52 protein-coding genes and 1 pseudogene (2 of these 53 cut by a window edge) are annotated in these 57,671 nt (G+C 72.1%); 48 read left to right on the top strand and 5 right to left on the bottom strand.

What is annotated here, in order from left to right; all coding sequences use genetic code 11:
- The 15 genes from pgsA to ABZ714_RS11085 form a co-directional block, all read left to right on the top strand.
- Positions 1–312: the end of a phosphatidylinositol phosphate synthase gene (gene pgsA, locus ABZ714_RS11155; protein ID WP_358824896.1), read on the top strand. 357 nt of this gene lie to the left of the window's left edge; 312 of the gene's 669 nt are visible here — the last part of the coding sequence; its start codon lies off the left edge, out of view; it ends in the stop codon at positions 310–312.
- Positions 309–1,310 carry a phosphatidylinositol mannoside acyltransferase gene (locus tag ABZ714_RS11150; protein WP_358824895.1) on the top strand — a complete coding sequence of 334 codons (1,002 nt, stop codon included), beginning with the start codon at positions 309–311 and terminating at the stop codon, positions 1,308–1,310. Before pgsA ends, ABZ714_RS11150 begins: the two co-directional genes overlap by 4 nt.
- A complete protein-coding gene (locus tag ABZ714_RS11145; protein ID WP_358824894.1) occupies positions 1,307–2,491 on the top strand; it encodes a glycosyltransferase family 4 protein in 1,185 nt (394 codons plus the stop codon). Before ABZ714_RS11150 ends, ABZ714_RS11145 begins: the two co-directional genes overlap by 4 nt.
- 387 nt (positions 2,492–2,878) lie before the next feature.
- Positions 2,879–3,424: a hypothetical protein gene (locus tag ABZ714_RS11140; protein ID WP_358824893.1), complete on the top strand. Its 546-nt coding sequence runs from the start codon at positions 2,879–2,881 to the stop codon at positions 3,422–3,424.
- 220 nt (positions 3,425–3,644) lie between these two features.
- Positions 3,645–4,565 carry a pyridoxal 5'-phosphate synthase lyase subunit PdxS gene (pdxS, locus tag ABZ714_RS11135; RefSeq protein ID WP_358824892.1) on the top strand — a complete coding sequence of 307 codons (921 nt, stop codon included), beginning with the start codon at positions 3,645–3,647 and terminating at the stop codon, positions 4,563–4,565.
- Entirely contained in the window at positions 4,565–5,152 is a 588-nt protein-coding gene (gene pdxT, locus ABZ714_RS11130; RefSeq protein ID WP_358824891.1) for a pyridoxal 5'-phosphate synthase glutaminase subunit PdxT, read from the top strand. The genes pdxS and pdxT overlap by 1 nt, the downstream gene beginning before the upstream one ends.
- A gap of 76 nt (positions 5,153–5,228) precedes the next feature.
- Positions 5,229–5,981, top strand: coding sequence for a YebC/PmpR family DNA-binding transcriptional regulator (locus tag ABZ714_RS11125; RefSeq protein ID WP_358824890.1), 753 nt, complete (start codon positions 5,229–5,231; stop codon positions 5,979–5,981).
- A 157-nt stretch (positions 5,982–6,138) separates the two neighbouring features.
- Entirely contained in the window at positions 6,139–6,693 is a 555-nt protein-coding gene (gene ruvC, locus ABZ714_RS11120) for a crossover junction endodeoxyribonuclease RuvC (RefSeq protein WP_358824889.1), read from the top strand.
- Entirely contained in the window at positions 6,690–7,301 is a 612-nt protein-coding gene (ruvA, locus tag ABZ714_RS11115) for a Holliday junction branch migration protein RuvA (RefSeq protein ID WP_358824888.1), read from the top strand. The genes ruvC and ruvA overlap by 4 nt, the downstream gene beginning before the upstream one ends.
- A 110-nt stretch (positions 7,302–7,411) precedes the next feature.
- Positions 7,412–8,521: a Holliday junction branch migration DNA helicase RuvB gene (gene ruvB / locus ABZ714_RS11110; protein WP_358824887.1), complete on the top strand. Its 1,110-nt coding sequence runs from the start codon at positions 7,412–7,414 to the stop codon at positions 8,519–8,521.
- Positions 8,522–8,688: 167 nt separating this feature from the next.
- Positions 8,689–9,222, top strand: a complete 534-nt coding sequence (gene yajC / locus ABZ714_RS11105) for a preprotein translocase subunit YajC (RefSeq protein WP_358824886.1) — start codon at positions 8,689–8,691, stop codon at positions 9,220–9,222.
- Between the two features lie 144 nt (positions 9,223–9,366).
- Complete coding sequence (secD, locus tag ABZ714_RS11100; protein WP_358824885.1) at positions 9,367–11,166, top strand: protein translocase subunit SecD; 1,800 nt, start codon at positions 9,367–9,369, stop codon at positions 11,164–11,166.
- A 2-nt stretch (positions 11,167–11,168) separates the two neighbouring features.
- Complete coding sequence (secF, locus tag ABZ714_RS11095; RefSeq protein ID WP_358824909.1) at positions 11,169–12,299, top strand: protein translocase subunit SecF; 1,131 nt, start codon at positions 11,169–11,171, stop codon at positions 12,297–12,299.
- The gene (locus tag ABZ714_RS11090; protein ID WP_358824884.1) at positions 12,296–12,847 is read left to right on the top strand and encodes an adenine phosphoribosyltransferase; all 552 of its coding nucleotides are present in this window, start codon (positions 12,296–12,298) and stop codon (positions 12,845–12,847) included. Before secF ends, ABZ714_RS11090 begins: the two co-directional genes overlap by 4 nt.
- A gap of 170 nt (positions 12,848–13,017) precedes the next feature.
- Positions 13,018–15,561, top strand: a complete 2,544-nt coding sequence (locus ABZ714_RS11085; RefSeq protein WP_358824883.1) for a RelA/SpoT family protein — start codon at positions 13,018–13,020, stop codon at positions 15,559–15,561.
- Between the two features lie 364 nt (positions 15,562–15,925).
- On the opposite strand, the gene ABZ714_RS11080 is transcribed toward ABZ714_RS11085, so the two are convergent.
- Positions 15,926–17,155 (bottom strand): DUF349 domain-containing protein, encoded by a 1,230-nt coding sequence (locus tag ABZ714_RS11080; RefSeq protein ID WP_358824882.1) that lies wholly within the window; start codon positions 17,153–17,155, stop codon positions 15,926–15,928.
- A 188-nt stretch (positions 17,156–17,343) separates the two neighbouring features.
- Positions 17,344–18,144: a peptidylprolyl isomerase gene (locus ABZ714_RS11075; protein ID WP_358824881.1), complete on the bottom strand. Its 801-nt coding sequence runs from the start codon at positions 18,142–18,144 to the stop codon at positions 17,344–17,346.
- Between the two features lie 251 nt (positions 18,145–18,395).
- Here ABZ714_RS11075 and ABZ714_RS11070 point away from each other — a divergent pair, with 251 nt between their 5' ends.
- Complete coding sequence (locus ABZ714_RS11070) at positions 18,396–19,103, top strand: MBL fold metallo-hydrolase (RefSeq protein WP_358824880.1); 708 nt, start codon at positions 18,396–18,398, stop codon at positions 19,101–19,103.
- A 14-nt stretch (positions 19,104–19,117) separates the two neighbouring features.
- Positions 19,118–20,389: a histidine--tRNA ligase gene (gene hisS / locus ABZ714_RS11065; protein ID WP_358824879.1), complete on the top strand. Its 1,272-nt coding sequence runs from the start codon at positions 19,118–19,120 to the stop codon at positions 20,387–20,389.
- Between the two features lie 113 nt (positions 20,390–20,502).
- On the opposite strand, the pseudogene ABZ714_RS11060 reads toward hisS, so the two are convergent.
- Positions 20,503–21,331 (bottom strand): annotated as a pseudogene (locus tag ABZ714_RS11060) (ABC transporter ATP-binding protein); the annotation flags it as partial.
- Positions 21,332–21,477: 146 nt separating this feature from the next.
- On the opposite strand from ABZ714_RS11060, the gene ABZ714_RS11055 reads away from it, so the two are divergent.
- Positions 21,478–22,116, top strand: coding sequence for a vitamin K epoxide reductase family protein (locus ABZ714_RS11055; RefSeq protein WP_358824878.1), 639 nt, complete (start codon positions 21,478–21,480; stop codon positions 22,114–22,116).
- A gap of 95 nt (positions 22,117–22,211) precedes the next feature.
- Positions 22,212–23,561: a replication-associated recombination protein A gene (locus ABZ714_RS11050; RefSeq protein ID WP_358824877.1), complete on the top strand. Its 1,350-nt coding sequence runs from the start codon at positions 22,212–22,214 to the stop codon at positions 23,559–23,561.
- A 31-nt stretch (positions 23,562–23,592) separates the two neighbouring features.
- Here ABZ714_RS11050 and ABZ714_RS11045 read toward each other — a convergent pair whose 3' ends face one another.
- A complete protein-coding gene (locus ABZ714_RS11045) occupies positions 23,593–24,300 on the bottom strand; it encodes a DUF2470 domain-containing protein (RefSeq protein ID WP_358824908.1) in 708 nt (235 codons plus the stop codon).
- Between the two features lie 191 nt (positions 24,301–24,491).
- Between ABZ714_RS11045 and rpsD the strand changes: the two genes are divergently transcribed.
- The 15 genes from rpsD (at position 24,492) to nusB (ending at position 39,383) form a co-directional block, all read left to right on the top strand.
- On the top strand, positions 24,492–25,106 hold the full coding sequence (gene rpsD, locus ABZ714_RS11040) for a 30S ribosomal protein S4 (RefSeq protein ID WP_358824876.1): 615 nt from the start codon (positions 24,492–24,494) through the stop codon (positions 25,104–25,106).
- A gap of 335 nt (positions 25,107–25,441) precedes the next feature.
- Positions 25,442–25,906: a DUF948 domain-containing protein gene (locus tag ABZ714_RS11035; protein WP_358824875.1), complete on the top strand. Its 465-nt coding sequence runs from the start codon at positions 25,442–25,444 to the stop codon at positions 25,904–25,906.
- A gap of 6 nt (positions 25,907–25,912) precedes the next feature.
- Positions 25,913–26,266, top strand: coding sequence for a DUF6167 family protein (locus ABZ714_RS11030; RefSeq protein ID WP_358824874.1), 354 nt, complete (start codon positions 25,913–25,915; stop codon positions 26,264–26,266).
- Entirely contained in the window at positions 26,266–28,935 is a 2,670-nt protein-coding gene (alaS, locus tag ABZ714_RS11025) for an alanine--tRNA ligase (RefSeq protein ID WP_358824873.1), read from the top strand. Before ABZ714_RS11030 ends, alaS begins: the two co-directional genes overlap by 1 nt.
- On the top strand, positions 28,932–29,396 hold the full coding sequence (gene ruvX, locus ABZ714_RS11020; protein ID WP_358824872.1) for a Holliday junction resolvase RuvX: 465 nt from the start codon (positions 28,932–28,934) through the stop codon (positions 29,394–29,396). The genes alaS and ruvX overlap by 4 nt, the downstream gene beginning before the upstream one ends.
- A gap of 108 nt (positions 29,397–29,504) precedes the next feature.
- The gene (gene mltG / locus ABZ714_RS11015; RefSeq protein ID WP_358824871.1) at positions 29,505–31,445 is read left to right on the top strand and encodes an endolytic transglycosylase MltG; all 1,941 of its coding nucleotides are present in this window, start codon (positions 29,505–29,507) and stop codon (positions 31,443–31,445) included.
- Positions 31,446–31,450: 5 nt separating this feature from the next.
- Positions 31,451–32,317 (top strand): shikimate dehydrogenase, encoded by an 867-nt coding sequence (locus ABZ714_RS11010; protein ID WP_358824870.1) that lies wholly within the window; start codon positions 31,451–31,453, stop codon positions 32,315–32,317.
- A 257-nt stretch (positions 32,318–32,574) separates the two neighbouring features.
- Positions 32,575–33,759 (top strand): chorismate synthase, encoded by a 1,185-nt coding sequence (aroC, locus tag ABZ714_RS11005; protein WP_358824869.1) that lies wholly within the window; start codon positions 32,575–32,577, stop codon positions 33,757–33,759.
- A 29-nt stretch (positions 33,760–33,788) separates the two neighbouring features.
- On the top strand, positions 33,789–34,277 hold the full coding sequence (locus ABZ714_RS11000; RefSeq protein ID WP_358824907.1) for a shikimate kinase: 489 nt from the start codon (positions 33,789–33,791) through the stop codon (positions 34,275–34,277).
- On the top strand, positions 34,274–35,368 hold the full coding sequence (gene aroB / locus ABZ714_RS10995; protein WP_358824868.1) for a 3-dehydroquinate synthase: 1,095 nt from the start codon (positions 34,274–34,276) through the stop codon (positions 35,366–35,368). Before ABZ714_RS11000 ends, aroB begins: the two co-directional genes overlap by 4 nt.
- Positions 35,365–35,805, top strand: a complete 441-nt coding sequence (gene aroQ, locus ABZ714_RS10990) for a type II 3-dehydroquinate dehydratase (protein WP_358824867.1) — start codon at positions 35,365–35,367, stop codon at positions 35,803–35,805. Before aroB ends, aroQ begins: the two co-directional genes overlap by 4 nt.
- Before the next feature lie 159 nt (positions 35,806–35,964).
- The gene (locus ABZ714_RS10985; protein WP_358824866.1) at positions 35,965–36,831 is read left to right on the top strand and encodes an AAA family ATPase; all 867 of its coding nucleotides are present in this window, start codon (positions 35,965–35,967) and stop codon (positions 36,829–36,831) included.
- 387 nt (positions 36,832–37,218) lie between these two features.
- Positions 37,219–38,322 carry an aminopeptidase P family protein gene (locus ABZ714_RS10980; RefSeq protein ID WP_358824865.1) on the top strand — a complete coding sequence of 368 codons (1,104 nt, stop codon included), beginning with the start codon at positions 37,219–37,221 and terminating at the stop codon, positions 38,320–38,322.
- A 58-nt stretch (positions 38,323–38,380) separates the two neighbouring features.
- The gene (gene efp / locus ABZ714_RS10975; protein ID WP_358824864.1) at positions 38,381–38,947 is read left to right on the top strand and encodes an elongation factor P; all 567 of its coding nucleotides are present in this window, start codon (positions 38,381–38,383) and stop codon (positions 38,945–38,947) included.
- 1 nt (position 38,948) lies between these two features.
- Complete coding sequence (gene nusB / locus ABZ714_RS10970; RefSeq protein WP_358824863.1) at positions 38,949–39,383, top strand: transcription antitermination factor NusB; 435 nt, start codon at positions 38,949–38,951, stop codon at positions 39,381–39,383.
- A gap of 446 nt (positions 39,384–39,829) precedes the next feature.
- Here the strand turns inward: nusB and bldD are convergent, their stop codons facing one another.
- The gene (gene bldD, locus ABZ714_RS10965) at positions 39,830–40,330 is read right to left on the bottom strand and encodes a transcriptional regulator BldD (protein WP_017945577.1); all 501 of its coding nucleotides are present in this window, start codon (positions 40,328–40,330) and stop codon (positions 39,830–39,832) included.
- Positions 40,331–40,597: 267 nt separating this feature from the next.
- On the opposite strand from bldD, the gene pyrR reads away from it, so the two are divergent.
- The 14 genes from pyrR to ABZ714_RS10895 all read left to right on the top strand — a co-directional run.
- Positions 40,598–41,173 carry a bifunctional pyr operon transcriptional regulator/uracil phosphoribosyltransferase PyrR gene (pyrR, locus tag ABZ714_RS10960; protein ID WP_358824906.1) on the top strand — a complete coding sequence of 192 codons (576 nt, stop codon included), beginning with the start codon at positions 40,598–40,600 and terminating at the stop codon, positions 41,171–41,173.
- A 129-nt stretch (positions 41,174–41,302) separates the two neighbouring features.
- Entirely contained in the window at positions 41,303–42,298 is a 996-nt protein-coding gene (locus tag ABZ714_RS10955; protein ID WP_358824862.1) for an aspartate carbamoyltransferase catalytic subunit, read from the top strand.
- A 2-nt stretch (positions 42,299–42,300) separates the two neighbouring features.
- Complete coding sequence (locus ABZ714_RS10950; protein WP_358824861.1) at positions 42,301–43,587, top strand: dihydroorotase; 1,287 nt, start codon at positions 42,301–42,303, stop codon at positions 43,585–43,587.
- Entirely contained in the window at positions 43,584–44,168 is a 585-nt protein-coding gene (locus ABZ714_RS10945; protein WP_358824860.1) for a hypothetical protein, read from the top strand. The genes ABZ714_RS10950 and ABZ714_RS10945 overlap by 4 nt, the downstream gene beginning before the upstream one ends.
- A complete protein-coding gene (gene carA, locus ABZ714_RS10940) occupies positions 44,165–45,313 on the top strand; it encodes a glutamine-hydrolyzing carbamoyl-phosphate synthase small subunit (protein WP_358824859.1) in 1,149 nt (382 codons plus the stop codon). Before ABZ714_RS10945 ends, carA begins: the two co-directional genes overlap by 4 nt.
- Positions 45,306–48,623, top strand: coding sequence for a carbamoyl-phosphate synthase large subunit (carB, locus tag ABZ714_RS10935; protein ID WP_358824858.1), 3,318 nt, complete (start codon positions 45,306–45,308; stop codon positions 48,621–48,623). The genes carA and carB overlap by 8 nt, the downstream gene beginning before the upstream one ends.
- Positions 48,624–48,734: 111 nt before the next feature.
- Positions 48,735–49,868, top strand: coding sequence for a quinone-dependent dihydroorotate dehydrogenase (locus ABZ714_RS10930; protein WP_358824857.1), 1,134 nt, complete (start codon positions 48,735–48,737; stop codon positions 49,866–49,868).
- Positions 49,865–50,710 (top strand): orotidine-5'-phosphate decarboxylase, encoded by an 846-nt coding sequence (gene pyrF / locus ABZ714_RS10925; RefSeq protein ID WP_358824856.1) that lies wholly within the window; start codon positions 49,865–49,867, stop codon positions 50,708–50,710. The genes ABZ714_RS10930 and pyrF overlap by 4 nt, the downstream gene beginning before the upstream one ends.
- A gap of 338 nt (positions 50,711–51,048) precedes the next feature.
- Positions 51,049–51,372 (top strand): integration host factor, encoded by a 324-nt coding sequence (locus ABZ714_RS10920; protein WP_003956414.1) that lies wholly within the window; start codon positions 51,049–51,051, stop codon positions 51,370–51,372.
- 61 nt (positions 51,373–51,433) lie between these two features.
- Positions 51,434–52,006, top strand: a complete 573-nt coding sequence (gene gmk, locus ABZ714_RS10915; protein ID WP_358824855.1) for a guanylate kinase — start codon at positions 51,434–51,436, stop codon at positions 52,004–52,006.
- A 115-nt stretch (positions 52,007–52,121) separates the two neighbouring features.
- Positions 52,122–52,394 (top strand): DNA-directed RNA polymerase subunit omega, encoded by a 273-nt coding sequence (rpoZ, locus tag ABZ714_RS10910; protein ID WP_358824854.1) that lies wholly within the window; start codon positions 52,122–52,124, stop codon positions 52,392–52,394.
- A 171-nt stretch (positions 52,395–52,565) separates the two neighbouring features.
- Positions 52,566–53,819 carry a bifunctional phosphopantothenoylcysteine decarboxylase/phosphopantothenate--cysteine ligase CoaBC gene (gene coaBC / locus ABZ714_RS10905; RefSeq protein ID WP_358824853.1) on the top strand — a complete coding sequence of 418 codons (1,254 nt, stop codon included), beginning with the start codon at positions 52,566–52,568 and terminating at the stop codon, positions 53,817–53,819.
- A gap of 258 nt (positions 53,820–54,077) precedes the next feature.
- Positions 54,078–55,295: a methionine adenosyltransferase gene (gene metK, locus ABZ714_RS10900; protein ID WP_358824852.1), complete on the top strand. Its 1,218-nt coding sequence runs from the start codon at positions 54,078–54,080 to the stop codon at positions 55,293–55,295.
- 560 nt (positions 55,296–55,855) lie between these two features.
- Positions 55,856–57,671, top strand: partial view of a primosomal protein N' gene (locus tag ABZ714_RS10895; RefSeq protein WP_358824851.1) — the 5' portion only. 335 nt of this gene lie beyond the right edge of the window; only the first 1,816 of its 2,151 coding nucleotides appear in the window; it begins with the start codon at positions 55,856–55,858; its stop codon lies off the right edge, out of view.

Here is a 57,671-nt window from a genome sequence, read left to right as displayed (position 1 = left end):
ATCTTCTGCCTGGCCAGCGGCCAGGTCGTGTCGTACACCAAGGCGCGCGGCGAGGCCATCGGACTGCCCGTGGCCGTCAACGGCCTGATCGAACGGGCCGAGCGGCTGGTGATCTCCCTGGTCGCCGCCGGACTCGCCGGACTCGGCGCCTTCGGCGTCCCCGGGATCGAGATCCTGCTGCCCATCGCCCTCTGGATCGTCGCCGTCGGCAGCGCCGTCACCCTCGGCCAGCGCGTGGTGACCGTCCGCCGGGAGTCCGCCGAGGCGGACGCGGCGGCCCGCGCGAGCGGCGACGGAGCCGAGGCCGCATGAGCGGCGCCGCACCCGTCACCGCGCGCGAACGGCTCGTGGACGGGATGTACGGACTCGGCTGGGGCGCCGTGAAGAAACTCCCCGAGCCCGTCGCCGCCCGGCTCGGCCGGACCATCGCCGACACCGCGTGGCGGCGGCGCGGCCCCGGTGTACTCCGGCTCGAATCCAACCTGGCCCGGGTCGTCCCGGACGCCGGGCCCGAGCGGCTGGCCGAACTGTCGAAGGCCGGGATGCGGTCGTACATGCGGTACTGGATGGAGTCCTTCCGGCTGCCCGCGTGGAGCACCGAGAAGGTCCGCCGCAGCGTCGTCATCCACGACGTGCACCGGCTGACCGACGGCATCGCCTCCGACCGGGGCGTCATCCTCGCCCTGCCGCACCTGGCCAACTGGGACCTCGCGGGCGTCTGGGTCACCCGCGTCCTGGAAACCCCCTTCACCACGGTCGCCGAACGGCTGAAGCCGGAATCCCTCTACGACCGCTTCGTCGCCTACCGGCAGAGCCTCGGCATGGAGGTCCTGCCGCACGCGGGCGGCTCCGCCTTCGGCACCCTCGCCCGGCGGCTGCGCGACGGCGGCCTCGTCTGTCTGGTCGCCGACCGCGATCTGTCCTCCTCCGGGATCGGCGTCGACTACTTCGGCGAGACCGCGCGGATGCCCGCGGGCCCGGCGCTGCTCGCCCAGCAGACCGGGGCGCTGCTGCTCCCGGTGACGCTCTGGTACGAGAACGACACCGCGATGCACGGCCGGGTCCACCCGCCGGTCGAGGTGCCCGGCTCAGGCACCCGGGCCGAGAAGACGTCCTCCATGACACAGGCCCTGGCGGACGTCTACGCCGCGGGGATCACCGAACACCCGGAGGACTGGCACATGCTGCAACGCCTGTGGGTCGCGGACCTGGAGCCGCGCCCGACGCCCGGGAGGCCCGGGGCGGCGGGCCCGTCCCGTCCCTCCGGCGCCGCCGACCCGGTGGCCCCCCGGGACGGCGGTGCGGCATGAGGATCGGCATCGTCTGCCCGTACTCCTGGGACGTCCCGGGCGGCGTCCAGTTCCACATCCGCGACCTGGCCGAACACCTCATCCGGCTCGGCCACGAGGTCTCCGTACTCGCCCCCGCCGACGACGACACCCCGCTCCCGCCGTACGTCGTCTCCGCCGGGCGGGCCGTACCCGTCCCGTACAACGGCTCCGTCGCCCGGCTCAACTTCGGTTTCCTGTCGGCCGCCCGGGTACGCCGCTGGCTCCACGACGGCACGTTCGACGTGATCCATATCCACGAACCCACCTCGCCGTCGCTGGGGCTGCTCGCCTGCTGGGCCGCGCAGGGCCCGATCGTGGCCACCTTCCACACCTCCAACCCCCGCTCCCGCGCCATGATCGCGGCGTATCCGATCCTCCAGCCCGCCCTGGAGAAGATCAGCGCGCGGATCGCGGTCAGCGAGTACGCCCGCCGCACCCTGGTCGAACACCTCGGCGGCGACGCCGTCACCATCCCCAACGGGGTCGACGTCTCCTTCTTCGAACGCGCCGAACCCCGGCCCGAATGGCAGGGCGGGCCCGACGGCGGGGTACTCGGCTTCATCGGCCGGATCGACGAACCCCGCAAGGGCCTCCCCGTCCTGATGAAGGCGCTCCCCGCGATCCTCGAAGCCCGCCCCGGCACCCGGCTGCTGGTCGCCGGACGCGGCGACGAGGAGGAGGCGGTGGCGTCCCTGCCGCGCGAGATCCGCTCCCGGGTGGAGTTCCTCGGCATGGTCAGCGACGAGGACAAGGCCCGGCTGCTGCGCAGCGTCGACGTCTACGTGGCACCCAACACCGGCGGCGAGAGCTTCGGGATCATCCTCGTCGAGGCGATGTCGGCGGGTGCGCCCGTCCTCGCCAGCGACCTCGACGCCTTCACCCAGGTACTCGACCAGGGCGCGGCGGGCGAACTCTTCGCCAACGAGGACCCCGACGCGCTGGCCACCGCGGCGATCCGGCTGCTCGGCGACGACAAACGCCGCGCGGAGCTGCGGGAACGCGGCCTCGCACACGTCCGGCGGTTCGACTGGTCGACGGTCGGGGCGGACATCCTGGGCGTCTACGAGACGGTGACGGCGGGCGCGGCGTCGGTCGCGACGGACGACCGCCCGGGGCTCCGCACCCGCCTGGGCCTCTCCCGCCGCGTCGCCTCCCGCTGAGGGGTTCACTCCGGGGGCGCCCGGGCCCGACGCGCCTCGGCCCTCCGGGGTACCGCCTCACATACCCGGGCCGCGCCCGGCAGCCCGATGTCGTCAGCGGTCTGCGGACCGCCCGTGGCCGTTCGCGCAGTTCCCCGCGCCCCTCAATGCTCCCCGGCACCGTTCCTGAAAGGGGCAGCGCCCTTGGGAAAGGGGGCCGGTCCGCTTTCGAGGGCGGCCGGAAGGGCAACCAGGGGCGCGGGGAACTGCGCGACAAGCCAGACGGTCCGCAGACCGACGACAACGCCCGGGCGCCGGGCGCGACCCGGGTCGTGGCGCTCACCCGGAGAGCCGAGGCGCTCGCAGGCGCGGGGCCCCCGGGGCCCCGTCCCCGTAAGCTAGCGCAGCGTGACCGTAACGCTCATTTGGATTCTCGTCGCGCTCGTCGCCGTCGGGCTCTATCTCAGTTGGACCGCCGGACGGCTCGACCGTCTGCATACCCGGATCGACGCCGCCCGCGCCGCCCTCGACGCGCAGTTGCTGCGCCGTGCGTCGGTGACGCAGGAGCTGGCGACGTCCGGGGTGCTCGATCCCGCCGCCTCGATCGTCCTCTACGAGGCCGCGCACGCCGCCCGCCAGGCGGAGGAGGACCATCGGGAGGTCGCGGAGAGCGAGTTGAGCGCCGCGCTGCGGGCGGTGTTCGAGGAGCCCGCCCAGGTGGAGGCGGTCCGTGAGGTGCCCGGCGGGGACGAGGCGGCGACGGAGCTGGCGCAGTCGGTGCGCCGGGTCCCGATGGCGCGGCGGTTCCACAACGACGCCGTTCGCGCGGCCCGCGCCCTCCGCCGCCATCGCAAGGTGCGCTGGTTCCGGCTGGCCGGCCACGCCCCGTTTCCGCTCGCGTTCGAGATGGACGACACTCCGCCGACGGCGCTCGCGGACCGTCCCGGCAGCTGACGGAGCGGGCGGCCGGTGGGACGGGCTGCCGAGGGGGCCGCGAGGGGGCCACTCGTACGAGATCGGCCATGCCTAGGCCCTCCGGTCACCGCCGTGAGCAGCGAAAACGATCCACCGGCTGTTCATTGGCCCTTGTCGCGGCCCGACGTGTGGCTGTTCCATCGGTTGCGCAGCCGTCCCCGGTCGCACTTCGCAGCAACCGTCTTCGAGTGAGGTCCCCGTGTCCAGCACGCTCCCCAGCACCCCGCAGTCCGACGCTCCCGCGACCGGTACCGCCCGCGTCAAGCGCGGCATGGCCGAGCAGCTCAAGGGCGGCGTCATCATGGACGTGGTCAACGCCGAGCAGGCGAAGATCGCCGAGGACGCGGGCGCCGTCGCCGTCATGGCCCTCGAAAGGGTGCCCGCCGATATCCGCAAGGACGGCGGTGTGGCCCGGATGTCCGACCCGAACATGATCGAGGAGATCATCGAGGCGGTCTCCATCCCGGTGATGGCCAAGTCCCGGATCGGGCACTTCGTCGAGGCCCAGGTGCTCCAGTCCCTCGGTGTCGACTACATCGACGAGTCGGAGGTGCTGACCCCGGCCGACGAGGTCAACCACTCCGACAAGTGGGCCTTCACCACCCCGTTCGTCTGCGGTGCCACCAACCTGGGCGAGGCCCTGCGCCGGATCGCCGAGGGCGCGGCGATGATCCGCTCCAAGGGCGAGGCCGGTACCGGCAATGTCGTCGAGGCCGTCCGCCATCTGCGCCAGATCAAGAACGAGATCGCCCGGCTGCGCGGCTACGACCACAATGAGCTGTTCGCCGCCGCCAAGGACCTGCGCGCCCCGTACGAGCTGGTCAAGGAGGTCGCCGAGCTGGGCAAGCTCCCCGTGGTGCTGTTCTCCGCCGGTGGTGTCGCCACCCCCGCCGACGCGGCGCTGATGCGTCAGCTCGGCGCCGAGGGCGTCTTCGTCGGCTCGGGCATCTTCAAGTCCGGCGACCCGGCGAAGCGTGCCGCCGCGATCGTCAAGGCGACCACCTTCTACGACGACCCGAAGATCGTCGCGGATGCCTCCCGGAATCTGGGCGAGGCCATGGTCGGCATCAACTGCGACACCCTGCCCGAGGCCGAGCGCTACGCGAACCGGGGCTGGTAGTGACCGCTCCGCTGATCGGAGTGCTCGCCCTCCAGGGCGACGTACGGGAGCATCTGATCGCCCTGGCCGCGGCGGACGCCACGGCCGGGCCCGTACGGCGGCCGGAGGAGCTGGCCGGGCTCGACGGCCTGGTGATCCCCGGCGGCGAGTCCACCACGATGTCCAAGCTGGCCACCCTCTTCGGGGTGATGGAGCCGCTGCGCGAGCGGGTGCGGGCCGGACTGCCCGTCTACGGCACCTGCGCCGGGCTGATCATGCTCGCCGACAAGATCCTCGACCCGAGGTCGGGCCAGGAGACCGTCGGCGGGATCGACATGATCGTCCGCCGGAACGCCTTCGGCCGCCAGAACGAGTCCTTCGAGGCGGCGGTCGACGTCGCCGGGATCGACGGACCGGTGGACGGCGTCTTCATCCGGGCGCCCTGGGTGGAGTCCGTCGGAGCGGATGTCGAGATCGTCGCCGAGTACGGCGGCCATATCGTCGCCGTACGCCAGGGCAACGCGCTCGCCACTTCCTTCCATCCGGAGCTGACCGGTGATCACCGGGTGCACGGCCTCTTCGTCGACATGGTGCGCGCGGCCGGGTGACTCCGTCCCGGTAGGATCGGCGGTCCGAGCACAGCGGTAACGCGGCAGCACTGGGTAACGCGAAGGAGACAGGCAGATGTCCGGCCACTCTAAATGGGCTACGACGAAGCACAAGAAGGCCGTGATCGACGCCAAGCGCGGCAAACTCTTCGCGAAGCTCATCAAGAACATCGAGGTCGCGGCCCGGATGGGCGGCGCCGACATCGAGGGCAACCCGACCCTCTTCGACGCCATCCAGAAGGCCAAGAAGCAGTCGGTGCCGAACAAGAACATCGACTCCGCGCTCAAGCGCGGCGCCGGCCTGGAGGCGGGCGGCGCGGACTACGAGACGATCATGTACGAGGGCTACGGCCCGAACGGTGTCGCGGTGCTCATCGAGTGCCTCACCGACAACCGCAACCGGGCCGCCTCCGACGTCCGGGTCGCCATGACCCGCAACGGCGGTTCGATGGCCGACCCGGGCTCCGTCTCGTACCTCTTCAACCGCAAGGGCGTCGTGATCGTCCCCAAGGGCGAGCTGTCCGAGGACGACGTGCTCGGCGCGGTGCTGGACGCGGGCGCCGAGGAGGTCAACGACCTCGGTGAGTCCTTCGAGGTGCTGAGCGAGGCCACCGACCTGGTCGCGGTCCGTACGGCGCTTCAGGAGCAGGGCATCGACTACGACTCCGCCGAGGCCAACTTCGTCCCGACCATGCAGGTCGAGCTGGACGAGGACGGCGCACGGAAGATCTTCAAGCTGATCGACGCGCTGGAGGACAGCGACGACGTCCAGAACGTCTTCGCCAACTTCGACGTCTCCGACGAGATCATGGAGAAGGTCGACGCCTGATCAGGTCGCCGACCCGGGTCGGTCCGGTCGTCGTACCGGTCGTCATGAAGAGGGCGGGCCGAAGGGAGAAACACCCTTCGGCCCGCCCTCGTTCGCGTCCGTTGTCGGTGGCGCCGGATAACCTGCACAAACAGATGACCGAAGGAGGGGCGGCGGCGTGCGTGTGCTGGGGGTCGACCCGGGGCTGACCCGGTGCGGTGTCGGGGTGGTGGACGGGGTGGCGGGCCGCCCGCTGACCATGGTCGGCGTGGGCGTCGTACGGACCTCGCCCGACGCCGACCTCGGCCGTCGGCTGGTCGCCGTCGAGGAGGGCATCGAGAGCTGGCTCGACGAGTACCGCCCGGAGCGGGTCGCCGTCGAGCGGGTCTTCAGCCAGCACAATGTGCGTACGGTGATGGGCACCGCCCAGGCCAGCGCCGTCGCCATGCTCTGCGCGGCCCGCCGCGGCATCCCCGTCGTCCTGCACACCCCGAGTGAGGTCAAGGCAGCCGTCACCGGCTCGGGGCGGGCCGACAAGGCGCAGGTCGGCGCGATGGTGACCCGGCTGCTGCGGCTCGCGGCCCCGCCCAGGCCCGCGGACGCCGCCGACGCCCTGGCGCTCGCCATCTGCCACATCTGGCGCAGCCCCGCGCAGAACCGCCTCCAGGAGGCCGTCGCCCGCCACCGCGGCGCCGCCCCGTCAGCCCGACCCCCGAAAGGCCGTACCGCATGATCGCCTTTGTCCGCGGCGAGGTCGCCGCGCTCGCCCCCACCACCGCGGTGGTCGAGGTCGGCGGGGTCGGCATGGCCCTCCAGTGCACCCCCGACACGCTCTCCCGGCTCCGGGTCGGCCAGCGGGCCGAGCTCGCCACGTCCCTCGTCGTCCGGGAGGACTCCCTCACCCTCTACGGCTTCGCCGACGAGGACGAGCGGCAGGTGTTCGAGCTGCTCCAGACCGCCAGCGGGGTCGGCCCCCGGCTGGCCCAGGCCATGCTCGCCGTGCACCGGCCCGACGCCCTGCGGCGCGCGGTGGCCACCGGCGACGAGCGGGCGCTGACGGCCGTCCCCGGGATCGGCAAGAAGGGCGCCCAGAAGCTGCTGCTGGAGCTGAAGGACCGGCTCGGCGCCCCGCTCGGCCCGGTCGGCGCGGCCCCCGTCGCCTCCGCCGAGCCCGCCTGGCGCGATCAGCTGCACGCGGCCCTGATCGGACTGGGGTACGCGACCCGGGAGGCCGACGACGCGGTCGCGGCCGTCACCCCCCAGGCCGAGGCCGCCGGGGACCGGCCCGCGGTGGGCGCGCTGCTGAAGGCCGCGCTCCAGACCCTCAACCGCACCCGGTGATCCACCCCGGCTGAACCCCGGCCGGTGGATCCGGGCAGGTCACCCGCCCGCCACGGGACCAGGACCCCACCGCGGCCCACGGCCGCCCGACGACACGAGGCACACACCCTGTGAACCGGTACGACAGCCCCGCCGACGACGACCGGGAGTACGCGCCTCCCGCCGATCCGGACCCGGCGGCCGACGGACGGCTCGTCGGCGGTGCCGCCGACGGGGAGGACCAGGCGGTCGAGGCCGCCCTGCGGCCCAAGTCGCTGGACGAGTTCGTCGGCCAGGAGCGGGTCCGCGAACAGCTCGACCTGGTGCTGACGGCCGCCAGGGCCCGGGGCGCCACCGCCGACCACGTCCTCCTGTCGGGCGCCCCCGGCCTGGGCAAGACCACCCTCTCCATGATCATCGCGGCCGAGATGCAGGCCCCCATCCGGATCACCTCGGGCCCGGCCATCCAGCACGCCGGGGATCTCGCGGCGATACTGTCGTCGCTCCAGGAGGGCGAGGTCCTCTTCCTGGACGAGATCCACCGGATGTCCCGGCCCGCCGAGGAGATGCTCTACATGGCGATGGAGGACTTCCGGGTCGACGTGATCGTCGGCAAGGGCCCGGGCGCCACCGCCATCCCCCTGGAACTGCCGCCCTTCACCCTGGTCGGCGCCACCACCCGGGCCGGACTGCTGCCGCCCCCGCTCCGCGACCGCTTCGGCTTCACCGCCCATATGGAGTTCTACGAGCCCGCCGAACTGGAACGCGTCATCCACCGTTCGGCCCAGTTGCTCGATGTGGAGATCGACACCGAGGGCGCGGCCGAGATCGCCGGGCGCTCCCGGGGCACGCCCCGGATCGCGAACCGGCTGCTGCGCCGGGTCCGGGACTACGCCCAGGTCAAGGCCGACGGTGTGATCAACCGTACGATCGCCGCCGCCGCCCTCGGGGTGTACGAGGTCGACGGCCGCGGCCTGGACCGGCTCGACCGGGCCGTGCTGGGCGCCCTGCTCAAGCTCTTCGGCGGCGGACCGGTGGGGCTCTCCACCCTGGCGGTGGCCGTGGGGGAGGAGCGGGAGACCGTGGAGGAGGTCGCCGAGCCCTTCCTGGTCCGGGAGGGCCTGCTGGCCCGTACGCCCCGTGGCCGGATCGCCACCCCCGCGGCCTGGGCGCATCTCGGGCTCACTCCGCCCGCTCAGGCGCCGGGCGCAAGCGGACAACAGGGCTTGTTCGGGGCGTGACGGCGCGGATACTCCCGCTGCCAGGAACTACGGTGGGATGCTGGGCGTTGTTCCATTGCCGCGGACTCGCCTAGACTCCGCCGATGCCGCCCTTCCCAGGTCGGCGCGCCCACCCCCGTAGATAGGCCGCCTCACGCTGTGCGGTCGTGTGAAGGAAGTTTCTTCCCGTGAGTCTCCTGACCTTCCTCCCCTTCATCGTGCTCATCGGGGCCATGTTCCTGATGACCCGCTCCGCCAAGAAGAAGCAGCAGCAGGCGGCGTCGATGCGCGACTCCATGCAGCCCGGCACCGGGGTGCGGACGATCGGCGGCATGTACGCCACCGTCAAGGAGCTCCACGACGACACCGTGCTGCTGGAGGTCGCTCCCGGGGTCTACGCGGTCTACGCCAAGAACGCCATCGGCGCGGTGCTCTCGGACGAGGAGTACAACCACATCGTCCACGGTGACGAGCCCGCCGAGGAGCTTCCGGCCGTCCCGGACGACGCCTCGTCGCTGACGGAGCCCGCAGACGAGCAGGCCGAGAAGCCGAAGCAGCCGGAGGCGGAGCAGGCGGCCGGGGAGAAGCCCGAGGGCAAGATCGACCTCGGTAAGAAGGCCGACGACGCCACCGGCAAGGACGCCGGTGCCGCCGAGGCCGCCTCGGACGAGCCCGAGGACGCCGCACCGTCCAAGGACGCCAAGGCCGACGGCGAGAAGTAGCCATCACCGGGACCGCCGGGCACAAGAGGGTGCCCGGCGGTCCCGTGATCGTGTTGACTTCTGCGGGGGCTGGGCCCCACAACACTTCGTGGCCGCCCCGGCGCATACCCGGCCCGGGACGGTTGGACAGGGAGAAACGAGAAGGTGGCAGCACCGAAGAGGGGCCGAAGGCCCGCGGGGGCTCAGGGGAGGCCGGGCCGCACCCTGGTCTTCATCATGATCGCCATGGCCGCGCTCGCCGGTGGCATGTTCTGGTCCGGGCACACCACGCCCCGGCTGGGCATCGACCTGGCCGGCGGTACGTCGATCACGCTGAAGGCCAAGGCGGAGCCCGGCAAGGAAAGCGCCGTCAACGAGACCAATATGAACACGGCGGTCGGGATCATCGAGCGCCGCGTCAACGGTCTCGGTGTCTCCGAGGCCGAGGTCCAGACGCAGGGCGAGTCCAATATCGTCGTCAACATCCCCAAGGGGACCGACGCGGAAGAGGCTCGTAAGCAGGTCGGTACGACCGCTCAGCTCTACTTCCGACCGGTGCTGAACGTCGCCGCCGGCGGCCCGGCCGTGCCGCAGACCCCGCAGCCGAAGCCGAGCGGCTCCGCCTCCGCCGGTACCGGCGACAAGGGCAAGCCCGCCGGTGAGAAGGCCGAAGGCGACAAGGCCGAGTCCTCCACCAAGCCCAGCGGCTCCGCCACCGCGCAGGGCCGGGCCGTCACCGACGGCCTCAAGGCGCCGTCCCCCGGCACCTCCGGCTCCCCCGACGCCTCCGGCAAGCCCGCTGACAAGCCGGCCGACAAGCACGCCGAGAAGCCCGCGGCCGGACAGACCCCGGACCCGGCCGCCGCCGATCTGGAGCAGCGCTTCGCCGCGCTGAACTGCGAGGACCCCAAGGCCCGCGCCGCCGTCAGCGAGAACGTGAAGCCCGAGAACACGATCGTCGCCTGTGGCAAGAACAGCGCCAAGCAGTGGGAGAAGTACATCCTCGGCCCGGCCGAGGTGGACGGCAAGGACGTCGACGAGGCCAAGGGCCAGCTGGACCCCCAGCGCGGCATGTGGATCGTCACCATGGACTTCACCAAGTCCGGCTCGAAGAAGTTCGAGAAGATCACCGGCAAGCTCTCCCAGCAGCAGCCGCCGCTGAACCAGTTCGCGATCGTGCTCGACGGTGAGGTGATGTCCGCCCCCAGCGTCGAGACCACCCTCAGCGCCAATGCCGAGATCTCCGGCAGCTTCAACCAGGAGTCCGCCCAGAACCTGGGCAACATCCTCTCCTACGGTGCCCTGCCGCTCAGCTTCGAGGAGCAGAGCGTCGACACCGTCAGCGCCGCCCTCGGCGGCGAGCAGCTGCGGGCCGGTCTGATCGCGGGCGCCATCGGCCTCGCCCTCGTCATCATCTACCTGGTGGTCTACTACCGCGGCCTGTCGCTGATCGCCATCCTCAGCCTGGGTGTCTCCGCGGTCCTCACCTACTCCCTGATGTCGCTGCTCGGCCCGGCCATCGGCTTCGCGCTGAACCTCCCGGCCGTCTGCGGTGCCATCGTGGCCATCGGTATCACCGCGGACTCGTTCATCGTCTACTTCGAACGGATAAGGGACGAGATCCGTGAGGGCCGCACCCTGCGCCCCGCCGTGGAACGGGGCTGGCCGCGGGCCCGCCGGACGATCCTCGTCTCCGACTTCGTCTCCTTCCTGGCCGCCGCGGTGCTCTTCTTCGTCACCGTCGGCAAGGTGCAGGGCTTCGCCTTCACCCTCGGTCTGACCACCCTGCTCGACGTCGTCGTGGTCTTCCTCTTCACCAAGCCGCTGATGACGCTGCTGGCGCGGACCAAGTTCTTCGGCGGCGGACACCCGTGGTCCGGGCTCGACCCGGAGCGTCTCGGCGCCCAGCCGCCGCTGCGCCGCTCCCGCCGCCTCACCGCCCCCACCGACCCGAAGGAGGCGTGAGCATGTCGCGTCTCGGCACTATCGGCGCCAGGCTCTACCGCGGCGAGATCGGCTACGACTTCGTCCGCCACCGCAAGTTCTGGTACGGCGTCTCGATCCTGATCACCATCGCGGCCATCGCCGGGCTGGCGATCCGCGGTCTCAACATGGGCATCGAGTTCAAGGGCGGTGCCGTCTTCACCACCCCGAGCACCAAGGTGTCCGTCTCCGACGCCCGCGAGTACGCGGAGGAGGCGTCCGGCCACCCCGCCATCGTCCAGAAGCTCGGCAACGACACCCTCCGGATCCAGGTCGCCCAGCTCAACACCGACCAGGCCGCCCAGGTCAAGAGCGACCTGGCCCGCGATCTGAAGATCGACGCCGACAAGATCGGCGCCGAACTGGTCGGCCCCAGCTGGGGCAAGCAGATCGCCAACAAGGCATGGACCGGTCTGGCCATCTTCATGGTCCTCGTGGTGATCTATCTGGCGATCGCCTTCGAATGGAGAATGGCGGTCGCCGCGCTGATCGCCCTGATCCACGACCTGACCATCACCGTCGGTGTCTACGCCCTCGTCGGCTTCGAGGTCACCCCCGGCACGGTGATCGGTCTGCTCACCATCCTCGGCTACTCCCTCTACGACACCGTCGTCGTCTTCGACGGTCTCAAGGAGGGTGCGAAGGGGATCACCAAGCAGAACCGCTACACCTACAGCGAGCTGGCCAACCGCAGCCTCAACGGCACCCTGGTCCGCTCGATCAACACCACCGTCGTGGCCCTGCTCCCGGTCGCCGGCCTCCTCTTCATCGGCGGCGGCGTCCTCGGCGCGGGCATGCTCAACGACATCTCGCTCTCGCTCTTCGTCGGCCTCGCGGCCGGCGCGTACTCCTCGATCTTCATCGCGACCCCGCTGGTCGCCGACCTCAAGGAGCGCGACCCGCAGATGAAGGCCCTGCGCAAGCGGGTCCTCGCCAAGCGGGCCAAGGGCGAGACGGAGCCCGACGAGAGCCCGGCCGACGGCGGCTCCGACGGGACCGGCGGCGACGACGAGCCGCGGGGTACGGCTCCCGGTGACACCGCCGCGGCCACCGCGGGACCGTCCGGAGTGGTCGGGCAGCGCGGCCGGGGCCGGCCGTCGGGCAGGCGGCGATGACCACCGCGCCCAGTGACGTCCGGGAGCTGCTGCTCAGCCGGATCCGCGATGTGAACGACTATCCGCAGCCCGGAGTGGTGTTCAAGGACATCACCCCGCTGCTCGCGGACCCGGCCGCCTTCACCGCCCTCACCGACGCCCTGACCGAGCTGTGCCTCCGGCACGGCGCGACCAAAGTCGTCGGCCTGGAGGCCCGGGGCTTCATCCTCGCGGCCCCGGTCGCGGTCCGGGCCGGACTGGGCTTCGTCCCGGTCCGCAAGGCGGGCAAGCTGCCGGGCGCCACGCTCTCCCAGGCGTACGACCTCGAATACGGCAGCGCCGAGATCGAGATCCACGCCGAGGACCTGCGCCCGGACGACCGGGTCATGGTCATCGACGACGTACTGGCCACCGGAGGCACGGCCGGTGCCGCGGCGGAGCTGATCCGCCGCGGCGGCGCCCGGGTCGCGGGGGTCGCCGTCCTGATGGAGCTGGGCTTCCTCGGCGGCCGTGACCGGCTGGAACCGGTACTCGGCGGCGCCCCGGTGGAGTCGCTGCTCGCCCTCTGACCGGATCCGGCGCCCACCGTGGCGCACTGTGTTCGCACCAGACCCCCGAGGCCCGGGAATGCCGGGCCTCGGGGGTCTGTTTTCAGCCTCGGGGGCATAGCATCGGCCGGGTGGATACGATGGGCTCTCCGGACCAGTCCCGGGGGACCCGGACCGCACGAGGAGCGCTCTTGCCAGACGAGGCCCGTCCCGCCACCGCACAGCCCGGCCCGAAGGCCGACCGGGCCCCGGCGGCGTCCGCCACGCCCGAGCCGACGCCCGAAGGGCGCCCCGGGCGGAACACGCCCGCCCGCGGCGGTCCCAATCCGGCCGCCCCGGGGTCGGCCGCGGTCCGCGCCGCCGCGCCGCAGACCGGGCGCCGCGGCCCCGCGCCCGCGAACCGGCCCGCGCCGCCACCCGCCTCGTCCCCCCGCTCCGGCGGCTCCTCCAACCGGGTCCGGGCCCGGCTCGCCCGGCTCGGCGTCCAGCGGTCCTCGCCGTACAACCCGGTCCTGGAGCCGCTGCTGCGGATCGTCCGGGGCAACGACCCCAAGATCGAGACCGCCACACTCCGCCAGATCGAGAAGGCGTACCAGGTCGCCGAGCGCTGGCACCGGGGCCAGAAGCGCAAGAGCGGCGATCCGTACATCACCCATCCCCTGGCCGTCACCACCATCCTGGCCGAGCTGGGGATGGACCCGGCGACCCTGATGGCCGGGCTGCTGCACGACACCGTCGAGGACACCGAGTACGGGCTCGACACCCTGCGCCGGGACTTCGGCGACCAGGTCGCCCTGCTCGTCGACGGCGTCACCAAGCTGGACAAGGTGAAGTTCGGCGAGGCCGCCCAGGCCGAGACCGTCCGCAAGATGGTCGTCGCCATGGCGAAGGACCCCCGGGTCCTGGTGATCAAGCTCGCCGACCGGCTGCACAACATGCGCACCATGCGCTACCTCAAGCGGGAGAAGCAGGAGAAGAAGGCCCGCGAGACGCTGGAGATCTATGCCCCGCTGGCCCACCGGCTGGGGATGAACACCATCAAGTGGGAGCTGGAGGACCTCGCCTTCGCGATCCTCTACCCCAAGATGTACGACGAGATCGTCCGGCTGGTCGCCGAGCGCGCCCCCAAGCGGGACGAGTACCTCGCCATAGTGACCGACGAGGTGCAGTCCGATCTGCGGGCCGCCCGGATCAAGGCGACCGTCACCGGCCGCCCCAAGCACTACTACAGCGTCTACCAGAAGATGATCGTCCGCGGCCGGGACTTCGCCGAGATCTACGACCTGGTCGGGATCCGGGTCCTGGTCGACACGGTCCGCGACTGCTACGCGGCGCTCGGTACGGTCCACGCGCGATGGAATCCGGTCCCCGGCCGGTTCAAGGACTACATCGCGATGCCGAAGTTCAACATGTACCAGTCGCTGCATACGACGGTGATCGGACCCAACGGCAAGCCCGTCGAACTCCAGATCCGCACCTTCGACATGCACCGGCGGGCGGAGTACGGCATCGCCGCCCACTGGAAGTACAAGCAGGAGGCCGTCGCCGGGGCGTCCAAGGTACGGACCGACGTACCGAAGAAGACCGGCAAGGACGACCACCTCAACGACATGGCGTGGCTGCGCCAGCTGCTGGACTGGCAGAAGGAGACCGAGGACCCCTCGGAGTTCCTGGAGTCCCTGCGGTTCGACCTCTCCCGCAACGAGGTCTTCGTCTTCACGCCCAAGGGCGACGTCATAGCGCTGCCCGCCAGCGCCACCCCCGTCGACTTCGCCTACGCGGTCCATACCGAGGTCGGCCACCGCACCATAGGGGCCCGGGTCAACGGCCGGCTCGTCCCGCTGGAGTCGACCCTCGACAACGGCGACCTCGTGGAGGTCTTCACCTCCAAGGCCGAGGGTGCCGGACCGTCCCGGGACTGGCTGGGCTTCGTCAAATCGCCCCGGGCCCGTAACAAGATCCGCGCCTGGTTCTCCAAGGAACGCCGCGACGAGGCGATCGAACAGGGCAAGGACGCGATCGTCCGGGCCATGCGGAAGCAGAACCTCCCCATCCAGCGGATCCTCACCGGGGACTCCCTGGTGACCCTCGCGCACGAGATGCGCTACCCCGACATCTCTTCGCTGTACGCGGCCATCGGCGAGGGCCATGTCGCCGCGCAGGGCGTCGTCCAGAAGCTGGTTGCCGCGCTCGGCGGCGAGGAGGCCGCCAACGAGGACATCGCCGAGTCCGCGCCGCCGTCGCGCTCCAAGCGGGGCAAGCGACGCTCCAACGCCGACCCCGGGGTCGTCGTCAAGGGCGTCGAAGACGTCTGGGTGAAGCTGGCACGCTGCTGTACGCCGGTACCGGGCGATCCCATCATCGGCTTCGTCACCCGGGGCAGCGGGGTCTCCGTCCACCGGGCCGACTGTGTGAACGTCGACTCCCTGTCGCAGCAGCCCGAACGGATCCTCGAAGTCGAGTGGGCGCCCACCCAGTCGTCGGTCTTCCTGGTCGCCATCCAGGTCGAGGCGCTGGACCGGTCGCGACTGCTCTCCGATGTCACCAGGGTCCTGTCCGACCAGCACGTCAACATCCTGTCGGCGGCGGTCCAGACCTCCCGCGACCGGGTCGCGACCTCCCGCTTCACCTTCGAGATGGGCGACCCGAAGCACCTGGGCCACGTCCTGAAGGCGGTCCGCGGCGTGGAGGGCGTCTACGACGTCTACCGCGTCACCTCAGCGCGCCGCCCCTAAGGGCTACGCAGGGCCGGTGCCTGGGGAGAGCAGTTAGGGGCGCGGGGAACTGCGCGACCAGCCACAGGCGGTCCGCGGACCGCCGACAACATCAGGTCGCCGGAGGCGAACCGGGTAGTTCGGGGCGGTGCCCGGGAGGGCCGAGGCGCTGGGGGTTCCCCCCCATGCCGGAGGCATAGGAGGCGGGACTGCGCGACCAGCCACGGGTGCGCGGCGGACGGCACCCGGCAGAAACATCTACGGCGCGTATCCGCCGGACAGCGGCCGAGGTTCGCGACGGGCGGGGGCGTGGCCCGGGACATGGTTCGGACACGGGCGAGGCCCCCGCCCCGGGAAGGGCGAGGGCCTCGGAGAAGAAGTGGCGTCAGCCGCCGAACTCCTGGAGGCCCTTGAGGGCCTGGTCCAGGAGCGCCTGGCGGCCCTCCAGCTCCTTGGTGAGCTTGTCGGCGCGCGCGTTGTTGCCCGCCGCCCTCGCCGTGTCGATCTGACCCCGGAGCTTGTCCACCGCGGCCTGGAGCTGGCCGGTCAGCCCCGCGGCACGGGCCCGCGCCTCAGGGTTGGTCCGGCGCCACTCGTTCTCCTCGGACTCCTGGATGGCCCGCTCCACGGCGTGCATCCGGCCCTCGATCCGGGACCGGGCGTCCCTCGGCACATGACCGACGGCCTCCCAGCGCTCGTTGATCCCGCGGAACGCGGCCCGCGCGGCCTTCAGGTCCGTGACCGGCAGCAGCTTCTCCGCCTCGGCCGCCAGTTCCTCCTTGAGCTGCAGATTCTCCGTCTGCTCGGCGTCCCGCTCCGCGAACGCCCCGCTACGGGCGGCGAAGAAGACGTCCTGCGCGCCGCGGAAGCGGTTCCACAGATCGTCCTCGGCCTCGCGCTGCGCCCGGCCGGCCGCCTTCCAGTCGGCCATCAGCTCCCGGTAGCGGGCCGCCGTGGCTCCCCAGTCGGTCGAGTGGGAGAGCGACTCCGCCTCGGTGACCAGCTTCTCCTTGGCCTTGCGGGCGTCCTCGCGCTGGGCGTCGAGGGACGCGAAGTGCGCCTTGCGGCGCTTGGAGAAGGCCGAGCGGGCGTGCGAGAAGCGGTGCCACAGCTCGTCGTCCGACTTGCGGTCGAGCCGGGGCAGGCCCTTCCAGGTGTCGACCAGGGCCCGCAGCCGCTCGCCCGCCGAGCGCCACTGCTCGCTGCGCGCCAGCTCCTCGGCCTCGGCGACCAGTTCCTCCTTGGCCTTGCGGGCCTCGTCGTGCTGCTTGGCGCGCTGGACCTTGCGCTCCTCGCGCCGCCGCTCCACGGATTCGACGAGGACGTCGAGCCGCTTGCCCAGCGCCGCCAGATCACCTACCGCGTGGTGCTCGGACACCTGCTCCCGCAGATGGTCGATGGCGATCTGAGCGTCCTTGGCCGACAGGTCGGTGGTCTTCACCCGCTTTTCGAGGAGGCCGATCTCGACCACCAGGCCCTCGTACTTGCGCTCGAAATAGGCGAGGGCCTCCTCGGGAGTCCCGGCCTGCCACGATCCGACGACCTGCTCGCCGTCGGCTGTACGCACGTACACGGTGCCCGTCTCGTCGACACGGCCCCACGGGTCGCTGCTCACAGCGCCTCCTCCACCTGATGCCCACCGAGGGTCACCCCGGGCATCGTCCACAGTTTCCAGGGGCGAGCCGCGCCCGCCCTGCACAACGCCAATCTAGGCGACCGGTCGCCCGGCTGTCCGCACTCGGCGGCCACGCATTTCCCCGGCGCCGACCGGAGGCGGCCCCGGCGCGGGCCGGGGCCGTGAGGTCACCCCTTGCTCACGGTCACCTTCTCCACGGTGACCGCCGACTTCGGGGCGCCGTCCTTGGCGTTGCCCTCGACTCCGGCGGCGGCGACCTTCTGGACCGCCTTGAGCCCGGCCGCGTCGATCTTCCCGAACGGGGTGTACGTCGGCGGGAGCTTGGTCTCCTTGTAGACCAGGAAGAACTGGCTGCCGCCGGAGTTGGGCTGGCCCGTGTTGGCCATGGCGACCGTACCGGCCGGGAAGACCACGGTGCCGTCCGAACCTGCCTTGCCGAGGGCCGTCAGATTCTCGTCCGGGATGTTGTAGCCGGGGCCGCCGGTGCCGTCGCCCTTGGGGTCGCCGCACTGGAGGACGTAGATGCCCTCCGTGGTCAGCCGGTGGCACTTGGTCCCGTCGAAGTACCCCTTGTCGGCGAGGGACTTGAAGGAGTTGACCGTCCGCGGGGTCTTCGCCGCGTCCATCGCGAAGGAGATCGCGCCCTGGCTGGTCTTCATCGCCATGGTGTACGTGGCCTTGGCGTCGATCGCCATCTTCGGCTCGGGAGTCCTGGGCTCCTCCGGCGGCGCCGACGTCTGCTGCTGCGACGGGGTGCTCTGGTCCCCGGCCACGGTCTGCTTGTCCTTCTCGTCCTTGCCGTCCACGATCGACGCCGCCGCGATCGCCCCGCCGACCAGGACCATCACCACCGCGACGGAGATCGCCGCAATCTTCTGCCGCCGTCTGCGGGTCGCCGCGCGGCGCTCCTGCTGACGCTCGAACTTCTCCCGGGCGAGCTGCCGCCGCCGCTGATCGCTGCTGACCACCGAGTCCGCTCCTTCTCCGTACGCGACCCCTGGTGTCGAGGGGTTCCGCGGGTGCTGGGTTGCCGTGTCGTGCCGGACGTGCCGTGGGGGCCGTTATGTCCCACCGTACGCACGCGCCGGTGCGTCGCGCGTGCCCGTACCGTATACGGGTTGGCTGTGGGAGCAGCAGGGCCGGTAGGCTCTGACCTGTCGCGATTCCGCGTCATCCGCACCACGCCGGACAGTCGGCCGATCACCCAACGAGGACGAACGTGCTTATTGCCGGGTTCCCCGCCGGGGCCTGGGGGACCAACTGTTATCTGGTCGCCCCCGCCGCCGGGGAGGAGTGCGTGATCGTCGACCCCGGTCACCAGGCCGCCGACGGTGTCGCCGAGGCGATCGCCAAACACCGGCTGAAGCCCGTCGCCGTCGTCCTCACCCACGGCCATATCGACCATGTCGCCTCCGTGGTCCCGGTCTGCGGCGCGCACGACGTGCCCGCCTGGATCCACCCCGCCGACCGGTACATGATGAGCGACCCGGAGAAGGCCCTCGGCCGCTCGTTCGGCGCGCGGCTGATGGGCGAGCTGACCGTGGGCGAGCCGTCCGACGTCCACGAGCTGACCGACGGCTCGGTACTGGACCTGGCCGGCCTGGAGCTGACCGTGTCGCACGCCCCCGGCCATACCAAGGGGTCGGTGACCTTCGGGCTGCCCGACGCCGGTGACGTACCGCCGGTGTTCTTCTCGGGCGACCTGCTCTTCGCCGGCTCCGTCGGACGTACCGATCTGCCCGGTGGCGATCACGCCGAGATGCTCGAATCGCTGGCACGCGTCTGCCTGCCGCTCGACGACTCGACCGTGGTGCTCTCCGGGCACGGCCCCCAGACGACCATCGGCCGCGAGCGCGCCACCAACCCGTATCTGCGCGAGGTGGCGGCCGGCCGGGGGAGCGCCGACGCTCCCCGACGAGGAATGTGACGAGAGAAACCGTTGTGAGTACTTTCCAGGCACCCAAGGGCACCTACGATCTGCTGCCGCCCGCCTCCGCGACCTTCCTCGCCGTCCGCGAGGCGATCGCCGCGCCGCTGCGCGACTCGGGCTACGGCTATGTCGAGACCCCGGGCTTCGAGGACGTCGACCTGTTCGCCCGCGGTGTCGGCGAGTCCACCGACATCGTGACCAAGGAGATGTACACCCTCACCACCAAGGGCGGCAGCCGGCTCGCGCTCCGCCCCGAGGGCACCGCTTCCGTACTGCGCGCGGCGCTCGAGGCCAACCTCCACAAGCAGGGCAATCTGCCGGTCAAGCTCTGGTACTCGGGCTCCTACTACCGCTACGAGCGCCCCCAGGCCGGCCGCTACCGCCACTTCTCCCAGGTCGGGGCCGAGGCCATCGGCGCCGAGGACCCGGCGCTCGACGCCGAACTGATCATCCTGGCGGACCAGGCGTACCGCAGCCTCGGCCTGCGCCACTTCCGGATCCTGCTCAACAGCCTCGGCGACAAGGAGTGCCGCCCCGTCTACCGGGAGGCGCTCCAGGCCTTCCTGCGCGGCCTCGACCTCGACGAGGAGACCCGGCGCCGGATCGACATCAACCCGCTGCGGGTCCTCGACGACAAGCGCGCCGACGTCCGGCGGCAGCTCACCGGCGCGCCCGTACTCGCCGACTATCTGTGCGACGCCTGCCGGGCGTACCACAAGGAGGTCCGCGAGCTGATCTCCGAGGCGGGCGTGGCCTTCGAGGACGACGACCGGCTCGTCCGCGGCCTCGACTACTACACCCGGACCACCTTCGAGTTCGTCCACGACGGGCTCGGCTCGCAGTCCGCGGTGGGCGGCGGCGGCCGTTACGACGGCCTCTCCGAGATGATCGGCGGCCCGGCGCTGCCGTCCGTCGGCTGGGCCCTCGGGGTCGACCGCACGGTCCTGGCGCTGGAGGCCGAGGGCGTCGTACTGGACCTGCCGCCCGCCACCAGCGTCTACGCCGTGCCGCTCGGCGAGGAGGCCCGCCGGGTCCTCTTCGGCGTCGTCACCCGGCTCCGCAGGGACGGCGTCGCGGCGGACTTCGCCTACGGCGGCCGGGGCCTGAAGGGCGCGATGAAGGCGGCCAACCGGAGCGGGGCGCGGTACGCGATCGTGGCCGGGGAGCGGGATCTGGCCGAGGGCCACGTCCAGCTCAAGGACATGGAGTCGGGCGAGCAGACGCCGATCCCGCTCTCGGAGATCGCGACGGCCCTCAGCACCCGCCTGTCGCCTCCGGCGTAGGTCCGGGGTTCCTCCCCGGGGCGCGGCGCCTCGTGCTGTCGCCGCGCCCCGTTCCCGGTCGTCGCCCGCCCGGGTTCTCGGTGCCTCCGCCCGGGCGTCCGGGTCCGCCTCGCGAGCCGTAGGCAGATCTCCTCCAGCGTCGGCGGGACGATCCGCAGCCCCGGCACCTCGCCCCGTACCGCGCGGAGAGGGCCGTGAGGGTACGGGTCGGATCCGTCGTCCACTCGGTACGCGTCCGGCCGCCCGGCCCGGTCCCGTGGACCCGGGCCCCCGCCCCGTGGTGCCGTCGCAGCTCGTCCGGATCGCCCTGGGCGATCACCCGGCCCCGGGCGATCACCGCGATCCGGTCCGACACCGCCCCCGCCTCGTCCAGGTCGTGGGTGGTGAGGACGATCGTCGTGCCCTCGGCGGCGAGCAGCCGGACCAGTTCGCGGAAGCGGTGCCGGGCCGCCGGGCCGAAGCCCGTCGCGGGTTCGTCCAGCAGCGGCAGCTCGGGGCGGCCGATCACCCCCGGCGCCACATCGAGCCTGCGCCGCTGCCCGCCCGAGAGCGCCGCAGTCCGCCGGTCCGCGTGGTCCGCGAGGCCGACGAGCGCCAGCACGTCACGGTGGCCGCGCGGCCGCGGGCAGTACCGCGCGAAGTGGGCGACCGTCTCCCCGACGTCAACTCGGCGGGGGCCGATTCATCCTGCCAGACGACACCGATTCGAGACCGCCGGCGACGATTTCCGGCCGCCGGGTCCTCGCCCAGTACCCGTACCTCGCCGCCGTCCCGCCGCCGCAGGCCCAGCAGCACGCCGGCCGTCGTGCTCTTGCCCGCGCCGTTCGGCCCGGGCGGTCCGAACACCTCGCCCCGGCGGATCCGCAGGTCCACGCCGTCGACCGCCGTGACGTCCCCGTACCGCTTACGGAGCCCCCTCACCCTCACCGCGAGTTCTGTCATGGTCTCCACCCTGGTCACGGCGGTGCGGACGCGGTACGACCTTCCGTCCATCACGCCGTCCACCGAACGACGGACACACAGCCGGATACGGCACAATGACCCGGGCCCGAGCGGGTCCCGGAGCGAGGGGAACAGGCGATAGCGATATGGCGACAGTGGCGGTGGACGACGAGGTGATCGCGGACGAGCAGACCGGCGGTCCGCGCGACGGGATCGGCGGCAGCCGCTCCCTGGCCTGGCTGCTGGTGATCACGGGAGCGGCGGGACTGCTCGCCGCCTGGGTCATCACGCTCGACAAGTACAAGCTGCTGGAGGACCCGTCCTTCACCCCCGGATGCAGCCTCAACCCGGTGGTCTCCTGCGGCAACATCATGAAGAGCGACCAGGCGTCGGTCTTCGGCTTCCCCAACCCGATGCTGGGTCTGGTGACGTACTCGATGGTGATCGCCATCGGCGTCGGGATCCTGGCGGGCGCCCGCTACCAGCGCTGGTACTGGCTCGGCCTCAACGCGGGCTGCCTGTTCGGTGTGAGCTTCTGCATGTGGCTGATGTACCAGTCGCTGTACAACATCAACTCCCTCTGTCTGTGGTGCTCCCTCGCCTGGGCCGCCACGATCGTGATGTTCTGCTACGTCACCGTGCACAACGTCCGGCACCGGATCATCAAGGTCCCCGAGGGGCTCCGCAGCGGACTGCTGGAGTTCCACTGGATGCCGCCGGTGCTCTGGATCGGGATCATCGGCATGCTGATCCTGACCCGCTGGTGGGACTTCTGGACCAGCTGAGCCGACCGGCGCGCGACTCGCGCCCGAGCCTCCGCCCCCGTACCGGCACCGGCCGGACGGGGGCGTTGTCAGTGGGCTGGCATAGGCTTTCGACCGTGGAGCCCGATCTCTTTACCGCCGCCGCCGAAGACCGCGCGGAGAAGGAGCCGACCGCCAGCCCGCTGGCCGTGCGGATGCGTCCGCGCACCCTGGACGAGGTGGTCGGCCAGCGCCATCTGCTGCGCCCCGGCTCCCCGCTGCGGCGGCTGGTCGGCGAGAGCGGCCGGGGCCCGGCCGGGGCGTCGTCGGTGATCCTCTGGGGTCCGCCCGGCATCGGCAAGACGACCCTGGCCTATGTGGTCTCGCAGGCCACCGAGAAGCGGTTCGTGGAGCTGTCGGCGATCACCGCGGGCGTCAAGGAGGTCCGGGCGGTGATCGAGGGCGCCCGCCGGGCCGCGGGCGGTTACGGCAAGGAGACGGTCCTCTTCCTCGACGAGATCCACCGCTTCTCCAAGGCCCAGCAGGACTCCCTGCTGCCCGCGGTGGAGAACCGCTGGGTGACCCTGATCGCCGCCACCACCGAGAACCCCCATTTCTCGGTGATCTCCCCGCTGCTCTCCCGCTCGCTGCTGCTGACGCTGGAGCCGCTGACCGACGACGACCTCAAGGGCCTGCTGCGGCGCGCGCTCACCGAGGAGCGGGGTCTGGGCGGCGCGGTGACGCTGCCCGGGGACGCCGAGGCGCATCTGCTGAGAGTCGCGGGCGGGGACGCGCGCCGGGCGCTGACGGCGCTGGAGGCCGCGGCGGGAGCCGCGCTGGACAAGGACGAGCCGGAGATCACCCTGGCGACGGTCGAGGAGACCGTCGACCGGGCCGCGGTCACCTACGACCGCGACGGGGACCAGCACTACGACGTGGCGAGCGCCCTGATCAAGTCCATCCGGGGCTCGGACGTGGACGCGGCGCTGCATTATCTGGCCCGCATGATCGACGCGGGGGAGGATCCGCGGTTCATCGCCCGCCGGCTGATGATCTCGGCGAGTGAGGACATCGGGCTCGCCGATCCCCAGGCGCTGCCGCTGGCGGTGGCCGCGGCCCAGGCCGTGGCCATGATCGGCTTCCCGGAGGCGGCGCTCACCCTCAGCCATGCCACGATCGCGCTGGCGCTGGCGCCCAAGTCGAACACCGCGACCACGGCGATCGGCGCGGCGCTCGCGGACGTACGCGCCGGGCACGCCGGTTCCGTACCGGCCCATCTGCGGGACGGGCACTACAAGGGGGCGGCGTCGCTCGGGCACGCCCGGGGCTATGTCTATCCGCACGACGTCCCCGGCGGGATCGCCGCCCAGCAGTACGCGCCGGACGCCCTGCACGGCAAGCGGTACTACGAGCCCACGCGGTACGGCGCCGAGGCGCGGTACGCGGATGTGGTGGAGAAGGTGCGGGAGCGGCTGCGCGGCGGCTGACCGGCGCGGAAGGCCCGCCGGCCGCGGCGGGTCAGTGCGCGGCGGCCTCGAAGAGGGTGTGCATCGCCCGGCGCAGTCCGGTGATGTCACGCACCGGCCGGGGGAAGTCGAAGCGGGCGTCGAAGCAGCGGTTGCCGGTGAAGCGGACCCGCAGTCCGAACCGGTCCAGGGCGAGCGGTACGGCCCGGGGCGCCCGGCCGTCGCCGCCGGGGCCCGCCGCCGCGGCGGCCCGGTCGCCGAGCAGCGCGCACAGCTCCTGCACCTGCTCGGTGTGGGCGGAGTGCAGATGCTGGAGCAGTTCGGCCTCATGGGCGGCCAGCGGGTCGGGACAGGCCCGGGCGAAGTCGTCGGGGTCGACGGCGGCCGTGCCCCACAGATCGTCCACCCGTACCTCGCCCACCTCCAGCCGGAGCATCATGGAGCCCGCGGCGGCGACCCCGGGGGCGCAGGTCAGCCAGCCGGAGACCCAGGCCCGGCCGCGGACCCGCTGGGGGACGGCGACCGGGGCCACGTCGGTGACCTCCAGTACGGCGGCGAGTTCGTCGTCCTGGGCATGGGTGGCGGCCCGGACGGCCGGTGAGTCGGCGGGGAAGAGCAGAAAGACCTCGCCGTCCGCGCCGACCACCCGGGCGGTGGGCATCAGCTGCTCCGGACGGGTGGTCTCCATGCCCGTGACGAGCAGCACCGCGGAGCATGTACCCTGTACGAGAGTTCGTGTGCGTTCGGCTGCTGACGGCATCCGGGCGGATTCAAGCCCGCTGGGACGCGGCTGACCATGAGCTGATCGGACCTCCGTCGCCTCGACCCCCGTAGAAGTGGGGTCGGTGTTCTTTGTGCTGTCCGCGATGCGCTTGGTGTTCCCAGGGCGAGACATGCGATCTCCTTGAGTAAGGTGAGCCTAACCTAACCTATATCGGAGGTCTGGAGAACGTGCCTAACCAGTCGCGTCCCAAGGTCAAGAAGTCCCGCGCGCTCGGTATCGCCCTGACGCCGAAGGCCGTGAAGTACTTCGAGGCCCGCCCGTACCCGCCGGGCGAGCACGGCCGTGGCCGCAAGCAGAACTCGGACTACAAGGTCCGTCTGATGGAGAAGCAGCGCCTGCGCGCGCAGTACGACATCAGCGAGCGGCAGATGGCCCGCGCCTACGACCGCGCCCGCAAGGCCGAGGGCAAGACCGGCGAGGCGCTCGTCGTCGAGCTGGAGCGCCGTCTGGACGCCCTGGTGCTCCGTTCGGGTATCGCCCGTACGATCTACCAGGCCCGCCAGATGGTCGTCCACGGCCACGTCGAGGTCAACGGCGGCAAGGTCGACAAGCCGTCCTTCCGCGTCCGTCCCGACGACGTCGTGACGATCCGCGAGCGCTCCCGCGAGAAGGCCCTCTTCCAGGTCGCCCGTGAGGGCGGCTTCGCCGCGGACGGCGAGACCCCCCGCTACCTCCAGGTGAACCTGAAGGCGCTGGCGTTCCGCCTGGACCGGGACCCGAACCGCAAGGAGATCCCGGTCATCTGCGACGAGCAGCTGGTCGTCGAGTACTACGCCCGCTGATCCACCGCGCCCGGGACCACGGTCCCGGGCGCCCGGTGCGACGCGCGCCCGGCCCGCCCTCGTCCCGCCCGCCCGGCGGGGGAGCGGCGGGCCTTCGCGTACCGCGACCGCGCGTTCGTACGACTCCGTACCCCCCCGTGCCCCCGTGCGCCGTACTTCCCTGTACGGAGCGGCCCGGTCCCCGCGAGAGACCCCCGCCCCGCCCTGTCCCGCCCGCGCGGAATGCGGTATGGGGCGCCACCGGGATCGCGATAGGGTCGGAGGGCGGGATTTTCCCCGGGAGAGCCGGGGAGAGCCCCCTCAAGACCACCCAGACGAGCAGGAAGCGGTGCAGTGTGACCGGTGGAGAGGTTGCCGGGATCCTGGTGGCCGTCTTCTGGGCGATCCTGGTCTCCTTCCTCGCCGTGGTGCTGGTGAGGCTGGCCCAGACGCTCAGGGCGACCACCCGGATGGTGACGGAGGTGACGGAGCGGGCGGTCCCGCTGCTCACCGACGCGTCCGAGACCGTACGGTCCGCGCAGACCCAGCTCGACCGGGTCGACGCGATCGCCTCGGACGTCCAGGAGGTCACCTCCAACGCCTCCGCGCTCTCCTCCACCGTCGCCTCCACCTTCGGCGGCCCGCTGGTCAAGGTCGCGGCCTTCGGCTACGGCGTCCGCAAGGCGATGGGCCGGGCCGGCGGCGGGGAAGAAGCCGACGAGCCCGCGCCCCGCCGGGGCCGGTCCGCCCGCACGGTGATCGTCGGACGTACGGTGCCCACGGCGCGCGGCGGGCGCGGTCGCCGGGGCGGAAAGGGCTGAGCCGACATGTTCCGCCGTGCCTTCTGGTTCTCCGCGGGTGCCGCCGCGGGCGTCTGGGCGACCAACAAGGTCCACCGCAAGATCCGGCAGCTCACCCCCGAGAGCCTCGCGGCCCAGGCCGCGAACCGGGCGGTCGACGCGGGTCACCGGCTGCGCGAGTTCGCCCTCGACGTCCGCGCCGGAATGATCCAGCGCGAGGAGGAGTTGGGGGACGCACTGGGCATCAACGCCCGGCCCGGACCCGAACTGCCCGCCCAGCGGGGCCGTCCCGCCCTCCGCGGCCCCGGCCCGGACGACGGGGGCCCCGACACCCACCCGCACCGCACCTACCACCCGTACAACCGGAATGAGGACCACTGATGGAGTCGGCTGAGATCCGCCGCCGCTGGCTGAGCTTCTTCGAGGAGCGCGGACACACCGTCGTGCCCTCCGCGTCGCTCATCGCGGACGACCCGACTCTGCTCCTGGTCAACGCGGGCATGGTGCCCTTCAAGCCGTACTTCCTCGGTGAGACCAGGCCGCCCGCCCCGCGCGCCACCAGTGTGCAGAAGTGCGTCCGCACCCCGGACATCGAAGAGGTCGGCAAGACCACCCGGCACGGCACGTTCTTCCAGATGTGCGGCAACTTCTCCTTCGGCGACTACTTCAAGGAAGGCGCGATCAAGCTCGCCTGGGAGCTGCTGACCGCGCCCCTGGACCAGGGCGGCTACGGCCTGGAGCCCGAGAAGCTGTGGATCACCGTCTACCAGGAGGACGACGAGGCCGAGCGGATCTGGCGCGACGAGGTCGGCGTGCCCGCCGAGCGGATCCAGCGCCTCGGCATGGGCCCGAACTTCTGGTCGATGGGCGTCCCCGGCCCCTGCGGCCCCTGCTCCGAGATCAACTACGACCGCGGTCCGGAGTTCGGCGAGGAGGGCGGCCCGGCCGTCAACGACGAGCGGTACGTGGAGATCTGGAACCTGGTCTTCATGCAGTACGAGCGGGGACCGGGCGAGGGCAAGGAGGACTTCCCGATCCTGGGCGAGCTGCCGTCGAAGAACATCGACACCGGGCTCGGCCTGGAGCGGCTCGCCATGATCCTCCAGGGCGTACAGAACATGTACGAGACGGACACGCTCCGGGTCGTCATGGACAAGGCCACCGAGCTGACCGGCGTCCGGTACGGCGCCGAGCACGGCTCCGACGTCTCCCTCCGGGTCGTCGCCGACCACATCCGTACCTCCGTGATGCTGATCGGCGACGGCGTCACCCCCGGCAACGAGGGCCGCGGCTACGTACTGCGCCGGATCATGCGCCGCGCCATCCGCAATATGCGGCTGATGGGCGCCACCGGGCCGGTCGTCGCCGAACTGGTCGACGTGGTCATCCGCACCATGGGACAGCAGTACCCGGAGCTGATCACCGACCGGTCCCGGATCGAGGCCGTCGCCCTCGCCGAGGAGACCCGCTTCCTCAAGACGCTCAACGCCGGGACCAACGTCCTGGACGGCGCCGTGACGGAGGCCAGGCAGGCCGGTTCCGCCGTCCTCGCCGGGGAGAAGGCGTTCCTGCTCCACGACACCTGGGGCTTCCCGATCGACCTCACCCTGGAGATGGCCGCCGAGCAGGGGCTCTCCGTGGACGAGGACGGCTTCCGGCGGCTGATGAAGGAGCAGCGGGAGCGGGCCAAGGCCGACGCGCGTGCCAAGAAGACCGGCCATGCCGACCTCTCCGCCTACCGCGAGGTCGCCGACACCACCGGCTCCACCGAGTTCACCGGCTATGTCACCAACGAGGGCGAGGCCACCGTCGTCGGTCTGCTCGTCGACGGAGTGCCCTCGCCCGCCGCCGTCGAGGGCGACGAGGTCGAGGTCGTCCTCGACCGCACCCCGTTCTACGCCGAGGGCGGCGGCCAGCTCGCCGACCAGGGCCGGATCCGGCTGGACTCCGGCGCCGTGATCGAGGTCCGCGACGTCCAGCAGCCGGTCCCCGGCGTCTCCGTGCACAAGGGCTCCGTCCAGGTCGGCGAGGTCACCGTGGGCGCCTCCGCCCACGCGGCCATCGACGCCAGGCGGCGCCGGGCCATCGCCCGCGCCCACAGCGCCACCCACCTCACCCACCAGGCGCTGCGGGACGCCCTCGGCCCCACCGCCGCCCAGGCCGGTTCCGAGAACTCCCCGGGCCGCTTCCGGTTCGACTTCGGCTCCCCGGCCGCCGTCCCCGGCACCGTCCTCACCGATGTCGAGCAGCGGATCAACGAGGTGCTCTCCCGCGAGCTGGACGTCCAGGCCGAGGTCATGAGCCTGGAGGAGGCCAAGAAGGCGGGCGCCATCGCCGAGTTCGGCGAGAAGTACGGCGACCGGGTCCGGGTCGTCACCATCGGCGACTTCTCCAAGGAGCTGTGCGGCGGTACGCATGTCGGCAACACCGCCCAGCTCGGGCTGGTGAAGCTGCTCGGCGAGTCCTCCATCGGTTCCGGCGTGCGCCGGATCGAGGCCCTGGTGGGTGTGGACGCCTACAACTTCCTCGCCAAGGAGCACACGGTCGTCGCCCAGCTCCAGGAGCTGGTCAAGGGCCGTCCCGAGGAGCTGCCGGAGAAGGTCTCCGGCATGCTGGCCAAGCTCAAGGACGCCGAGAAGGAGATCGAGCGGTTCCGCGCCGAGAAGGTGCTGGCCGCCGCCGCCGGGCTCGCCGACGGCGCCCGGGACGTCCGGGGCACCGCCCTGGTGGCCGGCCGGGTCCCGGACGGCACCTCCGCCGACGATCTGCGCAAGCTGGTCCTCGACGTCCGCGGCCGGATCCCCGGCGACCGGCCCGCCGTGGTCGCCCTCTTCACGGTGGCCAACGACCGTCCGCTGACCGTGATCGCCACCAACGAGGCGGCCCGCGAGCGCGGCCTCAAGGCCGGTGAGCTGGTCCGTACCGCCGCCAAGACGCTCGGCGGCGGAGGCGGTGGCAAGCCCGACGTCGCCCAGGGCGGCGGCCAGAACCCGGACGCCGTCGAGGACGCCGTCGCCGCCGTCGAGCGACTGGTGGCCGAGGTCTCGTGAGGCGCGGACGCCGACTCGCGATCGACGTCGGGGACGCCCGGATCGGGGTCGCCTCGTGCGATCCCGACGGGGTCCTCGCCACCCCGGTGGAGACCGTGCCGGGACGTGACGTCCCGGCCGCCCACCGGCGGCTGCGCTCCCTCGTCGGGGAGTACGAGCCCATCGAGGTCGTGGTCGGGCTGCCCCGCTCGCTCAGCGGGCGGGAGGGCCCGGCCGCGGGCAAGGCCCGGACTTTCGCCCGGGAGCTGGCCCGGGGCATCGCCCCGGTCCCGGTCCGGCTGGTCGATGAGAGAATGACCACGGTGACGGCCGGACAGGGGCTGCGGGCCGCCGGTGTGACGGCCAAAAAGGGCCGGTCGTTCATCGACCAGGCGGCCGCCGTGGTGATTCTGCAGAACGCTCTGGAGTCCGAACGGGCGTCAGGGGCGCCCCCCGGTGAGAGCGTCGAAGGGATTGTCTGATCGCGATACGGTAACGTTCCGCGCCATCGGGCGGCTTTTCTCGAACGGCTGCCGCACCGATCAGACAGCGGGACGGAAACCCGCCCGACTCGCGGCCCTAGGGGATCGATGACTGAGTATGGCCGGGGGCCCGGCTCCGAACCGTGGCAACCAGACGACCCTCTCTACGGCGACCAGGGCTATGGACCACAGGCCGGATCCGGCCATGATCCCTACGGCGGACAGCCGCAGCAGCTCTACCCCCAGCAGCATCAGCAGCAGGGACAGGGCTACGGCGGACAGGATCCGTACCAGCAGCAGCCGTACGACGGCGGGCAGCAGTACCCCGATCCGCTGACGCAGCAGCAGTACGCCGATCCGTCGGCACAGCACTACCAGCAGCACCCCCAGCATGCCCAGGCCCAGCAGTATCCGCAGCACACGCAGCAACCGGACGCCGGGCAGTACCAGCAGCAGCACCAGGATCCGCAGCACTACGACACGAGCGGACAGCGGTACGGCGGTCAGCAGCCCGGCTACGACACCACCGGCGGACACCCCGGAACCGGCCAGGGCGGCTGGGACCCGGCACAGCAGCACCAACACCACCAGCGGCAGGCGGTCCACCAGGAGCCGCAGGCGGCCGTGGCGTACGGCCCCGGGCCGGGCGACAGCTACACCGCCAATCCGGCCGACACCTACAGCGGGCCCGTACCCGGCTACCAGGCCCAGGCCGAGGACGATCACTACGCCACCCCCGACGCCTACCCCCCGCCGCAGCCCCCCGCCCGGCGCTCCGCCGAACCGGAGGCCGCGACGGGACCGGACCCCGAGGCGCCCGGCGAGGAGAGACATCCCTTCTTCACCGGCGACGACCGCGACGACGACGGCGGCGACCCGGCCCACCAGGACCCGCCCGGCCGGTCCGGCCGCCGCCGCGGCGGCTCCGACGGCTCCGGCGACGGCCGCGGACGGCCCAAGAAGAAGAGCCGCAACGGCTTCGCCTGTCTCGTGGTCTCCGTGGTCCTCTTCGGCGGGCTCGGCATCGTCTCCTACTTCGGCTACCAGTTCTGGCAGGGCCAGTTCGGTTCCGCCCCCGACTACAGCGGCGCCGGTTCCGGCTCCGTGGTCGTCGAGATCCCCCCGGGCGCGGGCCTCTCGGAGATCGGCCGCATCCTGAAGGAGAACGGCGTCGTCAAGAGCTCCGGCGCCTTCGTCTCGGCCGCCGACAGCAACCCCCGGGCCAAGGGCATCCAGGCCGGGGTCTACACCCTCGCCAAGCAGATGTCCGGGGCCAACGCCGTCAAGGCCATGCTCGACCCGACCAGCAGCAGCAACATGATCGTGCCCGAGGGCAAGCGGAACGCCGAGATCTACGCGATGATCGACAAGCGGCTCCAGCTGAAGTCCGGCACCACCGCGACGACCGCGAAGGAGCAGGCGGCCAAGCTCGGGCTCCCGGCCTGGGCCAAGGGCGGCCCCGATGTCATGGACCCGCTGGAGGGCTTCCTCTTCCCGGCGTCGTACCCCGCGGCCAAGGGCATGAAGCCCGAGGCCGTGCTGAAGAAGATGGTCGCCCGGGCCAACGAGGAGCACACCAAGGCCGGTCTGGAGAAGAAGGCCCGGGAACTGGGGCTGAAGAACCCCCTCCAGGTGCTGACCGTCGCCAGCCTCGTCCAGGCCGAGGGCAAGTACAAGGAGGACTTCGAGAAGGTCGCCAGGGTCGTCTACAACCGGCTGAAGCCCGACAACACGGAGACCAACGGCCTGCTCGACTTCGACTCCACCGTCAACTACGCCAAGGGCGAGAGCACCCTCGCCATCGGCAGCGTCGACAAGGTGCGGAAGTTCAAGCACCCGTACAACACCTACCGGATCGTCGGGCTGCCGCCCGGACCGATCGGCAACCCGGGAGCCGCGGCGATCAACTCCACGTTGAACCCGGCCGAGGGCGACTGGTACTACTTCGTCTCGGTGACCGAGGACGAGACCGTCTTCTCGGAGACCAACGCCGAGCACGAGCGGGCTCGCGCGCGGTATCTGGAAGAGCAGAAGAAGAACCAGGAGTGACCACCGTGACCCCAGCGCCCACCGGCCGGAACGACGGCCGGGCGGACGGCACGGCGAAGCGGCGCGCGGCGGTCCTCGGATCGCCGATCGCCCACTCGCTCTCGCCCGCCCTGCACCGGGCCGCCTACGCGGCGCTGGGGCTCGGGGAGTGGACGTACGACCGGTTCGAGGTCGACGAGGCCGCGCTGCCCGCGTTCGTCCGCGGCCTCGACGCGGACTGGGCCGGGCTCTCGCTGACCATGCCGCTGAAGCGGGCGATCATTCCGCTGCTGGACTCCATCGGCCGGGACGCCGCGTCGGTGGAGGCCGTCAATACCGTCGTCCGCGCCGAGGACGGCACGCTGACCGGTGACAACACCGATATCCCGGGGATGGTCGCCGCCCTGCGGGAGCGGGGCGTGGAATCCGTGCCGTCCGCCGCGGTCCTCGGCGCCGGTGCCACCGCGGCGTCCGCCGTGGCCGCCCTCGCCCGGATCTGTACCGGACCCGTCACCGCCTATGTCCGCGGCCCGGCGCGCGCCGCCGAGATGCGGGGCTGGGGCGAACGGCTCGGCGTGGAGGTCCTGACCCGGGACTGGGAGCGGGCCGCCGACGCGCTGACCGCCCCGCTGGTCGTCGCCACCACCCCCGCCGGATCCGCCGACGCCTTCGCCGACCGGGTCCCGGACCGCCCCGGCACCCTCTTCGACGTCCTCTACGACCCCTGGCCCACTCCTCTCGCGGCCCGCTGGGCGGAGCGCGGCGGGGCCGTCGTCGGCGGGCTCGACCTCCTGGTCCACCAGGCCGTGCTCCAGGTGGAGCTGATGACCGGCCGCCCCGGGCCGCTGGCGGCGATGCGGGCCGCGGGCGAGGCCGCCCTGCGGGCCCGCTGAGCCACCCGGACCCCGTTTACAGCCCGGCTGCCGGGCTCCCGGACTCCGCGGAAGCCGGCCCGTACGGCGGGGGTGCTCCGCGCCCCGCGCCGTAGCGGCGGCACCCGTGGACCGGTCCCGCCCCCGTCCCCCGCGCCGTCCGACTGCTGGACCGGGGCGTGGACCCGCCACCCGGACGTGGGAGGATCGGGTCAGGCGGGCCGGAGCCGCGCACCCGGCCGGGCCGGCAGTTCGAGGCGCGAGCATGAGGAGCACCGTTGAGCAGGTTGCGTTGGCTGACCGCGGGGGAATCGCACGGACCCGCACTCGTGGCGACGCTGGAGGGACTTCCCGCCGGTGTCCCGGTCACCACGGAGATGGTGGCCGACCACCTCGCCCGCCGGCGCCTCGGCTACGGGCGCGGCGCGCGGATGAAGTTCGAACGCGACGAGATCACCTTCATCGGCGGCGTACGGCACGGGCTCACCCTCGGCTCCCCGGTCGCGATCATGGTCGGCAACAGCGAATGGCCCAAGTGGCAGCAGGTCATGTCGGCCGACCCCGTGGACCCCGGCGAGCTGGCGGCCCTCGCCCGCAACGCCCCGCTGACCCGGCCCAGGCCCGGCCACGCCGACCTCGCGGGCATGCAGAAGTACGACCTGGACGAGGCCCGGCCCGTCCTGGAGCGCGCCAGCGCCCGGGAGACCGCCGCCCGGGTCGCCCTCGGCGCCGTCGCCCGCTCCTACCTCAAGGAGACCGCGGGCATCGAGATCGTCTCCCATGTCGTGGAGTTCGGCGCCGCCAAGGCACCCAAGGGCGTCTACCCCACCCCGGCCGATGTCGAGAAGCTCGACGCCGACCCGGTCCGCTGCCTCGACGCCGACGCGAGCAAGGCGATGGTCGCCGAGATCGACCAGGCCCACAAGGACGGCGACACCCTCGGCGGCGTCGTCGAGGTACTGGCGTACGACGTCCCCGTCGGCCTGGGCTCCCACGTCCACTGGGACCGCCGCCTCGACGCCCGGCTCGCGGGCGCGCTGATGGGCATCCAGGCCATCAAGGGCGTGGAACTCGGCGACGGCTTCGACCTGGCCCGGGTCCCCGGCTCCCAGGCCCATGACGAGATCGTCGCCACCCCCGAGGGGCTGCGCCGCACCTCCGGCCGCTCCGGCGGTACCGAGGGCGGCATGTCCACCGGCGAGCTGCTGCGGGTCCGGGCCGCGATGAAGCCCATCGCCACCGTCCCCCGGGCCCTGGCCACCGTCGACATCGCCACCGGCGAGGCCGCCGCCGCCCACCACCAGCGCTCCGACGTGGCCGCCGTCCCCGCCGCGGGAATCGTCGCCGAGGCCATGGTCGCCCTGGTCCTCGCGGACGCCGTCGCGGAGAAGTTCGGCGGTGACAACGTCTCCGAGACCCGCCGCAACGTCCGCTCCTACCTCGACCACCTGCGCATCCGGTGAACGCCCCGCTGATCGTCCTGGTCGGGCCCATGGGCTCCGGCAAGTCCACGGTGGGCGAGGTCCTCGCCCGCAGGCTCGGCGTCCCCTACCGGGACACCGACGCGGACATCGTCACCGCCGAGGGCCGTGAGATCGCCGATATCTTCGTCGAGGACGGCGAGCCCCGCTTCCGCGAACTGGAGCGGGCCGCCGTACGGGAGGCGCTCGCCGTCCACAGCGGCGTACTCGCCCTCGGCGGCGGCGCGGTCCTCGACCCCGGCAGCCGCGCCCTGCTCGCCGGACTGCCCGTGGTCTTCCTGTCGCTGGACGTGGAGGAGGCGGTCCGCAGGACCGGCCTCAACCAGGCCCGGCCGCTGCTCGCGGTCAATCCGCGGCGGCAGTGGCGGGAGCTGATGGCGGCCCGCCGCCCCCTGTACACCGAGGTGGCACGGGTCGAGGTGGCCACCGACGACCGCACCCCCGACGAGGTCGCCGACGCGATCATCGCCGCCCTGGAACTGAAGGACGACCCCGTATGACCGAGCAGTCAGTGACCCGGATCCCGGTCGGCGGCACCGACGGCACCGCCCCCTACGAGGTCCTGGTGGGACGGCAGCTCCTCGGCGAACTGCCCGGACTCATCGGCTCCGCCGCCCGGCGGGTCGCCGTCCTCCACCCGGAGGCGCTGGCCGGGACCGGCGAGGCGGTCGCCGAGGACCTGCGCGCCGAGGGGTACGAGGTCATCGCCGTCCAAGTGCCCAACGCGGAGGAGGCCAAGACCGCCGAGGTCGCCGCCTACTGCTGGAAGGCGCTCGGCCAGAGCGGCTTCACCCGGACCGATGTGATCGTCGGCGTCGGCGGCGGCGCCACCACCGACCTCGCGGGCTTCGTCGCCGCGACCTGGCTCCGCGGCGTCCGCTGGATCGCCGTCCCCACCACCGTCCTCGGCATGGTCGACGCCGCCGTCGGCGGCAAGACCGGCATCAACACCGCCGAGGGCAAGAACCTGGTGGGCTCCTTCCACCCGCCCACCGGCGTCCTGTGCGATCTGGCCGCACTGGAGTCGCTGCCCGTCAACGACTACGTCAGCGGACTCGCCGAGATCATCAAGGCCGGCTTCATCGCCGACCCGGTCATCCTCGAACTGATCGAGGCCGACCCCGAGGCCGCGCGCACCCCCGCCGGACCGCACACCGCCGAACTGATCGAACGGTCGATCCGGGTCAAGGCGGAGGTCGTCTCCGGCGACCTCAAGGAGTCCGGCCGCCGGGAGATCCTCAACTACGGCCACACCCTCGCCCACGCCATCGAGAAGAACGAGCGCTACAAGTGGCGGCACGGCGCGGCCGTCTCCGTCGGCATGGTCTTCGCGGCCGAACTGGGCCGGCTCGCCGGCCGGCTCGACGACGCCACCGCCGACCGGCACGCCACCGTCCTCGGCTCCGTCGGCCTGCCGCTCACCTACCGCGGCGACCAGTGGCCCCGGCTGCTGGAGACCATGAAGGTCGACAAGAAGTCCCGCGGCAACCTGCTCCGCTTCATCGTCCTCGACGGCCTCGGCAAGCCCAACACCCTGGAGGGCCCCGACCCGGCGCTGCTGCTCGCCGCCTACGGGGAGGTGTCGGGATGAGCCGCCGGGTCCTGGTCCTCAACGGGCCCAACCTGGGGCGGCTCGGCTCCCGGGAGCCCGACGTCTACGGCACGACCTCGTACGCGGGCCTGGTCGAGACCTGCCGGGCGCTGGGCGCGGAACTCGGCCTCGACGTCGAGGTCCGGGAGACCAACGACGAGGGCGAGATGATCCGCTGGCTCCACGAGGCGGCGGACGGCGCGATCCCGGTGGTGCTCAACCCCGGGGCCTTCACCCACTACTCGTACGCGATACGGGACGCGGCGGCCCAGAAGACGGCACCGCTGATCGAGGTGCACATCTCCAACCCGTACACCCGGGAGACGTTCCGCCACACCTCGGTCGTCGCCGCGGTCGCCACGGCCACCATCGCGGGCCTCGGCCTCGGCTCCTACCGTCTCGCCCTGCGGGCCCTCGCGGAGGAACTGCCGCTCTGACCGCGGTTCCCGCGGTCCGGGGCGCGCGGCGCCCCGGACCGCGGGCGGCGATCCCGTTCCGGTAGGCAGGGGAGCCACCGGGGCCGCGGGAGGGTACGGTTCGGTGGCAGGGGCAGCGAACTGCCCGCCACAGACGCGCACGAGACGGAGTCGGACCGGATGCAGCACGCAGTGGGGGCTCCGCTGCCGCCTCCCCACCGCCCCGGGCAGCACGCCCACCACGGCCCCGACGGGGCCCCCGCGGGCCCCCCGGGACCGCGCCCGGGACCCGGGGCGCCCGGCACCGTACCGCCACCGCCCGGTGCCGCGCCCGTACCGGCGGCCGGTCCCTCCGGCGCCGTACCACCGGCCCCCGGCTGGACCCAGCCCGGACCGCCCCACCCCGCCGGGCCGCCGCCGCGCGACGCCACCGGCCAGGTGCAGCTCCCGCCGGTCCCGCCGCCCGGAGCGCCGGAAGGCGGTACGGGCGCGACCATGCTCGCCGTGCTGCTGATCGGACCCGCCGGGGCGGGCAAGACGACCGTCGCCCGGCACTGGGCCACCCGCCGCCGGGTGCCCACCGCGCACATCAGCCTGGACGACGTCCGCGAATGGGTCTGCTCCGGCTTCGCCGACCCGCAGACCGGCTGGAACGAGAACTCCGAGGCGCAGTACCGGCTCGCCCGCCGTACCTGCGGCTTCGCCGCCCGCAACTTCCTCGCCAACGGGATCTCCTGCATCCTCGACGACGCCGTCTTCCCCGACCGCCCGGTGGTCGGCCTCGGCGGCTGGAAGCGCCATGTCGGCCCCGGCCTGCTCCCCGTCGTCCTGCTGCCCGGCCTGGAGACCGTGCTGGAGCGGAACGCGGAGCGGACCGGCAACCGCAGACTGGCCGACGAGGAGGTGGCCGGGATCCACGGGCGGATGGCGGGCTGGTACGGGTCGGGTCTGCCGATCATCGACAACACCAAGTACGACGTGGAGACCACGGCGCGGGTCCTGGACGAGACCCTCGCCCGCGCGATCGCCAGCCCTCCGTCCTGGTAGCCCCCGGGCGCGTGTCCCGGGCGGGCCGTGCCCCTCGGGCCCCCAGCGCCTCGGCCCTCCGGGTTGCCGCTCCGAACTACCCGGGCCGCGCCTGGCGGCCTGACGTTGTTCGCGGTCTGCGACCAGCCACCCACCTGCGCGGGGTCGCCCGACAACACTCGCCCCGCAGGGCGGACGGTGCGGGCCTCACCGGGAGGACCGAGGCGCGGGGGGTCCCCCATTGCCGAAGGCTCAGGGGGCGGAACCGCGAGACAAGCCGCAGGCGGCCCGCAGGCGCGACTGATACCACCGGCCCGGCAGGGCAGAAGGAACGGTCCCCGAGGAGGCCGCCGCACCGTCGGACGCGCTGGGCGCGCCGCCCGGCGGGATCACTCGTACGCTCGGATCATGGCAGAGGTGTTCGCGGCCCGCCGCGACCGGGTGCGGGAGCGGTGCGCGGGTGACGGCGGCGGGGCGCTGATCTCCCGCCCGGCCAATGTGCGCTATCTCGCCGGTGGCGCCCCGCCGGGCGCCGTGCTGCTGATCGGGCCCGCCGAGGACGTACTGCTCTCGCCCGCGACCCCGGCCCCCGCCAACGGCACGGCACGCCCCGACGACACGCTCCGGCTGACCGTGCTCCCCGACGACGGGGTGGATCCGGCCGTCGCCGCAGCCGGGCTGGCCCGGCTGGCGGAGGCGGAGTCCCTCGCCGTCGAGGAGCACCATCTGACCGTGGCCCGGCACCGGGCGATGCGTTCCGCCGTGCCCCGGCTGCGGCTGACCGACGTCGGGCTGGCCGTGGAGCGCCAGCGGATCGTCAAGGACGAGGAGGAGATCGCCTGTCTGCGGATCGCCGCCGAGATCACCGACCAGGCGCTGGGCGAACTGCTGGAGTCGATCCTGGTGGGGCGGACGGAGCGGCATCTCGCCCTGGAGCTGGAGCGCCGGCTGGTCGACCACGGCGCCGACGGGCCCGCCTTCCCCACCTCGGTCGCCACCGGCCCCGACTCCGGGCGGCGCGGCCACCGGCCCACCGACCGCCGGGTCGAGGAGGGCGATTTCCTCACGGTCTGCGTCGGCGCCGACTACCGGGGCTACCGCTGTGAGATCGGCCGGACCTTCGTCATCGGCACCACCCCCGCCGACTGGCAGATCGAACTGTACGACCTGGTCTTCGCCGCCCAGCGGGCCGCGCGGGAGACCCTGCGGCCGGGTATCGCCTACCGCGAGGTGGACCTGGCGGCCCGGCGGATCCTGGACGGCGCGGGCCACGGCGCCGGGCTCGCGCCGCTCACCGGGCACGGGGTGGGCCTGGAAATCGACGAGGACCCGCAGTTGACTCCGGCGGCCATGGGTAAACTGGACGCTTGCGTGCCGGTCACCGTCGAACCGGGGGTCCACCTTCCGGGCCGGGGCGGGGTCCGGATCGATGACACGCTCGTCGTACGCCAGGAGGCGGACGGCGGACCCGAGCTACTCACCATCACGACCAAGGAGCTGCTCGCGCTCTAGCGGGCGCGTACCGCGGTGGCCCCAGGTCGTCCACGTCAGTCCAGGAGATTCCGCAACCGTGGCTTCCACGAACGACCTCAAGAACGGCATGGTGCTCAAGCTCGACAACGGCCAGCTGTGGTCCGTCGTCGAGTTCCAGCACGTCAAGCCCGGCAAGGGCCCGGCCTTCGTGCGCACCAAGCTCAAGAACGTGCTCTCCGGGAAGATCGTCGACAAGACGTTCAACGCCGGCGTGAAGGTCGAGACGGCCACCGTCGACCGCCGCGACATGCAGTTCTCGTACATGGACGGCGATTACTTCGTCTTCATGGACATGCAGACGTACGACCAGATGCACATCGAGCGCAAGGCCGTCGGCGACGCCGCCAACTTCCTGATCGAGGGCTTCGAGGCCACCGTCGCCACCCACGAGGGCGAGGTGCTCTACGTGGACCTGCCGGCCGCCGTGGAGCTGGTCATCGCCGAGACCGAGCCGGGCGTCCAGGGCGACCGCTCCACCGGTGGCACCAAGCCCGCCAAGCTGGAGACCGGCTTCGAGGTCCAGGTCCCCCTCTTCATCACCACCGGTGAGAAGATCAAGGTCGACACCCGCTCCGGCGACTACCTCAGCCGGGTGAACAGCTAAGGTGTCCGCTCGCAGCAAGGCCCGTAAGCGCGCCTTCCAGATCCTCTTCGAGGCCGACCAGCGCGGCGTGCCCGCGCCTACGGTGCTCGCCGACTGGATCCGGCACTCACGGACCGACGACCGGCAGCCGCCGGTCAACGAGTACACGATGCAACTGGTCGAGGGGTACGAGGGGTACGCGACCCGGATCGACGAGCTGATCTCCACCTATGCCACCGACTGGGACCTCGACCGGATGCCGGTGGTCGACCGGAACATCATCCGGCTCGGCGCCTATGAACTGGTCTGGGTGGACGAGACGCCGGACGCCGTGGTGATAGACGAGGCGGTACAGCTCGCCAAGGAGTTCTCCACCGACGACTCGCCGTCGTTCGTCAACGGCCTGCTGGGCCGTTTCAAGGAGCTGAAGCCCTCCCTGAGGCGCGACGGCGCCTGAGCGACGGACCGGCCGTACGGGCCCGGGCCCCGGACCACCTCGGTCCGGGGCCCGGGCCTGTGACATGTCCGCATCCGGCCGGGCCCGGCTCCGGGGCCGTAGCCGGGCTTCCGGCGGTACGCGGGGGAGCGCCCCGGGGCGCCCGGGGCGCGGCCGACGCCCGCAGACGGCTGACGGAAGCCCCCGGAGGCCCGCGGACACCCCATGCCCCCAGGGGCCCGGGCGACGCCCCTACGCGTACGGGAGCGGCCGCCGGAAGGGTCCGTACGGCACCGGCGGGGCCCCGGCCCGGAGCGGGCGCCCGGAGACGGCGAGAAGCGGCCCCGGAAACGGCGAAGGGCGGGACACCCTCCCGGGCGTCCCGCCCCACGGCGTGACGATTCTTCGGCGGCCCGCCCGTTCGGGACGGGACCGGACCGATGCGAAACGGCTCCGAGCCGCTCCGCTCAGCCCTCCTCGTGGGCGACCGCGCGACGCGCGTCCGCGTCCAGCACACCCCAGCTGATCAGCTGCTCGGTGAGGACCGACGGCGACTGGTCGTAGATCACGGCGAGGGTGCGCAGATCGTCCTGGCGGATCGACAGCACCTTGCCGTTGTAGTCGCCCCGCTGGGACTGGATCGTGGCCGCGTACCGCTGGAGGGGGCCCGCCTTCTCGGCCGGCACATGGGCCAGCCGCTCCAGGTCGAGCACGAGCTTCGGCGGCGGCTCGGCGGCTCCGCCCGGCGTCGTGCCCGGCAGCAGTTCCTGCACGGGGACGCCGTAGAAGTCCGCCAGCTCGGCCAGGCGCTGGACCGTCACAGCGCGGTCGCCGCGCTCGTACGACCCGACCACCACGGCCTTCCAGCGGCCCTGGGACTTCTCCTCCACGCCGTGGAGGGACAGGCCCTGCTGCGTACGGATGGCGCGGAGCTTGGCCCCGAGCTGCTTTGCGTATTCGCTGGACATATAGCTCCCCGGACGCTGGGACAACGTGCGGCTCCGCCGCGCTGCTGGTGACTCACTGTGAGGTTACGCAGCGTGATTCGGGGGCGTCAAGCCGAACGGGTCCAGACCGGTGGCCTGTCATGATCACAACGCGCATCGTCCCTGGTCCGGACCGGGGCCGGTGGGGTTCCCCCGAATGGCCCTGGTACGGTAGGGGACGCACTATCCGACGTCCTTTAAGGTCCGTCCCGTGAGGCGGAGAAGGAGGTCTGTTTCTCCATGTCGGCCATGGAAACGAACAGCCACACAGGCGGCGCCGAGACGGCCCGCCCCGTACTGGAGGCACCCGACATAGCCCGGGTGCTGACCCGTATCGCCCACGAGATCGTCGAACGCGCCAAGGGCGCCGACGACGTGGTGCTCCTCGGCATCCCCACCCGCGGCGTCTTCCTCGCCCGCAGGCTGGCCGGGAAGCTGGAGCAGATCACCGGGCGGACCGTGCCGGTCGGCTCTCTCGACATCACCATGTACCGCGACGACCTGCGGATGCGGCCCGCCCGCGCGCTGGCCAGGACCGAGATCCCCGGCGACGGGATCGACGGCCGACTGGTCGTCCTCGTCGACGACGTGCTCTTCTCCGGCCGCACCATCCGCGCCGCGCTCGACGCCCTCGGCGACATCGGCCGCCCCCGCGCGGTCCAGCTCGCCGTCCTGGTCGACCGGGGCCACCGCGAGCTGCCCATCCGCGCCGACTACGTGGGCAAGAACCTGCCCACGTCGCTCCGCGAGACCGTGAAGGTGCTCCTCTCCGAGGAGGACGGCCGCGACACCGTCCTGCTCGGCGTCCGCGACACCGACGTCTAGCGCGAACCGTCCCGTACGCCCCCCGAGCGGCGTCCGGGCGCCCCCGTGCGCCCCGGCACCCCGAACGCGGCGGCGTACCCCCGTACGCCGAACGTGCCGACCCGAGCCGACCCACCGGAGCCCACCCAGATGAAGCACCACCTCATCTCGGCCGCCGATCTCACACGGGACGACGCCGTCCTCATCCTCGACACCGCCGAGGAGATGGCCCGCGTCGCCGACCGGCCGATCAAGAAGCTGCCCACCCTCCGCGGCCGTACCGTGGTCAACCTCTTCTTCGAGGACTCGACCCGGACCCGGATCTCCTTCGAGGCCGCCGCCAAGCGGCTCTCCGCCGACGTCATCAACTTCTCCGCCAAGGGATCCTCCGTCTCCAAGGGCGAATCCCTCAAGGACACCGCCCTCACCCTGGAGGCGATGGGCGCCGACGCGGTCGTCATCCGCCACCACGCCTCCGGCGCGCCCTACCGGCTGGCCAACTCCGGCTGGATCGACGGCTCGGTCGTCAACGCCGGCGACGGCACCCACGAGCACCCCACCCAGGCCCTCCTCGACGCCTTCACCATGCGCCGCCGACTGGTCGGCCGCGATGCCGGAATGGGCCGCGACCTGGCCGGACGCCGGATCACCATCGTCGGAGACGTACTGCACAGCCGGGTCGCCCGCTCCAATGTGCTGCTGCTCCACACCCTCGGCGCCCAGGTCACCCTGGTCGCCCCGCCGACCCTGGTTCCGATCGGGGTCGACAGCTGGCCCTGCGAGGTCTCCTACGACCTCGACTCCGTACTGCCCAAGTCCGACGCGGTGATGATGCTCCGGGTCCAGCGCGAGCGGATGAACGCCGCCTTCTTCCCCACCGAGCGCGAGTACGCCCGCCGCTACGGCCTGGACGGCGACCGGATGGCCCGGATGCCGGAACACTCCGTCGTGATGCACCCCGGACCGATGAACCGGGGTATGGAGATCACCGCACAGGTCGCCGACTCCGACCGCTGCACCGCCGTGGAACAGGTCGCCAACGGGGTGTCCATCCGGATGGCGGTGCTCTATCTGCTGCTCGGCGGCAACGAGTCCGCCGCCCCCGCCGCCCGTACCGAGACCGCCCGTACCGAGGAGACCAAGTAACCATGAGCAAGATCCTGATTCGCGGCGCGCGGGTACTCGGCGGGGAGCCGCAGGACGTCCTGATCGACGGTACGGCGATCAGCGCCGTCGCCCCCGCGATCGAGCCCGGCGACGCCACCGTCGTCGAAGCCGCCGGAAAGATCCTGCTGCCCGGCCTGGTCGACCTCCACACCCATCTGCGGGAGCCCGGCCGCGAGGACTCCGAGACCGTCCTCACCGGCACCCGCGCCGCGGCCGTCGGCGGCTACACCGCCGTCCACGCCATGGCCAACACCTTCCCGGTCGCCGACACCGCCGGCGTGGTCGAGCAGGTCTACCGGCTCGGCAAGGAGTCCGGCTACTGCGACGTACGGCCCGTCGGCGCCGTCACCGTCGGCCTGGAGGGCAAGCAGCTCGCCGAGCTGGGTGCCATGCACGACTCCGCCGCCGGGGTGACCGTCTTCTCCGACGACGGCAAGTGCGTCGACGACGCCGTGATCATGCGCCGCGCCCTGGAGTACGTGAAGGCGTTCGACGGCGTCGTCGCCCAGCACGCCCAGGAGCCCCGGCTCACCGAGGGCGCCCAGATGAACGAGGGCGTCGTCTCCGCCGAACTGGGACTCGGCGGCTGGCCCGCGGTCGCCGAGGAATCGATCATCGCCCGGGACGTCCTGCTCGCCGCCCACGTCGGCTCCCGGGTCCACATCTGCCACCTCTCCACCGCCGGATCCGTGGAGATCGTCCGCTGGGCCAAGTCCAAGGGCTGGGACGTGACCGCCGAGGTCACCCCGCACCATCTGCTCCTCACCGACGAACTGGTCCGCAGCTACGACCCGGTCTACAAGGTCAACCCTCCGCTGCGCACCGCCAACGACGTGATGGCCCTGCGCGAGGCGCTGGCCGACGGCACCATCGACTGCGTCGCCACCGACCACGCCCCCCACCCCCACGAGGACAAGGACTGCGAGTGGGGCGCCGCGGCCATGGGCATGGTCGGCCTGGAGACCGCCCTCTCCGTCGTCCAGGAGACGATGGTCGAGACCGGACTGCTCGACTGGGCCGGGGTCGCCGACCGGATGTCCTTCCGGCCCGCCCGGATCGGCCGCCTCGAAGGACACGGCCGTCCCGTCGCCTCCGGTGAGCCCGCCAACCTGGTCCTGGTCGATCCGGCATACCGTGGGACCGTGGACCCCGCGGACTTCGCCTCCCGCAGCCGAAACACCCCCTACCGGGGCCTCGAACTGCCGGGACGCGTCACCCACACCTTCCTGCGGGGCCGGGCAACGGTCGTCGACGGGAAGCTGACGTGACAACTCTCACCACCATCGCAGCGGGCATCGAGATCCTCGCGGCCGACGAACGCAAATCCGCGGAGGTCACCGACTGGGCCGCCCGGATCGGCTGGGTCGTCGGACTGCTGCTCTTCGTCGCCCTGGTCTACTGGCTGATGCGCCAGGGCTGGAAGTGGCGCGGCAGCCTCCAGTCGGACCTCCCCGAGCCGGCGCCGGTGACCGGCGACGGCGGTACCCCGCTCGCCGTACTCGAAGGCCGCTACCACGGCTCCACCACCGCCGGACAGTGGCTCGACCGGATCGTCGCCCACGGCCTGGGCGTCCGCAGCCGGGTCGAGCTGACCCTCACCGAGGCCGGACTCGACGTGGTACGCCCCGGGGCCCGCGACTTCCACATCCCCCGGGCCGCCCTGCGCGAGGCCCGCCTCGACAAGGGCATCGCCGGGAAGGTCCTCGCCGAGGGCGGACTGCTCGTCCTCACCTGGGAGCACGGCGGCACGCTGATCGACTCCGGCTTCCGCTCCGACCGGGCCGCCGAGCACAACGACTGGGTCGCCACCCTGAACAACCTGATCACCACGACGGAAGGCGCACGATGACCACCTCCACCAGGGGAGCCGCCGCACGGCGGACCACGGCTCCCGCCGTACTCGTCCTGGAGGACGGCCGCACCTTCCGCGGCCGCGCCTACGGGGCCGTGGGGGAGACCTTCGGCGAAGCGGTGTTCAACACCGGGATGACCGGATACCAGGAGACCCTGACCGACCCCTCGTACCACCGCCAGGTCGTCGTCATGACCGCCCCCCACGTCGGCAATACCGGGGTCAACGACGAGGACGACGAGTCCCGGAAGATCTGGGTCGCCGGATATGTGGTCCGCGACCCCGCCCGGACCCCCTCCAACTGGCGCTCCCGCCGCGGCCTCGACGAGGAGCTGACCGCCCAGGGCGTCGTCGGCATCAGCGGTATCGACACCCGCGCCCTCACCCGCCATCTGCGCGAGCGCGGCGCCATGCGGGTCGGCATCTTCTCCGGCGACGCCCTGGCCGACGACGCCGCCCTGCTCGCCCGGGTCCAGGCTGCCCCCCAGATGACCGGCGCCGACCTCTCTGCCGAGGTCGCCACCACCGAGACGTACGTCGTCCCCGCGGTCGGCGAGAAGCGGTTCACCGTCGCCGCCCTCGACCTCGGGATCAAGGGCATGACCCCGGCCCTGATGGCCGAACGCGGCATAGAGGTCCACGTCCTGCCCGCCACCGCCACCGTCGACGAGGTCTACGCCGTCAACCCCGATGGCGTCTTCCTCTCCAACGGTCCCGGCGACCCCGCCACCGCCGACCTCACCGTCGTCCGGGCGGTCCTGGAGAAGAAGACCCCCCTCTTCGGGATCTGCTTCGGCAACCAGCTCCTCGGCCGCGCCCTCGGCTTCGGCACCTACAAGCTGAAGTACGGCCACCGCGGCATCAACCAGCCCGTCCAGGACCGTACGACGGGCAAGGTCGAGGTCACCGCCCACAACCACGGCTTCGCCGTCGACGCGCCCCTCGACACCGTCTCCGACACCCCCTACGGCCGGGCCGAGGTCTCCCACGTCTGTCTCAACGACGACGTGGTGGAGGGGCTGCGGCTCCTCGACCGCCCGGCCTTCAGCGTCCAGTACCACCCCGAAGCGGCAGCGGGTCCGCACGACGCCGCCTACCTGTTCGACCGCTTCGTCTCCCTGATGGAGGGCCAGCGTGCCTAAGCGCACCGACATCCAGTCCGTCCTGGTCATCGGCTCGGGCCCGATCGTCATCGGCCAGGCCGCCGAGTTCGACTACTCCGGCACCCAGGCATGCCGCGTCCTCAAGGCCGAGGGCCTGCGGGTGATCCTGGTCAACTCCAACCCGGCCACGATCATGACCGACCCGGAGATCGCCGACGCCACCTACGTCGAGCCGATCACCCCGGAGTTCGTCGAGAAGATCATCGCCAAGGAGCGCCCCGACGCGCTGCTGCCCACCCTCGGCGGCCAGACGGCCCTCAACACCGCGATCTCCATGCACGAGCAGGGTGTGCTGGAGAAGTACGGCGTCGAACTCATCGGCGCCAACGTGGAAGCCATCAACAAGGGCGAGGACCGCGACCTCTTCAAGGGCGTCGTCGAGGCCGTCCGGGCCGAGACCGGCCACGGCGAGTCCGCCCGCTCGGTGATCTGCCACTCCATGGACGACGTCATCAAGGGCGTCGACACCCTCGGCGGCTACCCCGTCGTGGTCCGCCCCTCCTTCACCATGGGCGGCGCCGGCTCCGGCTTCGCCCACGACGAGGACGAGCTGCGCCGGATCGCCGGACAGGGCCTCACGCTCTCCCCGACCACCGAGGTACTCCTGGAGGAGTCCATCCTCGGCTGGAAGGAGTACGAGCTGGAGCTGATGCGCGACAAGAACGACAACGTCGTGGTCGTCTGCTCGATCGAGAACTTCGACCCGATGGGCGTCCACACCGGCGACTCCATCACCGTCGCCCCGGCGATGACCCTCACCGACCGCGAGTACCAGCGGCTCCGCGACATCGGTATCGCGATCATCCGCGAGGTCGGCGTCGACACCGGCGGCTGCAACATCCAGTTCGCCGTCGACCCCGACGACGGCCGGATCATCGTCATCGAGATGAACCCCCGGGTCTCCCGCTCCTCCGCGCTCGCCTCCAAGGCCACCGGCTTCCCGATCGCCAAGATCGCCGCCAAGCTGGCCGTCGGCTACACGCTGGACGAGATCCCCAACGACATCACCGAGCAGACCCCGGCCTCCTTCGAGCCCACCCTCGACTACGTCGTGGTCAAGGCCCCCCGGTTCGCCTTCGAGAAGTTCCCCTCCGCCGACGCCACCCTCACCACCACCATGAAGTCGGTCGGCGAGGCCATGGCCATCGGCCGCAACTTCACCGAGGCCCTCCAGAAGGCCCTGCGGTCCCTGGAGAAGAAGGGCAGCCAGTTCGACTTCGCCACCCCCGTCGCCGACCTCGGCGACAAGGCGGAGCTGCTGCGCGAGGCCGTCCGTCCCACCGACGGCCGGATCAACACCGTGATGGCCGCCATCCGCGCCGGGGCCACCCCCGGCGAGGTCTTCGACGCCACCCGGATCGACCCCTGGTTCGTCGACCAGCTCTTCCTGATCAAGGAGTACGCGGACGAGCTGGCCGCCGCCGACGAGCTGACACCCGAACTGCTGGCCGAGGCCAAGCGGCACGGCTTCTCGGACGCCCAGATCGCCGGGATCCGCGGACTGCGCGAGGACATCGTCCGCGAGGTCCGGCACGCCCTCGGCATCCGCCCGGTCTACAAGACCGTCGACACCTGCGCCGCCGAGTTCGCCGCCCGGACCCCGTACTTCTACTCCTCGTACGACGAGGAGAACGAGGTCGCCCCGCGCGAGAAGCCCGCCGTGATCATCCTGGGCTCCGGGCCCAACCGGATCGGCCAGGGCATCGAGTTCGACTACTCCTGCGTCCACGCCTCCTTCGCGCTCAGCGACGCGGGCTACGAGACCGTGATGGTCAACTGCAACCCCGAGACCGTCTCCACCGACTACGACACCTCCGACCGGCTCTACTTCGAGCCGCTCACCCTGGAGGACGTCCTGGAGATCGTGCACGCCGAGGCCCAGGCCGGCCCGATCGCCGGAGTCGTCGTCCAGCTCGGCGGCCAGACCCCGCTCGGCCTCGCCCAGGCCCTCAAGGACAACGGCGTCCCCGTCGTCGGCACTTCCCCCGAGGCCATCCACGCCGCCGAGGACCGCGGCGCCTTCGGGCAGGTCCTCAAGGAGGCCGGGCTCCCCGCCCCCAAGCACGGCACCGCCACCACCTTCGCCGAGGCCAAGGCCATCGCCGACGAGATCGGCTACCCGGTCCTGGTCCGGCCCAGCTACGTCCTCGGCGGACGCGGTATGGAGATCGTGTACGAGGAGGCCCGGCTGGAGTCGTACATCGCCGAGTCCACCGAGATCAGCCCCACCCGGCCGGTCCTGGTCGACCGCTTCCTCGACGACGCCATCGAGATCGACGTCGACGCCCTCTACGACGGCCACGAGCTCTACCTCGGCGGCGTCATGGAGCACATCGAGGAAGCCGGGATCCACTCCGGCGACTCCGCCTGCGCCCTGCCCCCGATCACCCTCGGCGGCTTCGACATCAAGCGGCTGCGCGCCTCCACCGAGGCCATCGCCCGCGGGGTCGGCGTCCGCGGACTGATCAACATCCAGTTCGCCATGGCCGGGGACATCCTCTACGTCCTGGAGGCCAACCCGCGGGCCTCCCGTACGGTCCCCTTCACCTCCAAGGCCACCGCCGTACCGCTGGCCAAGGCCGCCGCCCGGATCTCACTCGGCGCCACCGTCGCCGAACTCCGCGCCGAGGGCCTGCTGCCCGCCACCGGCGACGGCGGCACCCTGCCGATGGACGCCCCGATCTCGGTCAAGGAGGCCGTGATGCCGTGGTCCCGGTTCCGGGACATCCACGGCCGCGGGGTGGACACCGTCCTCGGCCCCGAGATGCGCTCCACCGGCGAGGTGATGGGCATCGACTCCGTCTTCGGCACGGCCTACGCCAAGTCGCAGGCGGGTGCCTACGGGCCGCTGCCCACCAAGGGCCGGGCCTTCATCTCGGTCGCCAACCGGGACAAGCGCTCGATGATCTTCCCGGCGCGCGAGCTGGTCGCCCACGGCTTCGAACTCCTCGCCACCTCCGGCACCGCCGAGGTGCTCAAGCGGAACGGCCTCAACGCCACCGTCGTCCGCAAGCAGAGCGAGGGCGAGGGGCCGAACGGCGAGAAGACCATCGTCCAGCTGATCCACGACGGCGAGGTCGACCTGATCGTCAACACCCCGTACGGCACCGGGGGCCGCCTCGACGGCTACGACATCAGGACCGCGGCCGTCGCCCGCGCCGTCCCCTGCCTCACCACGGTCCAGGCCCTCGCCGCGGCCGTCCAGGGCATCGACGCCCTCAACCGCGGCGACGTGGGAGTCCGCTCCCTCCAGGAACACGCGGAACAACTGACCGCGGCGCGCGACTAGCGGATTCGACGAGGGGGACACCGGCGACACGGTGTCCCCCTCCTCATGACCCCTCCTTGCGGGGCGTGTCCGCAGGCCGCCCCTCCTTCAGGACCGAGGACCCCACACCCCATGTACCAGCTCTTCTTCAACCTCTTCTTCAAGCGGATGGACCCCGAGGCCGCCCACCACCTGGCCTTCCGCTGGATCCGGCTGCTGGCCCGGATCCCGGTACTGCGCACCTATGCCGCCGCCGTGCTCGCCCCCCGCCACGAGGAGCTGCGCACCGAGGCCCTCGGGCTGCGGATGCACGGCCCCTTCGGGCTCGCCGCGGGCTTCGACAAGAACGCCGCCGGGATCGACGGCCTGGCGATGCTCGGCTTCGACCATGTCGAGATCGGTACGGTCACCGCACTGGCCCAGCCCGGCAACCCGAAGCAGCGGCTCTTCCGGCTGGTCGCCGACCGGGCCCTGATCAACCGGATGGGCTTCAACAACGACGGCTCGGCCGAGGTCGCCCGCCGGCTGGGGGAGCGGCGCGAGGTCTTCCGTACCGTCGTCGGCGTCAATATCGGCAAGACCAAGATCGTCCCCGAGGCGGAGGCCGTCGCCGACTACGTCACCTCCACCGAGCGGCTCGCCCGGCACGCCGACTATCTCGTGGTGAACGTCTCCTCGCCCAACACCCCCGGACTGCGGAATCTGCAGGCCACCGAGGCGCTGCGGCCCCTGCTGACCGCCGTCCGCGAGGCCGCGGACCGGACCGGGACCCGGCGCCGGGTCCCGCTGCTGGTCAAGATCGCCCCCGATCTGGCCGACGAGGACGTCGACGCCGTCGCCGACCTCGCGGTCGAACTCGGTCTGGACGGCATCATCGCCACCAACACCACCATCGCCCGCGAGGGCCTGCGCTCCCCGGCCGAGCTGACCGCCGAGGCCGGCGGACTCTCCGGCGCCCCGCTCAGGGAGCGGTCCCTGGAGGTCCTGCGGCGGCTCTACGCCCGGGTCGGCGACCGGATCACCCTGGTCGGCGTCGGCGGTATCGAGACCGCCGAGGACGCCTGGCAGCGGATCCTCGCCGGGGCCACCCTCGTCCAGGGCTACAGCGCCTTCGTCTACCAGGGCCCCTTCTGGAGCCGGGCGATCCACCGGGGCCTCGCGGCCCGGCTGGCGGACAGCCCGTACGCCACCCTCGCCGAGGCCGTCGGCGCCGATGTCCGTACCGCCGCCACCGGGACCACCGGGGATCAGGAGCAGGCCGCATGACCGCCGGAAACACCCCCTTCGGCGCCCGGCTGCGGGCCGCCATGGACGACCGGGGCCCTCTCTGCGTCGGAATCGACCCCCATGCGTCGCTGCTCACGGAATGGGGGCTGAACGACGACGTCGCGGGCCTGGAGCGGTTCTCCAGGACCGCGGTCGAGGCGCTCGCCGACCGGGTCGCCGTCCTCAAGCCGCAGGCCGCCTTCTACGAGCGGTTCGGCTCCCGGGGCGTCGCGGTGCTGGAGAAGACGGTCGAGGAGGCCAGGGCCGCGGGCGCGCTGGTCCTGATGGACGCCAAGCGGGGCGATATCGGCTCCACCATGGCCGCCTACGCCTCGGCCTTCCTCGACCCCGCGTCCCCGCTCTTCTCGGACGCCGTCACCGTCTCCCCGTATCTGGGCTTCGGCTCGCTGCGCCCGGCGCTGGACGCCGCCCGGGCCGCCGGTGCCGGGGTCTTCGTGCTGGCCCTGACCTCCAACCCGGAGGGCGCCGAGGTCCAGCGGGCCACCGTCGCCGACGGCCGTCCGCTGGCCCAGGTGATGCTGGACCACATGGCCGCCGAGAACGCCGGTGCCGACCCGATGGGCTCGGTCGGCGCGGTGGTCGGCGCCACCCTCGCCGACGCCGGGGTGGAGCTGGCCATCAACGGCCCGCTGCTCGCCCCGGGGATCGGCGCCCAGGGGGCGACCCCGGCCGATCTGCCGCGGGTCTTCGGCGCCGCGGTCCGCCAGGTGGTGCCCAGTGTCAGCCGGGGCGTACTCCGGCACGGTCCGGATCCGGCCGACCTGCGGGCGGCGGCGGCGCGGTACGCGGAGGAGTGCCGGGAGGCCGTCGCGGCGGTCTGACGGCTCTCGCCCGGGGCGGCCGGCCGGGTCCGCCCCGGGCATAGATGTACTGACCAGCGGATTTGCCGGAAGGAGCGGGTGCGCCGCCCGGAAATCGCGTCCTCACATCGAGTTGACAGAAACTTGACGCAAAACCCGGTCGTTATGTCGTAAAAGTCCTGGTCGGTCGATGCTGACCAGGACTTTTCGTCTGTTCTCGCTGACTGGAGCGGTGCGGCCCGCTAGTCTCCGTCGAAGAGCGGCACGAGCACTGCGTTGCTCGTTGCTCGCCTGGTGTGGGGCGACTAGGTTCCTCACCGGTCCGTATCCGACAGTTCGACATCCGAGGTGACGTAGGCGTGGCTCTTCCGCCCCTTACCCCTGAACAGCGCGCAGCCGCGCTCGAAAAGGCCGCCGCGGCTCGCCGGGAGCGGGCCGAGGTCAAGAATCGACTCAAGCACTCCGGGGCCTCGCTCCACGAGGTCATCAAGCAGGGCCAGGAGAACGACGTCATCGGCAAGATGAAGGTCTCCGCACTGCTTGAGTCCCTGCCCGGCGTGGGCAAGGTCCGCGCCAAGCAGATCATGGAGCGGCTCGGCATCTCCGAGAGCCGTCGTGTGCGCGGCCTCGGCTCCAACCAGATCGCGTCCCTGGAGCGCGAGTTCGGCGGCGGTCCCGCCTGATCGTCTCCCGGTGTCCGGGGCGGCGGTCCCGGACACCCCGGAGAACCGGGATAATCGCTGCATGGCAGCAGAGGTACGTCCGCGGCTGACCGTGCTCTCCGGCCCCTCGGGGGTCGGCAAGAGCACGGTCGTCGCGCATATGCGCAAGGTCCACCCCGAGGTCTGGCTCTCGGTGTCGGCCACCACCAGAAAGCCCCGCCCCGGCGAGCGTCACGGTGTCCAGTATTTCTTCGTCTCCGACGACGAATTCGACAAGCTGATCGCCAATGGCGAGCTGCTGGAGTGGGCGACTTTCGCGGGCAACCGGTACGGCACCCCGCGCGGGGCCGTGCTGGACCGCCTGGAGGCGGGTGAGCCCGTCCTCCTGGAGATCGACCTCCAGGGCGCCCGGCAGGTCAAGGAGTCCATGGCGGACTCCCGGCTGGTCTTCCTGGCCCCGCCGAGCTGGGACGAGCTGGTCCGCAGGCTCACCGGCCGGGGCACCGAGTCGGCCGAGGTGATCGAGGAGCGGCTGGCCGCCGCCCGGGTCGAGCTGGCCGCCGAGTCCGAGTTCGACACGACCCTGGTCAACACCTCCGTCGAGGACGTGGCCCGTGAGCTGCTAGCCTTGGTGGCGGTGTCTTCAGACGAGTGATCGCCTCCGGCGATTCTCCTCGGACCCGGCGAACGGCCGCGGTCACCCGCGACCCCGTCGCACACCATCGTTTTTTGTTTGTCTCCGGTTTTTTCCCTCTTTCGGAAGGTAGAGCGTGTCCTCTTCCATCACTGCGCCCGAGGGCATCATCAACCCGCCGATCGACGAGCTGCTCGAGGCCACGGACTCGAAGTACAGCCTCGTGATCTACGCGGCCAAGCGGGCGCGTCAGATCAACGCGTACTACTCGCAGCTCGGTGAGGGCCTGCTCGAGTACGTCGGCCCGCTCGTCGACACCCACGTCCACGAGAAGCCCCTCTCGATCGCGCTGCGCGAGATCAACGCGGGTCTGCTGACCTCCGAGGCGGTCGAGGGCGCGACCAACTGACGCGACCCACCGCATCACCCGACCGGCCCCGCCGGTCGGACGCGACATCCATCACCGGGCCCGGCGGGAACACCGCCGGGCCCGTGGTGTGTCATTAGGAGTGCCGTGGGGCGCCGGGGCGCAGTCAGCCGGGAGCGTCGCGGCAGCGACAGCCGAGAGTGGGGAGAGGCAATGGCCGAGCCGGGTACGCCGGAGAGTCCGGGATCGTCGCGGAAGCCGCGGGTCGTCCTGGGGGTCAGCGGGGGCATCGCCGCCTACAAGGCGTGCGAGCTGCTCCGCAGACTCACGGAGTCGGGCCACGACGTCCGGGTCGTGCCCACCGCGTCCGCCCTGGAATTCGTCGGCGCCCCCACCTGGGCCGCCCTCTCGGGCCATCCGGTCTCCACCGAGGTGTGGACCGATGTCCACGAGGTGCCGCACGTACGGATCGGACAGCGCGCCGACCTGGTCGTCGTCGCCCCCGCCACCGCCGACCTGCTGGCCAGGGCCGTCCACGGCCTCGCCGGTGATCTGCTGACGAACACCCTGCTCACCGCCCGCTGTCCGGTGGTCTTCGTGCCCGCCATGCATACCGAGATGTGGGAGCACCCGGCGACCCGGGAGAACGTGGCCGCACTCCGCCGCCGGGGCGCCGTCGTCGTGGAGCCCGCCGTCGGCCGGCTCACCGGCGTCGACACCGGCAAGGGCCGGCTGCCCGACCCGGGGGAGATCTTCGAACTCTGCCGCCGGGTACTCGCCCGGGGCACCGCCGAACCCGATCTGGCCGGCCGCCATGTGGTGATCAGCGCCGGAGGCACCCGGGAGCCGCTCGACCCGGTGCGCTTCCTGGGCAACCGTTCCTCCGGCAAGCAGGGGTACGCGCTGGCGCGCACGGCCGCCGCCCGGGGCGCCCGGGTGACCCTGGTCGCCGCGAACACCGCCCTGGCCGACCCGGCGGGCGTCGATGTGGTGCCCGTCGGCACGGCCCGGGAGCTGCGGGAAGCCGTACTGGCCGCCGCGGCCGACGCCGACGCCGTCGTGATGGCCGCCGCGGTGGCCGACTTCCGCCCCGCCGACTACGCCACCGGCAAGATCAAGAAGAAGGACGGCGAGGAGCCCGCGCCGATCGCCCTCGTCCGCAACCCGGACGTCCTCGCCGAGCTCTCCGCCGAACGGCCCCGGGCCGGTCAGGTGATCGTCGGCTTCGCCGCCGAGACCGACGACGTCCTCGCCAACGGCCGCGACAAGCTCCGCCGCAAGGGCTGCGACCTGCTGGTCGTCAATGAGGTCGGAGAGCGCAGGACCTTCGGCTCCGAGCAGAACGAGGCCGTCGTCCTGGCCGCCGACGGCGCGGAGACCCCCGTTCCGTACGGGCCCAAGGAGACCCTGGCGGATGTGGTGTGGGACCTGGTGGTGCCCCGCCTCGACGGCGATCCGCGCGGCTGAGCAGACGGACCGGCCCCCGGCAACCCCTGCGACACGCTCGGAAGAGGGGGTGGCCAGCCCCTATTTTCAGCCGTTCATCAGCGCCGCCGACGGCATCTCCGCAGCTCAGAGATCAACGACCCCGCTCTCACGAATCGGGACGGGGTGGACCGGCGGTGGACGGTGCCGGATAAACTGGTCCGCGGAACGTCGCGGGGCGCAGCCCCCTGCCGGTCCACCAATGATCAGCCAGCAGCCGCTGCAACCCCAGGGAGCGATGTGTCCCGCCGTCTTTTCACCTCGGAGTCCGTGACCGAAGGTCACCCCGACAAGATCGCCGATCAGATCAGCGACACCATTCTCGACGCGCTCCTCACGGAGGACCCGACGTCCCGCGTCGCCGTCGAGACCCTGATCACCACCGGCCTGGTGCATGTCGCCGGCGAAGTGACGACCAAGGCGTACGCCGACATCCCGACGCTGGTCCGGAACAAGATTCTGGAGATCGGCTACGACTCCTCGAAGAAGGGCTTCGACGGCGCGTCCTGCGGAGTGTCGATCTCCATCGGCGCCCAGTCCCCGGACATCGCCCAGGGCGTCGACGAGGCGTACGAGAAGCGGGTCGGGGGCACCGACGACGGCGACGACGACCTCGACAAGCAGGGCGCGGGCGATCAGGGCCTGATGTTCGGCTACGCCTGCGACGAGACGCCCGAGCTGATGCCGCTGCCGATCCATCTGGCGCACCGGCTCTCCCGCCGGCTCTCCGAGGTCCGCAAGAACGGCACCATCCCCTACCTGCGGCCCGACGGCAAGACCCAGGTCACCATCGAGTACGACGGCGACAAGGCCGTCCGCCTCGACACGGTCGTGGTCTCCTCGCAGCACGCCTCCGACATCGACCTCGACTCGCTGCTCGCACCCGACATCCGCGAGTTCGTCGTCGAGCACGTGCTGAAGGAGCTCGTCGAGGACGGCATCAAGCTCGACACCGACGGCTACCGGCTGCTGGTCAACCCCACCGGACGATTCGAGATCGGCGGCCCCATGGGCGACGCCGGACTCACCGGCCGCAAGATCATCATCGACACCTACGGCGGCATGGCCCGCCACGGCGGCGGCGCCTTCTCCGGAAAGGACCCGTCCAAGGTCGACCGCTCGGCCGCCTACGCCATGCGCTGGGTCGCCAAGAACGTGGTCGCCGCCGGGCTCGCGGCGCGCTGCGAGGTGCAGGTGGCGTACGCCATCGGCAAGGCGGAGCCGGTCGGCCTCTTCGTCGAGACCTTCGGCACGGCGACCGTCGAGGTCGAGAAGATCGAGCAGGCCATCTCGGCGGTCTTCGACCTGCGTCCCGCGGCGATCATCCGCGACCTGGACCTGCTGCGGCCGATCTACGGTCAGACGGCGGCGTACGGGCACTTCGGCCGTGAGCTGCCGGACTTCACCTGGGAGCGGACGGACCGCACGGCCGCGCTCCGCGAGGCCGCGGGCCTCTGATTCCCGGCCCCTTGGTGACCCCGGCGCCCTCGTAAGGGCGCCGGGGTCACACCCGTCTCCGGCCCCGCCGCTGCCTGCGGGCTTCGGGGGTGGGGGACTCCCGGGCGCCGCCCGCGCCTTCCGCCCTGCCGGGCTGGTGTCTCGGTCGCGCCCGCGGCCTGTCCGTGGCTGGTCGCGCAGTTCCCCGCGCCCCTCAACGCTCTCCCCGGCGCCGCCCCTGAAAGGGGCACCCGCCCCGGGAAGAGGGGCCCGCCTCTTTCCCGGGGCGGCCGGGAGGAGCAACCAGGGGCGCGGGGAACTGCGCGAGCGGCCACAGGCGGGCCGCGGGCGCGACTGATGCAGCGGCCCGGCAGGGCAGCAGGCGCGGGCCGTGCCGTGGACGGACCAAGGCGCTGAAGGGCCCAGAGGCGCTGGGGCACCCACGCCGCTGGGCGAAGGAGGCGGAACTGCGCGAACCGCGGGCGCCGGACAACGGCACCGCGCGGGACGAGCCACCGGCGGGTGGCGGGCCGCGAGATCAGGCCGCCGGGATGTCAGGGGGCTCTGACAGAATTACCGGCGTGGGCAGGGACGACGCGTCGACCGGGACCGGGAACGACCCGGCATCCGCTCCCGAGCAGCTGGCGCTGATCCGGGAGTCGGTCCGCCGCGCCGACGTCCCCCGGGCCAAGCCCCGTACCTGGCGCGGTGCCGCCCTCGCGGAGGAGCTGCCCGTCGCCCGGGTCGTGGTCAACAAGGGTGTGCTCCATCTCGACCAGTACTTCGACTACGCCGTGCCGAAGGAGCTGGATGCCGACGCCCGCCCCGGGGTCCGGGTCAGGGTCCGGTTCGGGGCCGGGGGCGGCCGGGTGCGGCAGGGCCGCCGGGAGGGCGGCGGGCTCATCGACGGCTTCATCGTCGAGCGCCGGGCCTCCTCGGACTACAGCGGCGCCCTCGCCGCCCTCGCGAACGTCGTGTCCCCGGAGCCCGTGCTCAGCCCGGAGGCCCTGGCCCTGGCCCGGGACGTCGCCGACCGTTACGCGGGGTCGCTGGCGGACGTGCTCCAGCTCGCGGTGCCGCCGAGGAACGCCCGTGCGGAGGGCCGGCCGTCGCCCGAGCCGCTGCCGCCGCCCCCGGCGCCGGACGCCGGGACATGGGGGCGGTATCCGAACGGCCCCGGATTCCTGGCCGCGCTCGCGGACGGCGGCGGCCCGCGCGCGGTCTGGACGGCGCTGCCCGGGCCCGGCTGGCCCGACGAGCTGGCCCGTGCCGTGGCGGCCACCCTGGCATCGGGCCGCGGGGCGCTGGTCGTCGTCCCGGACGGACGCCGGGTCGCCCGGGTGGACGAGGCGCTGACCGCTCTCCTCGGCTCCGGCCGCCATGCGGTCCTGACCGCCGATTCGGGGCCCGAGAAGAGATACGGCGAGTGGCTGGCCGTACGGCGGGGATCCGTCCGCGCGGTGGTGGGGACCCGGGCGGCGATGTTCGCCCCGGTACGGGATCTCGGCCTGGTCGCGATCTGGGACGACGGGGACTCCAGCCACAGCGATGACCGGGCGCCGTTCCCGCACGTCCGGGAGGTGCTGGAGCTGCGGGCCCGCAATGAGTCCTGCGGCTTTCTGCTGGGCGGTCTGAGCTGCACCGTGGAGGCCGCGCAGCTCGTCGGCAGCGGCTGGGCCCGCCCGCTGGCGGCCGACCGGGACCGGGTCAGGGCCGCCGCGCCGCTGGTCCGTACCGTCGGCGACGAACAGCTCGGCCGCGACGGGGCCGCGCGGGCGGCCCGGCTGCCGACCCTGGCGTGGGAGACCGCCCGGGAGGGGCTGAGGCACGGTCCGGTGCTGGTGCAGGTGCCCCGGCGGGGATACGTACCGAGGCTCGGCTGCGAACGGTGCCGTACGCCCGCCCGGTGCGAACGGTGCTCCGGGCCGTTGCAGGCCCCCGAGGAGCGGGCGCTCGGCTGCGGCTGGTGCGGCCGGGAAGTACCGGAATGGCACTGCCTCGGCTGTGGCGGTACGCGGCTGCGCGCCAGCGTCGTCGGGGCCCGGCGCACCGCCGAGGAGCTGGGGCGTACGTTCCCCGCCGTCCCGGTCCGGACCTCCGGCCGGGACCATGTGCTGGACACCGTGCCCGGCCGCCCGGCGCTCGTGGTCAGCACCCCCGGGGCCGAGCCGGTCGCCGACGGCGGATACGCGGCGGCTCTCCTCCTCGACGGCTGGGCCATGCTCGGCCGACCCGATCTGCGCTCCTCCGAGGAGGCGCTGCGGCGCTGGATCGACGCGGCGGCGCTGGTACGGGGCGGGGCCGAGGGCGGCACAGTCGTGATCGTCGCCGAGCCGACCCTCCGGCCGGTCCAGGCCCTGGTCCGCTGGGACCCGGTCGGCCACGCCAGACGCGAAC

Origin of the sequence: Streptomyces sp. NPDC006798 (assembly GCF_040635975.1) — a bacterium.
In the GTDB taxonomy this organism is placed as follows: domain Bacteria; phylum Actinomycetota; class Actinomycetes; order Streptomycetales; family Streptomycetaceae; genus Streptomyces.
The sequence above is the reverse complement of the archived record's forward strand: the minus strand, read 5'-3'. Positions and strand labels throughout refer to the sequence as shown.

Excerpts from the sequence above, each read along its gene's own strand:
- ruvA (WP_358824888.1), top strand. The coding sequence starts at position 6,690 with ATGATCGCCTTTGTCCGCGGCGAGGTCGCCGCGCTCGCCCCCACCACC.
- ABZ714_RS11090 (WP_358824884.1), top strand. The coding sequence starts at position 12,296 with ATGACCACCGCGCCCAGTGACGTCCGGGAGCTGCTGCTCAGCCGGATC.
- coaBC (WP_358824853.1), top strand. The coding sequence starts at position 52,566 with ATGGCCGAGCCGGGTACGCCGGAGAGTCCGGGATCGTCGCGGAAGCCG.
- ABZ714_RS11000 (WP_358824907.1), top strand. The coding sequence starts at position 33,789 with ATGGGCTCCGGCAAGTCCACGGTGGGCGAGGTCCTCGCCCGCAGGCTC.
- bldD (WP_017945577.1), bottom strand. The coding sequence starts at position 40,330 with ATGTCCAGCGAATACGCAAAGCAGCTCGGGGCCAAGCTCCGCGCCATC.
- aroB (WP_358824868.1), top strand. The coding sequence starts at position 34,274 with ATGACCGAGCAGTCAGTGACCCGGATCCCGGTCGGCGGCACCGACGGC.
- ABZ714_RS10930 (WP_358824857.1), top strand. The coding sequence starts at position 48,735 with ATGTACCAGCTCTTCTTCAACCTCTTCTTCAAGCGGATGGACCCCGAG.
- ABZ714_RS11030 (WP_358824874.1), top strand. The coding sequence starts at position 25,913 with ATGTTCCGCCGTGCCTTCTGGTTCTCCGCGGGTGCCGCCGCGGGCGTC.
- ABZ714_RS10950 (WP_358824861.1), top strand. The coding sequence starts at position 42,301 with ATGAGCAAGATCCTGATTCGCGGCGCGCGGGTACTCGGCGGGGAGCCG.
- gmk (WP_358824855.1), top strand. The coding sequence starts at position 51,434 with ATGGCAGCAGAGGTACGTCCGCGGCTGACCGTGCTCTCCGGCCCCTCG.
- aroQ (WP_358824867.1), top strand. The coding sequence starts at position 35,365 with ATGAGCCGCCGGGTCCTGGTCCTCAACGGGCCCAACCTGGGGCGGCTC.
- pyrR (WP_358824906.1), top strand. The coding sequence starts at position 40,598 with ATGGAAACGAACAGCCACACAGGCGGCGCCGAGACGGCCCGCCCCGTA.
- alaS (WP_358824873.1), top strand. The coding sequence starts at position 26,266 with ATGGAGTCGGCTGAGATCCGCCGCCGCTGGCTGAGCTTCTTCGAGGAG.
- ABZ714_RS11055 (WP_358824878.1), top strand. The coding sequence starts at position 21,478 with ATGGCGACAGTGGCGGTGGACGACGAGGTGATCGCGGACGAGCAGACC.
- ABZ714_RS11045 (WP_358824908.1), bottom strand. The coding sequence starts at position 24,300 with ATGCCGTCAGCAGCCGAACGCACACGAACTCTCGTACAGGGTACATGC.
- carA (WP_358824859.1), top strand. The coding sequence starts at position 44,165 with ATGACCACCTCCACCAGGGGAGCCGCCGCACGGCGGACCACGGCTCCC.
- ABZ714_RS10985 (WP_358824866.1), top strand. The coding sequence starts at position 35,965 with ATGCAGCACGCAGTGGGGGCTCCGCTGCCGCCTCCCCACCGCCCCGGG.
- mltG (WP_358824871.1), top strand. The coding sequence starts at position 29,505 with ATGACTGAGTATGGCCGGGGGCCCGGCTCCGAACCGTGGCAACCAGAC.
- ABZ714_RS11145 (WP_358824894.1), top strand. The coding sequence starts at position 1,307 with ATGAGGATCGGCATCGTCTGCCCGTACTCCTGGGACGTCCCGGGCGGC.
- ABZ714_RS10980 (WP_358824865.1), top strand. The coding sequence starts at position 37,219 with ATGGCAGAGGTGTTCGCGGCCCGCCGCGACCGGGTGCGGGAGCGGTGC.
- ABZ714_RS10955 (WP_358824862.1), top strand. The coding sequence starts at position 41,303 with ATGAAGCACCACCTCATCTCGGCCGCCGATCTCACACGGGACGACGCC.
- ABZ714_RS11150 (WP_358824895.1), top strand. The coding sequence starts at position 309 with ATGAGCGGCGCCGCACCCGTCACCGCGCGCGAACGGCTCGTGGACGGG.
- ABZ714_RS11125 (WP_358824890.1), top strand. The coding sequence starts at position 5,229 with ATGTCCGGCCACTCTAAATGGGCTACGACGAAGCACAAGAAGGCCGTG.
- secF (WP_358824909.1), top strand. The coding sequence starts at position 11,169 with ATGTCGCGTCTCGGCACTATCGGCGCCAGGCTCTACCGCGGCGAGATC.
- pyrF (WP_358824856.1), top strand. The coding sequence starts at position 49,865 with ATGACCGCCGGAAACACCCCCTTCGGCGCCCGGCTGCGGGCCGCCATG.